Source organism: Streptomyces sp. BBFR25, assembly GCF_044590125.1.
Taxonomy (GTDB): Bacteria; Actinomycetota; Actinomycetes; order Streptomycetales; family Streptomycetaceae; genus Streptomyces; species Streptomyces canus_D.
Genome location: NZ_CP172447.1, coordinates 3,191,234 through 3,245,918, shown reverse-complemented (window position 1 = coordinate 3,245,918; position 54,685 = coordinate 3,191,234). Strand labels below are relative to the sequence as shown.

Below are 54,685 nucleotides of genomic sequence, written 5' to 3'. Positions count from 1 at the left end.
CGGACCACGGCCTCGTGCCCCAGTACGGCGGCTCTGTCGCTCCGCCTGCCCGCGACGATGTCGAGGTCCGTCCCGCAGATCCCCACGAAGTCCGGGGCGAGGACCAACGCGTCGGCGTCCGCGTCCGCGTCCGCGTGCGGGAGAGGGTGCGGTGCGAGGACGACCCCGCCTCCGCCGGGCGCCACGACGATCCGCCGCTGCCGCCTGCCCGTCATGCCCGTCCCCACGCGGAGGAGAGACGCGAGCAGGCTCCGGCCAGCTCACCGGCCGTGATGTCGCTGACGAACACCGGGTGGCGGCCGAGCCGGTGGATCAGGGGGAAGCGCTGGTCGCCGCCCCGGTGCCCCGCCGTCTCGCCGAGGTGGGCGAAGAGCCGGGCGGCGGAGACGCTTTCGCTGTGCGTGGGAAGCCCCACGCGCCGCATCAAGTTGATGACGCGGTCGGCGAGCCGGGGCGCCGTGACGCCCCGCTGACGGCCGATCTCCAACGCCAGCGCCATGTCGACCGCGACCGCCGCTCCGTGGGTCGTGCCGCTCCCGGCGGCCACCTCGATCACCGGGCTCACGCTGTGACCGAAGTCCAGCGGCCGCTCCAGGTCGGCTTCCCAGAGATTCCCGGCCAGCGAGGACATCGTCGCGTCCGCCGCGCGCGCGACCAGTTCCACACCGTGTTCCGTACGGTAGAAATCCGGGTCCGACAGCCGCCCCGCGTGGGCCTCCAGCAGCCGGTAGAGGTCCGGATCCTCCACCACCGCGATCTTTATCGCCTCCGCGACGCCGCTGACCATGTGGAGGTGAGGAAGCGTCCGCAGAAAGGCGACGTCCAGGATCACGGCCGTCGGAGGGTAGAAGAGGCCCAGGCGGTTCTTGTGGCCGAAGGCGTTGATGGCCACCTTCGCTCCGACCCCCGCGTCGATCAGCCCGACGAGGGAGGTGGGGACACGGACGTACGGCACGCCTCGCCGGTAGAGCCCGGCCGCCAGGCCCACCGCGTCCAGGAGCGCCCCGCCCCCCACCGCCACGATGGGATGCTGGGTGCGGGAGACGCCGATGCTCTCGAAGGCTTCCAGGAGAGCGGCGAGGGACGGCCAGCTCTTCAGGTCCTCGCCCGCCGCGACGCTCTTCAGCACGGGGCGGAAACCGGCCTGTTCGAGTTCCGCCACCAGCACGGGCCCGTGGGCCCCGGACACCGCCGCGTCGACGACGACCACGGGGCGGGGCCCGGAGCCCATCGCCACCAGGCTCTCGACCAGCACTGTCGCCGCGCCGGAATCCGTCACCGTGACCCCGTAGGCCGTCCGGCGGACCTCCTCCATCCGACGACTGCGGTGCGCGAGCAGAACGGGTGCGTCCGGTGGAGGGGCGTCCGGTGAGCCGGTGACGGACGCGTCCGCCGCGAGTGCGGCTCCCTGGAGCCCGGCGTCGGCCTGTGCGTCCGCGAAGGCGACGAGGTCGGCGAAGTAGGAGGGGTCGTCGTCGGAGACCAGATACAGCCCCAGCTCCGTCAGGTTGCGGAGCATCGCGTCCCGGTAAGGGCGGCCGAGGGTTCGGGGAACGCCCCCGGTGACGACGATCCGCGCCACCTCCGGGTCGACGGTCAGCAGGGAGATCACCGACCGGGCGAGCGGCTTCACCACCGCGTCGAGCAGCCGTTCCGCGGCCGGCTCCCGCTCGTCCAGGCCGCGCCCCAGCACCCGCGCCCAGCGACCGGGCTCGTGGAGCAGCGCCGGGTCCAGCCAGTCCGGCTGCTCGAAGGCCTGCCCCAGACGCGCCATGACCTGCGGTATGCCACGCCCCGAGCAGTAGGCGTTCAGGTGGGCGTCGGCTCCGCAGTCGCAGCGTAATCGCAGCGGATCACCGGCGGCGTGGAAGTCGATCGGGACGTGCCCGATCTCCCCCTGTATCCCCTGGCGCGGGTGCAGGGGCACCGTACGCGTGGCCGTCTCGATGGTCCGGCAGGCGATTCCCGTGCTCACCGTCACCACGGAGATCTTCGCGGCCTTCCGGTACGTCGGCTGCCGCGCGAAGTACGTCGCCAGCGCGGTGACGTCGTTGGTGACGAACCAGGTGACGTCGCCCCGTCGCGCGGCAAGGGCGCCGAGCAGGTCGAACGGCTGGGAGCCGGGCCCCCACAGGGGCCCCGCGTTGAGAATGACGCCGGTGCGGCCGTTGAGGGCGGCCCCCATCGAGATGCTGGCCCGCGGGGAGTGACCGGGCTCCGGGGGCGCCAGGCGCCGCGTCTCGGTGAGGACGTACTCCACGAGGCCTTCCCGCAACTCCGGTTGGGAGAGCCCCGGGTGACTCAGGTAGTTCACGGCGGGCCGCCGGGTCACCTGCTCCAGGACCCCGTCCGGCCGCCGCACACCGCTGCGGAACCATGTGCCTCCGAGGTCGAAGACGACCTGCGGACGTTCCGCGGGGGATGCGGGGGGTGAGGCGGCCGGGTCGACCGGAGGGGCCACTAGTACTCCGCCAGTGACTCGAACCGCCCGATGTCGACGCCCGTCTCCGCGACGGCGGTCCTGACTTCCGCGTCGATGAGCTTGAGCACCGTGCCGTCGTGGTCGAACGCCTCCGCGATGATCACCAGGTTGGGCGAGTTGGACGAGGCCCTGATCAGAAGCCAGCTGCGGTCTTCCAGTTCGAGACGGATGCCGTTGATCCGCCTGATGTTCGTGATGCGCTTCCCGGCGAGGCTCTCCCGCTGCTCGAAGTACGCGGCGAGCCGGTCGACCACGGCGTACTTCGTCTCGTCCGACGCGTAGGGCTGGCGGTTGGGGGAGGAGAAGGATGTCGGGAGCGCCGCCAACTGCTGCGACAGGCTCGCGTCCTGGGCCGTGGCCTTCGCGCTGCACAGCATCCACAGCAGGGCGAGCGCGGCCACGCAGGCGTCGTCGTAGCCGTGGCCGAGGGGTTCGCTGAAGAAGAAGTGCCCGCTCCTCTCGAACCCCGCCACCGCTTGGACCTCGGCGACCTTGGCCTTGACGTAGGAGTGCCCCGTCTTCGCCCAGACCACGTCGCTGTTCAGCTCGGACTCGTAGAGAGAGGTCGACTTGACGTCGATGACGAAGGGGCCGGACGAACCCGTCCGCTCTTCGAGGAACTTCGCGATGACGAGCCCCACCCGGTCCGCGAAGACGAGGCTGCCCCGGTCGTCGATGACGCCCAGCCGGTCACCGTCGCCGTCGAAGCAGAGCCCGACGTCGGCTCCGCTCCCGGCGACGAGGGACTCCACCGAACGAAGGAAGGGAACACTCTCCGGATTCGGGTTGAAATGCGGGAAGGTCCAGTCCGGCTCCACATTCCCCGGGACGATCTCGAAGCCCAGCCTTTCGAGGACGTGCGGGGCGAAGAGGCCCGCCGTTCCGTTCCCGGTCTCCACCGCCACCTTGACGCGCGGCAGTCCCCGGAACCGCTCGGTCCAGGACTCGACCAGGCTGTCGATGTAGTCCTCGCGGGCAGACGCGTCGAACGTGTAAGAACCGGCGCGAGCGTTCTCCATGCCCTCGGCCCGGCCTTCGAGTGTGTAGGCCGCGAAGTCCCGCATTTCCGTGGGGCCGAAGGTGGATGCCTTGCGGTGCCCGATCTTGACCCCGGTCCAGCCGTTCTCGTTGTGGCTGGCCGTCACCATGGCCACGCAGGGAATGTCGTGGGCGAACTGCGCGTGGTAGGCGCCGGGGGTGGTGGTGAGACCGATGTCCACGACGTCCATTCCGGACTGGAGCAGCCCGACCACCAGCGCGTTCTTCACGTTCTCGGAGTAACTGCGGAAGTCGTGCCCCACCACGATGCGCCGCCCGGCGTCGAGCCGGTCGGCGAGGAACCTGCCGAGGTGGAGCCCGAGGGTGCGGACCCCGACGTAGTTCAGACCGACGGGGGTGCCGTCACCGGTCGGTTCGATGACCCAGCGCGCGTCGTACTCGCGGAATCCGGTCGCCGCCAGGAGCGCTTCTCGGAAGTACCTGTCCGAGTTGTAGGTGTCGTTCATCTATGCATCGCCTCGGGGGGTCGCCGCGCTGAGTGCCTGGAGGTGTTCGAGCGGGAAATCAAGAATCAAGCGCCTGGGCACGACTCCGCCCCTGGACAGGTCGAACGAGAATGTCTCCCCCGCGCGCTCCAGAGTGAGGTGATCGTGTTCCGACTCGATCGAGTGCGGTCCGGACTGCTCGATCACCAGGGTGGCGAGACGCGTCAGGTCCTCCTGCCGGAAGCGCCCGGTGATATCCACCCATTCATCGGCCTGGAGATCGAACGGCCAGTGCGCTTTGATCACGACGTCCTTCTCGTCGGCGAGAATGTCCACACTCCCCTCGACCGGATGAGGGATGCGGAGGATTGTGTTCATGCTGCTCCCGCTTCTTCGGAGCTCGAGGCTCACCCCGCAGCCCGGACAGTGATCTCGCCGTAACGCAGAGTGACGAGGCGTCGTGGTGGTCACTATACTGTCTGGGCCGCTCGCGGCCAGCAAGGTTCCCGGTCGACGTCGGGCGCGCAATTCCCCCTCCGTTGCGGCCTGTTGAGACGCGCGTGCCGCGGATGCCACCCGCGGTCGCCGCGGGGCGACGCGCTCTGTCTAGGCTGGGGCGCACGCAGGACCGCGCAGGCAGGAGACCCGCACATGGCAGACCGCAAGCCCATCGAGTCGTGGCTCACCGACATGGACGGGGTCCTCATCCACGAAGGCGTGCCGATCCCCGGCGCCGACGCCTTCATCAAGAGGCTCCGCGAATCCGGCAAGCCCTTCCTGGTCCTCACCAACAACTCGATCTACACCCCGCGCGACCTGCACGCCCGGCTGCGCCGGATGGGCCTGGAGGTGCCGATCGAGTCCATCTGGACCTCGGCGCTGGCCACCGCCAAGTTCCTGGACGACCAGCGGCCCGGCGGCTCGGCGTACGTCATCGGCGAGGCCGGTCTGACCACGGCCCTGCATGACATCGGCTACATCCTCACCGACCACGAGCCCGACTACGTGGTCCTCGGCGAGACCCGCACCTACTCCTTCGAGGCCATGACGAAGGCGGTACGCCTGATCAACGCGGGCGCCCGTTTCATCTGCACCAACCCCGACGAGACCGGACCCTCCGCCGAGGGGCCGCTCCCGGCGACCGGCGCGGTGGCCGCCCTGATCACCAAGGCGACCGGCAAGCAGCCGTACTTCGCGGGGAAGCCCAACCCGCTGATGATGCGCACCGGGCTCAACGCGATCGGTGCCCACTCCGAGACCAGCGCGATGATCGGCGACCGCATGGACACCGACGTGCTGGCCGGCATCGAGGCCGGGATGCAGACCTTCCTCGTCCTCACCGGCCTCACCCGGCCCGAGCAGGTCGAGAACTTCCCCTACCGCCCGTCCCAGGTGGTCGACTCCATCGCGGACCTCGTGGAACGGGTCTGAAACGCGGATGTTCTCCGCATGACCCGATCGGCCTAGCCCACCCCCGCGCAGGATGCGGTGACGGGCCCCGCGGGGCAGCCTCCAGATAACTGGAGGTACACGATGGGCTCACTGAAAGTCACGCTCTGTGCCGGAGCCGCGCTGGCCACCGCGCTGTGCGCACCGGCGGCCGGCGCCTGGGCGGCGGACGGCGGCGGTGTCTCCGTGACACCGTCCTCGCCCGCCCCCGGCACCGACGTCACGCTCCGCGTACCCGACTGCACCGAGAAGACGGCCGTCGCCGTGTCCGCGGCGTTCGAGTCGGACGTACGGCTCAGCCTGGCCGCGGGCGACGGCGTCCTCGTCGGGTCCAGCCAGGTGCGCACCACCGTGCAGGCCGGTGCCTACGCCGTACAGGTCAAGTGCGGCGACCGCGCCCGCAAGGGCACCATCACCGTCGGGGAGCACCGGCGCCCGGACACCCGGCCGTCCGCACCCGCCTCGCCCGTCGCCCCGGTGGACGCGGGCGGCGGCGGCACCGCGCGGCTGGCCGCCGCCGACAGCGCCGAGCAGGCCCGCTCCGAGGCGCCCGGCACGGCGCACACCGTGACCGGCCTGGTGCTCGCGGGCATCGCCGCCGTCGCCGTGGCGCTGCGCAGCGTGCGCAGCCGGAGCCGCGGGACGGACTGACCATGTCCGGACAGCACACGCGGGACACCGCACCGGATGCCGCCCCCCGCGGCCGCCTGGTGACCGGCATCGCCTGGACGGTGCTGCTCCTCGGGCTGTGGCTGTGGGGCCGCGAGGCCACCGACGTGCGCGAGGGCATATCCCGGCCGGCCACCGGCGACATGGCGGCGGCCGGGCGGCCCCCCGACGTCCCCCTGCCCCCGGCCCACGCACCGCTCGACGACGCCCGGCCGCAGCGGCTCGACGTCCCCGGACTCGGCATCGACGCCCCCGTCGTGGCCCGCGGCCTCGACGGCAAGGGCGCCATCGAGCCCCCGCCCTTCGACCGGCCCGGCTCCGTCGGCTGGTACGAGGCCGGGGTCGCCCCCGGAGCGGCCGGGACCGCCCTGATGGTCGGCCACGTCGACACCGAGACCCGGCCCGCCGTCTTCTACGAGCTGAGCACCCTGGAACCCGGCGAGACGATCCGGGTGGTCCGCGCCGGCGCCGAGGTCGCCGAGTTCACCGTGGACGACGTCCAGGTCCTCACCCGCGACGGCTTCGACGCCCAGCAGGCCTACGGGCCCCGCGAGACGGAGCGCGCCGAACTCCGCCTCATCACCTGCGGCGGCACCTTCGACCAGACCACCGGGACCTACACGGCCAACGTCGTCGTCTCCGCCTACCTGACCGGAACCGCCTCCTAGCCTCCTAGCACAACCCCGGGGCCCCCACCCGGGAACCGCATGGGCCCAGGCCGCGTATGTCAGGATTGAGCCTCGGAACAGTGCACCCAGGGGGGTTGGATGTACGGCAGCAAGCCGGCCGGAAACATGTCCAGGAGGCGAGCTGCGTCGGCGGCGGCACTCGGAGCGGCGGCCCTGCTGCTCGCGGGCTGCTCCTCCTCCGGCGACGGGGACGACAAGGGCACCGACGCCGGGATCACACAACAGCCCAAGGAGACCGACCCGTTCTGGGTCAACCCCGACGGCACCGCGGCCGAGCAGGTCGCTTCCCTGACCGAGGCGGGCAAGAAGGACCAGGCCGAACAGATCCGCAAGATCGCCCAGCAGCCGACCGGCGAGTGGATCAGCCCGGAGAACCCCGAGGAGCAGGCCCGCGGCTTCACCGAGGCCGCCGACGAGGCGGGCCGTACCGCGCTGCTCGTCCTCTACAACATCCCGCACCGCGACTGCGGCCAGTACTCGGGCGGCGGCGCCGCCGACGGCAACGCCTACCGCTCCTTCGTCGACGGCGTGGCCAAGGGCATCGGCGACCGTGCCGCCACCGTCGTCCTGGAACCGGACGCGGTGCTCCACCTCGTCGACGGCTGCACCCCGCAGGAGTTCCACGAGGAGCGCTACGACCTGCTCAAGGGCGCGATCGCCAAGCTCGGCGCCCTGAAGAACACCAAGGTGTACCTGGACGCGGGCAACGCGGGCTGGGGCCACCCCGACCAGATCTTCGACCCCCTGAAGCGGGCCGGCATCGACCAGGCCGACGGCTTCGCGGTCAACGTGTCGAACTTCTACACCACCGAGGACTCCCTCGCCTACGGCAAGCAGCTCTCCGCCAAGGTGGGCGGCAAGCACTTCGTCATCGACACCAGCCGCAACGGCAACGGCCCCTACACGGAGGGCGCCCCCGACGAACGCTGGTGCAACCCCCCGGGCCGAGCCCTCGGCGAAACCCCGACGACGAAGACGGCCGACCCCCTGGTCGACGCCTACCTCTGGGTCAAGCGCCCCGGAGAGTCCGACGGCGAATGCAAGGGCGGCCCGAAGGCGGGCGAGTGGTACCCCGAGTACGCCCTGAAACTGGCGCAAGGGACAGAAGCCTGAGGGGCGCGGGGCTGCGACATGTGCGGCTACCGCCGCGTGGGCGCGACAAGCCACAGCGCTCCCGCACCCTGAGTCACAACCTGCGGGAGCGCTACGGCACCCGCACCCACTCCGCCTTGCTCGGCGTCCCCTCCCCATCAGTCACGAACATCATGTACCACCCCGACTGCACCAGATTCTTATTACCGGGCACCGTCACCCTCAGCTTGTCCCCGTCCGCCTCGAAGTCCAACGCGATGGACCGCTGATCCACGTCCGTGACGTGAGTCGACGCGCTCGGCCGGATCAACCGCACCTTCTTGACCGTCGACGCCGCACGCGAGGTGAACGTCCCCGACTCCCCGCGCGCGATGGTCTGCGGACCGCCGGACAGGTCCGGCCGCGAGTCCCGGTACAGGTACGGCGGCGTGTAGATCTCCACACGCTGCTCGAACTTGCCCGGCTTGGTGTTGGCCTTGTCGGCGTAGAGCGAGTCCGAGCCGAAGAACATCAGGCGTCCGTCGGGCAGCAGGATCGACCCGGAGTGGTAGTTGCGGCCCACCAGCGGATCGGCGACCTGTTCGAAAGCGTTCGTGTCCGGGTGGTAGAGCCGCGCCTGGAGGACGTTGGAGTCGCCGCGGCCCCGGTAGTCCTCCGAGCCGCCGGAGACCAGCACGCTGTCGTCGGGCAGGATCGAGGCCTGCGGATAGCGCGTGCCCTTCTCCAGTGACGGCCCGTCCACGAACTTCGGGTCGTCCGCCTTGAGGTCGGCGATCCGGGTCTTCTCGCTGGACAGCTTGGACTCGCCGACCCCGCCGCCGCCGATCACCATGTACTTCTCGTCCTGCGCGGGCGGCAGCAGCACCGTGTTCGCCGTCTCCAGCATGTTCGCGTCGCTCATGCCGGGGACCTTGGTGAACTTGTTGGTCTCCACGTCCCAGATGCCCGGGGTGCGGCCCACGTCGTCGGGGCCGTACCCGGCGTTCGCGCCCGAGTAGAAGACCTTGCCGTTCTGCATCAGGAACAGCGCCGGGTACGTCGGGAACTGGCGGACCTTGTCGGTGTAGGTCCACTCCTTGGTCTCCGGGTCGTAGATCTCGTTCTTGCCCGGGACCAGCTGGCCGATGTCGTCCAGGCCGGAGACGCTGAGGATCCTGCCGTCGCCCAGGGTGGTGAGCGTCGGGTACCAGCGGGCCTCGTGCATCGGGTCGACCTTGATGTACTTCTCGGCGACCGGGTCGAACTCGAAGGCGTCCCGGATGCCCTGGAAGTCCTTCTTGTCGAGGGCGAGCTTCTGCGCGATGCCGTACGTGTTGCGGGCGTCGGCTCCCGACAGGCCCTGGACGCGGTAGTTGTCCTCCGTGCCCGTCTCGTACTTGCTGCCGCTCTTCTGCGCCTCGACGTAGATCCGGCCGAGACCGGGGTCGTTGCGCACGAACGCGCCGGTCGCGGGGTCGAAGACCTTCTTCGCGCGCGGCACCAGCACGGGGTCCTTGGAGACGAAGGTCTTGCCGTTCTCCCGGCCGGTGAACCTGGTGCCCGCCGGGAGGGTGATCGGCTTGTCCGGGTTCTCGTTGTGGACGACCATCAGGCCGCCGGCCTTGGTGACGTCGCCCTTGAGCTTCTCGTACCGCTTGGTGCCGCCCGCGATCAGCAGGTTGCCGTTGGCGAGCTGCGTGTGCCCGGTGCAGAACAGGTCGGTGGGCGTCGGCACCTTCTTGACGGTGCCCTTGACGGGGTCCCAGATCCGGGTGTCGTACTGCTTGTCGTCGGAGTTGTCCTGGTTGTTGCCGGACCCGGCGACCAGCAGCACCTTGCCGGTGCGCAGCAGTGCCGCGTGGATGGTGTTCTGCCGGTACTCCTCGGGAAACTCGATGATCTCCCACTTGCCGTTGGCGGCCTTGTACTCCGGCTGGTTGATCTTGTACTGGTGGTATTTCTCGGTTCCGAAGCGGTAGAGCCACGGCCCGTTCATCCCGGCCAGCGCTACTACCACCGCCGTACCTATCGCGAAGCGACGGGCCCGGCGGCGGCCGGCACGGTCTTTCATTCCTTACGTCCCCCAAGTCCACCCAGGGCGATCTGCATCGTCTGGTCGTCGCCCCCGTCGGCGGGGGCGGCCCAGTTGGGCCTCTGCTGCGGTGCGTGCGCCGCGTGTCGTCCGTGCGGCTGCTGCGGCGGGACCCGCGGTGCGGGCTCCGCCGCCGCGTCCGGCGGTCGCTTCTTCGCCTTCCTCAGTTCGTGGCGCCAGGCGAACATCGGTGACGCGGTGATCAGCAGCGCGAAGGTCGCCCAGATGATCATCGCGGGGTGCGCGTGGCCGAGGGCGAGGCCGGCGGCGATCGAGCCGGCGAAGATCACGATGAAGTACCAGTGGTACCGGAAGGTGCCGAACAGGGTGTCCGGGCTGGCCGAGTCGCCCTTCGGGGTCACCACGAACTTGCTCTTGCGGCGCAGCACGGAGTCGATGAGCGCCTTCGCGTACAGCGGCGCCGACAGCGCGGACATGATCATGCCGGCCACACCGCCGGAGCCCTCCGGCTCGTGCGGGGAGACGTTGTGGCGGCGGTTCCAGACGTACAGGCCGATCTGGAGCGCGGAGGCGTTGCCGTAGAGCATCAGCCAGACCGCCGGGTCGATGTTGACGCCGGAGGCGCCCAGGCCCAGGAACAGGCAGCAGCTCAGCGCCGCCAGGATCCAGTTGAGGGCCGACATCGGGTAGAAGATGATCATCATCGTGTAGTTGAAGAGCTTGCTCGGCGGCAGCGAGTACCAGCCCTTCCAGTACTGCTTGAGGATCGTCTCGTACGTTCCCCGCGACCAGCGCATCTGCTGGGTGAAGAAGTCCGTCCAGGCGTTCGGGCCCTCGCCGACCGCGAGCACGTCCGGGGTGTAGACCGAGCGCCACTTGCGGCCGGTGGCCGGGTTCTTGTGGCGGTGCATCTCGAAGCCGGTCGCCATGTCCTCGGTGATCGAGTCGTACAGGCCGCCGATCTGCTTGAGCGCCCTGATGCGCACCGCGTTGGAGGTGCCCACGAACATCGGCCCGCCGTAGCGGTTGCCGGCGCGCTGGATCAGCGCGTGGAAGAGGAACTGCTGCGACTCGGCGGCCTTGGTGATCGGGTTGTCGTAGTTGCCGTAGACCTGCGGGCCGATGACGAAGCCGACGTCCGGGTCGCGGAAGAAGCCGAGCATCCGCTCCAGGTAGTTGGGCAGCGGCACGTGGTCGGTGTCGACGGAGGCGAAGAAGTCGTAGTCGTCGCCGTGCGCCTCCAGCCAGGCGTTGTAGTTGCCGTGCTTGGTCTTGGCGCGGTGCGGGCCCTTCTTCCGGTTCCACTTGGCGACGCCCTTGCGGGAGAAGTGGTGCACGCCCAGGCGCGCGCACACCTCCTTCACCTCCGGGTCGTCGCCCTCGTCGAGGAGCCAGACGTGCATCAGACCGCGGTGGCGGATCTTCACGGCCGCCTCCAGGGTCTTCGTCACCATCTCCAGCGGCTCCTTGCCGGGCACGAAGGAGGTGAGGAAGGCGACCCTGGTGCCGGTCTCGGGCACCACCGGGACCGGGTCGCGGGCGACCAGGGTGGCGTGCGCGTTCGACAGCACGTTCAGACAGCGGAACAGCTCGATCAGCCCGATCGCGACGAGCATCACGATGTCGAGCGCGGGCAGCCAGTCGAAGGCCACGTAGTCGCGCTCCGTCCAGTGCTCCGGCTGGAGCAGCCAGACCAGCAGCACCACCGACAGCAGCGGCGCGGCGGCCAGCATCAGGGCGACCCGGATGCGGTGCGGCTCCTGCGAGATCAGCGAGCGGTACTGCACCCGGTACGGCTTGTTCGGGTCGGGCTGGGTGAGGGGGCCCGCGAGGCGGCTGTAGTGCTCGTAGTCGTACTTCGGGAGCGTCTTCTTTATCCGTCGGAACGAACCGGTGTTCCAGTTCCGGTGCCCGGGCACCCTGAGCTGGGTGGTCTGGGACGGGTCGTGGTCCGGACCGGCGCCTGTCGGCGTCATGAGTCATTCCCCCCACACGCGGGTCATGCGTGTTTCGTCGCTTCCTTCGCCTGCTCCGGTCCCCCTCGACCGTCACGGACGTGTCAGTGGTGGGTCACTGTCACCACGGCATGCACACCTTATATAGACACGGAATGGCTGCCCCCGGTTGCAGGGTGCCCCGCGGCATCGCTTCGGCGCCCGGCCCCGCAACCGGACCAGGGTTCTACGGCGTTCGTCATGATCGCAAGACGTTCCGGCACCGGATACGCCGAAGGCCCTCCGTGTGATACGGAGGGCCTTCGACCGTCGGTGCGCCGCCAGGGACTCGAACCCCGGACCCGCTGATTAAGAGTCAGCTGCTCTAACCAACTGAGCTAGCGGCGCCTGCTGACCTGCACAACTCTACCCGATGCCGACCGGTGCTCCGGACCGCCGCCCGGGGCCCGGCCGTCGGTCGCACCGGCCGGGTACATCATTCGGACCGTCAACATGCGAGTGATGTGGACAGTTGAGAAACTGACCGACATGTACCGAAGTGCACCGTCGCGGACATCCGTACCGGGAGTGTGAGGGGAATCGCATGGAGGCTCCCGTATTCGAGGAGATCGAGCCCGCGAGCGACTGCGACTGCGCGGGATGCCGTCACTGGCGGCGCGTGCTGCCGCACTCCCCGGCAGGGCGCGCGCTCGCCCATCCGGCAGCGTACCGCGCGCTGGTCGTGGCCACCGCCGCCGCTTCCGCCACCGCCGTGTCCGCCCTCGGCGCGGGGACGGCGGCGGCGCTCCCGGCGGCCGTCCACGCCCCCCAGTGGCCGGGCGTTCCCGCCGGTGACGAGCCCGGCACCCCCCAGGGGCCCCGGGCCCCGCTGCACGGCGCGACGGGCCGGCCCGCGGCGCCCCCGGCCGGTGCGGAACTGGCGGGCATCACCCGTACGGAGATCATCGACCGGGCCAAGACCTGGGTGGCCGCGAAGGTCCCGTACAGCATGACCGCCTACTGGTCCGACGGCTACCGGCAGGACTGCTCGGGCTTCGTGTCGATGGCCTGGAAGCTGCCGGCCAACGAGTGGACCGGGAGCCTCGCCACCGTCGCCGACCGCATCACCAAGGAGGAGCTCCAGCCCGGCGACATCCTGCTGTTCCACAACGCGTCCGACCCCCAGGAGGGCTCCCACGTGGTGATCTTCGGCGGCTGGACGGACGGCACGCACACCGCCTACACGGCGTACGAACAGACCCCGCCGCACACCCGCAAGCTCGACACGCCCTACGCCTACTGGAACAACTCCGCCAAGTACCTGCCGTACCGCTACAAGCAGGTCACGGCTGGCAAGGCGGGCGCGGCGGGCGCCGAGGAGGCGCCGCCCGGGGCCGCGGGTCCCGCCTCCCACGGGGTGGCCGGATACCCCGGCCGGGCGATGTTCGGGCCGGGCGCGGACAACCCCTACGTCACCCGCCTCGGCAGGCAGCTGGTGCGGAAGGGGTTCGGCACGTACTACACGAAGGGACCGGGTCCGCGCTGGGGCGAGGCGGACCGGCGGGGCGTCCAGGCCTTCCAGCGCGCCCAGGGCTGGCGCGGCGGAGCGGCGGACGGCCACCCGGGCCCGGAGACCTGGCGGCGGCTCTTCTCCTGAGCGCACCGGGGTGATCACCCGTTCATGACGCGTCTGGCGCGGAGGCTGGAGCACGCATGAGTACGAACACGACATCCACGACATCGTCCCCGGAGCCGCAGAGCACGGTCCCGGCCCCGGTCCCGGTGCCGGAAGGGCCCGCCGTCACGGCGGCGACCGGTCAGCGGTCCGCCCGGCTCATCCACAACGAGGCCACCACCGAGATCCCGGTCCACCTGCTGTTCCGCGACGACCCCGACCCGGCGCCGGTGCCGGTGCGGCCCGCGGTCGTCGCGCGGCGGCAGGGGCTGGGGGAGCGGTCCGGCGAACGGCCGGGCACCCGGCGCCCCGTCGCCGCGCGACCGCGTCCCGCGCCCCGGATCGACCCGGAGCTGACGGAACGTCCGGCCCGGGTGCTGCCCGGCGCCGCGGGCGTGGCCGCCGGTCTGTGCGGGGCGGCCGGGTGTGCGGCCACCTCCTGGTGGGCCGGTCTGGTGCCGCCGCTCGCGGCCCAGGCGCTGGGGCTGCCGGTGTACGCGGGGGCCGGGCTCGGACCCGCGCAGTGGGCGGCGTACGCGGCGGCGGGGGCGCTCGGGATGTTCGGGTTCGGCGGCCTGGCCCGGGGCCGGACCGGGCGGGCCTGGGTGCTCGGACTGTTCGGCCGCTACCGGGGGACGGTGCGGCGCACCGGCCTGATGTGGGTGAACCCGCTGCTGCTGCGCCGCCGGGTGGACGTGCGGCTGCGGCACTGGCGCAGCGAGCCGATGCCCGCGGCGGACGGCAACGGGGTGGCGCTCAGGGCGGTGACGCTGGTGGTGTGGCGGGTGCGGGACACCGCGAAGGCCACGCTGGGTGTCGAGGACCACGAGACGTATCTGCGCGCGTGCGTCGAGGCGGCGCTGGCCCGGGTCCCGGTGGAGCCGCTCGGCACGGTCCGCAGCTCGGCGGACGTGGCGGGCGACACGCTGACCCGGCTGGTGGCGGCGGACGCGGAGCCGGTCGGCCTGGAGGTCTTCTCGGTGCGGCCGGTCCGGGTGGAGTACGCCCCCGAGGTCGCCGCCGCGATGCACCGGCGCCGGATCGCCGCGCTGGACGCGGCGCAGCGGGCGAGCGTGCTCACCTCGGTCGTGGACTCGGTGGAGGACACGGTGACCCGGCTGACCGTGCGCGGGCTGGTCGAACTGGACGACTACGAGCGCAAGGTGCTGGTGAAGGACCTGACGGTGGCGTTCTGCGCGGGGCGCGGGGATCCGGGCGCCTGACGGGTGCCCGACCCGTCCGGCTGCCCGGCGCGGGCGGGCAGCCGGTTCCGCCTTTGGTATGGACATGTTCAACTAGCGGCAATAATCTGAACTTGGTCTAGACCTGCACGGCTCACTGAACTTCCCCACACGTCACAGGGAGCAGCAGTATGCGCACAAGGACCAAGTTGTACGCGGCCGCGCTGGGCATGGCGACCACCGGAGCCCTCGTGCTCTCGTCCGGCGGCGCCAGCGGTCACGGCTACACCGACCTGCCCGTCAGCCGGCAGAAGGTGTGCCAGAACGGCACGGTCGGCGGCTGCGGCGCCATCCAGTGGGAGCCGCAGAGCGTCGAGGGACCCAAGGGCTTCCCGGCCTCCGGGCCGGCCGACGGGAAGATCTGTTCCGCGGGCCACGGGTCGTTCGCCGCGCTCGACAGCCCCAAGCAGCCCAACGGCCAGGCGTGGCCGACCACCAAGGTGAACGGCGGGCAGAGCTACACCTTCCGCTGGCAGTTCACCGCCCGGCACGCCACGACCGACTTCAAGTACTACGTCACCAAGCCGGGCTGGAACCAGAACCACAACCTGTCCCGGTCCGACCTCAACCTCACCCCGTTCTTCACGGTGCCCTACGGCGGCAAGCAGCCTCCGGCCACGCTCTCCCACAGCGGCGCGCTGCCGACCGGGCTGAGCGGGCACCACGTGATCCTCGCGGTGTGGACGGTCCACGACACCGGCAACGCGTTCTACGCGTGCTCGGACGTCACCTTCTGAACGGGTGCGCTGAACGGCGAAGGGCCCCCTCGCCTGAGCGAGGGGGCCCTTCCGCTGTGCGCCGCCAGGGACTCGAACCCCGGACCCGCTGATTAAGAGTCAGCTGCTCTAACCAACTGAGCTAGCGGCGCATGACTCCCGCCGTCCGCTTCCCGCGGTCGGCGACGACGAAAATACTACCCGGTCCCGGACAGTGCTCGTGACCAGTCCCGGACCGGCCGCCGGGCCGTCCCTAGATCGCCAGGGACAGCAGCACCGGTGCCGCGCTCCGGTTCAGCTCGTCCGCGGCCCGGCGCAGCCGGTGCGCGTGCTCGACCGGGAGCGACAGGGCCAGGCAGCCCGCGGCGGAACCGGCGGTGATCGGGACGGCCGCGCAGACCGTGCCCACCGCGTACTCCTGGAGGTCGAGGACGGGCACGGTGGCCGGCTGGGACTCCAGCCGGGACAGCAGCAGCTTGTCGCTGGTGATGGTGCGCGAGGTCAGGCGGGCCATCCGGTGCCGGGACAGGTGGTCGCGGCGGCCCGCGTGGTCCAGCTGGGTCAGCAGGGACTTGCCCACCGCGGTGGCGTGCGCCGAGACGCGGAAGTCCACCCACTCGTTCACCCTGGGCGTGGCCGGGCTGTCGGCGTACTGGGTGACGCTGACCTCTCCGTCGACGTACCGGCTGATGTAGACGGCGGCGCCCACCGAGTCGCGCAGCCGGTCCAGGGTGCGCTGGAGCTTCTCGCGCAGGGCCTGCTCGCGGCCGTGGGCCGAGCCGAGGCGGGCCAGCGCCTCCCCGGTGACGTACACGCCGTCGGCGGTCTGCTCGACGTAGCCCTCGCGGCGCAGCATGCGCAGGAGCGTGGTCAGCCGCTCCCGGTCGAGGCCGCTCTCGCGGCCGATCTCGGTGTCGGTGACACCTGAGGTGTGTCGCGCCACCGTCTCCAGGACGCGCAGGGCGTCCTGGGCCGAGTGGTGCGGCGCGGTCGGCTGGTGCTGCAGCGCCACGGTGGTCTCCCCCTGCGCTCGCTGGTGCATCCCTGCGTTCACGATAGCCGCCAAGGGGCCTCTCGTGAGGGGGTGTTGACCGGATTTCGGGGCCCTCATCTGCGACGCAGGCCCGCTGGCATATGCCGAAGGCCTGCCCCAACGTCGCGACCTCGGTCGTTGGGGCAGGCCCGCCGCGCAATTACAGGACCGCGCTGAGAAACTCCCGCGTCCGGTCGTGCTCCGGCTCGCTGAAGATCTTCTCCGGCGCTCCGGCCTCGATGACCCGGCCCGAGTCGAACATCAGGACCTGGTCCGAGATGTCCCGGGCGAAGTTCATTTCGTGGGTCACGCACAGCATGGTGATGTCCGTACTGCGGGCGATGTCCCGCAGCAGGTCGAGGACGCCCGCGACCAGCTCCGGGTCGAGCGCCGAGGTCACCTCGTCGAGCAGCAGCACCTTCGGCCGCATCGCCAGCGCCCGGGCGATCGCCACCCGCTGCTGCTGGCCGCCGGAGAGCTGGGCGGGGCGGGCGTCGCACTTGTCGGCCAGGCCCACCATGTCGAGCAGGCCCTTGGCCCGCTCCACCGCCTCGTCCTTGGACATCCCGAGCACGGTGACCGGCGCCTCGGTGATGTTGCGCAGGACGCTCATGTTCGGGAACAGGTTGAACTGCTGGAACACCATCCCGATCTGCTTGCGGACCTCGCGCCGCTCCTTCTCGGTCGCCGGGAAGAGCTTCTGCCCGTCCACGGTGATCGTGCCCTCGTCGGGCTTGAGGAGCGTCATCAGCAGCCGCAGGATCGTCGTCTTGCCCGACCCGGACGGGCCGATCAGGGTGACGTGCTTGCCGGCGTCGACGGAGAAGTCCAGGTGGTCGAGGACGGTGTTGTCCCCGAACCGCTTGGTGACCTGCTCCAGGCGTATCAGCTCGCCGGTGCTGCGCTCGGGGCTCTTCTCGGGATTGGGGAGAGTGTCAGTGGGCAAGGCGTCGCTCCAGGGCTCGCAGGGCAAGGGAGGCCAGGTAGGAGATGACGATGAAGGCCACGCCGATCACCGTCAGGGGCTCGGTGAACTGGAAGTTCTGCTGCGAGAACAGCCGCGCCTCGCCGAGCATCTCCAGCACCGTGATCGCCATCAGCAGCGGCGTGTCCTTCAGCATGGAGATCACGTAGTTGCCGAGGGCGGGGGTCACCCGGCGGATCGCCTGCGGCAGGATGACCGCCGTCCAGGTCCGCCGCACCGGCAGGTTGAGCGCCGTCGCGGCCTCCCACTGGCCGACCGGCACCGCCTCGATGCCGGCCCGGTAGACCTGCATCGTGTACGTCGAGTAGTGCAGCCCGATGGCGACCACACCGGTGGTGAGCGCCGAGAAGGTGATGTTCCACTCGGGCAGCACGTAGAAGAGGAAGAACAGCTGCACCAGCAGCGGGGTGTTCCGGACGAACTCGGTGACCACACCGACCGGCCAGGTCACCCAGCGGCTCGGCACCCGCATCAGCAGCGCCCACACCAGGCCGAGGCCGAAGGAGACCAGCGAGCCGAGGACCAGGATCTGCAGGGTGACCAGCAGGCCGTCCCAGAAGTGCGGCATGAAGTCGGAGACCGCGCTCCAGTCCCAGTTCACGACACACCACTTCCCTCAGGCACCGGCACGGCCACCGTCTTCTTCTGCGGCGCCTTCCCGACGCCCGCCTTCAGCTTCTTCTCCAGGCCGCGCATCACCCGCGTGAGCAGGAACGCGATCACGAAGTAGATCAGCAGGATGTACGTGTAGATCTCCGCGCTCTCCTGCAGCGCCAGCCGCACCAGGTTGCCGCTGAAGGCCAGGTCGCCCATGCCCATGATCGAGACCAGGGCGGTGCCCTTGAGCAGCTCGATCAGCAGGTTGGAGAAGGGCGGGATCATCTCCGGCACCGCCTGCGGCAGCAGGATCAGCTTCATCCGCTGCCAGGGCGTGAAGCTGAGCGCGATGCCGCCCTCCTTCTGCGCCGGGTCGACCGCGCCGAGCGCGCCGCGCACGATCTCGGAGCCGTACGCCCCGTAGGTCAGGCCGAGCGCCAGCGTGCCCGCCCACATCGGCACCAGTTGCCAGCCGAAGGCGGGCGGCAGCACGAAGAACACCCAGAAGATCATCACCAGCGCGGAGGTCCCGCGGAACACCTCGGTGTAGAAGCCCGCGAGGAAGCGGACGATCCACAGCCGGTGGGTGCGCGCGATGCCGACCACGAAGGAGACGGCCGTCGCCAGCAGCGAGCTGAAGAAGAGCAGCTGGACGGTGACCCAGACGCCCTGGAGTACGAGTTCCCACAGTCCCGAGGTCATCCGCCGCACAGCTCCTTCGCGGTCAGATCCGTCATCTCTTCCTCGGTGAAACCGAAGGGCTTGAGGATCCGCAGCAGTTCGCCGCTCTTCTTGAGCTTCTGCAGCTCGACGTTGAAGGCGTCCCGCAGGTTGGTCTCGTCCGGGCGGAAGGCGAAGGCGCCGCCGTCGACGTGGGGCTTGCCGTCGACGAGCGGTGCGAAGGGCTCGGTGGCCTCCGCCTTGCTCGACTTCTTCACCACCTCGCGGACGGTCAGGGCCGTGCCCGCGAAGACGTCCACGCGCCCGGACTCGACGGCGTTGAGTCCGGCCACCTGGTCGGGGACGATCAGGATGTCGTCCTCCTTGTACCCGTGCTCCACCGCGTAGGCGATCTCGGCGTAGCCGGTGCCGGTCGCGAACTTGGCCTTCTTCTTGACGACGTCCCGGTAGTTGTGCAGCCCGAGCGGATTGCCCTTGCGCACGATGTACGCGTCGAGCATCTGGTAGTCGGGGTCGGAGAAGATGACCTGCTCGCAGCGGTCGGCGTTGATGTACATCCCGGCCGCCACGACGTCGAACTGCTGGGACGCGAGCCCTGGGATGAGGGAGCCGAACTCCGTCGGCACCGGCTGCACCCGGTCCACTCCGAGCCGCTTGAAGATGACCTTCGCCAGCTCCGGCGCCTCGCCGGTCAGCTCGCCGTTCTTGTCGATGTACCCGAAGGGGATCTCGCCGGCGATGCCGAGCCGGGCGACGCCCTGTGCCCGGAGCCGCTCGAGCAGGTCTCCCCCCTTGACGTCGGACGCGGTGGCCACCCGCGAGCAGCCGGCCGCCCCCAGCGCGCCGAGCGCCGCGACCCCCGCGAGCAGCGACCGGCGGGTGGGCCCGGCTGTCCTGGACCTTCGGTCGGATATACCCCATGGAGGGGTTCTGTGTGGTGGAGCCATGGGCGCGCAGCTACCCGAAGGGGGGCAGGTTATGCCGATCTTTTTCAGTCCGATACATCGGCCCGGCGCCCTTGACCGCGGGGCCGCGGGGCACTGCCATGGAGGGCATGGCTGATCGCTACATCGAAGTCTCGCTGGTCAAGCGCGGAATCACCTGCACGGCCCAACTGCTCGACGACAGAGCCCCGATCACCTGCGCGGCCGTCTGGGACGCGCTCCCTCTCGGCGGCGACGTGTACCACGCCAAATACGCCCGCAACGAGATCTACGCCCTTTTCCCGCCCTTCGCGACATCCGAACCCCCGCTGGAGAACCCGACGGTAACGCCCATTCCGGGCGACCTGTGCTATTTCGCCTTCGCAGGTGCCGAGTTGGGCACGAAGGCGTACGGCTACGACCGAGAGGTCCGCCCCGGCACCACCCTCGTCGACCTCGCCCTGTTCTACGAGCGCAACAACCTCCTCCTCAACGGCGACGTCGGCTGGGTCCCCGGCACCGTCTGGGGCCGCATCACGGAGGGCCTGGACGCCATGGCCGAGGCCTGCAACGACCTGTGGCGCACGGGAGCGGCGGGAGAGACGCTGAGCTTCCGCCGGGCTTCGTAACTGCGGCCCCCCGCCGCCGCTGCGGGCAGTCGTGCCGCTGGGGCGGCACGGGTGGGCGCTGGGGGTACCTCCCAGGCCGTTCAGGCACTGGGGGAGGCACCCGGCCAGCGCCGGCCCGCGTCCCCACCCCCCCCGGCCCACCCCCACGCCGGTCACTACTGAGCCGACGTAACCGCACCCCCCTCGTACAGCGCATGCGCAGCCGCCAGCACCAGATCATCCCGATGCCGCGCCGCGACGATCTGCATCCCGACGGGCAACCCGTCCCCGTCCACCCCCACCGGCACGGTCGCGGCAGGCTGCTGCGTCAGGTTGAACGGATACGTGAACGGCGTCCACCCCGTCCACCGCCGCTGCCCCGACCCCTTCGGCACCTCCACCCCCGCCTCGAACGCCGTGATCGGCAGCGTCGGTGTCACCAGCAGGTCGTACGCCTGGTGGAAGACGCCCATCCGCCGCCCCAGCTCCATCCGGACGTCCACCGCCGCCAGATAGTCCAGCGCCGAGTACCGCGCCCCCGCCCCCACGATCTCCCGCAGCCCCGGGTCCAGCAGCTCCCGCTGCCCCGCCCGCAGGTGCTGCACCACCCGCGCCGCCCCGCTGAACCACAGGGTGTGGAAGGCGTCCACCGGGTCCGTGAAGTCCGGGTCGGCCTCCGTCACGTACGCGCCGAGTCCCGCCAGCCGTTCCACCGCCCGCCGGACCGCCCCGGCCACCGCCGGACGCACCGCCACCTGCCCGCCGAGCGAGGGCGAGTACGCCACCCGCAGCCCCCGCACCCCGCCCGACAGGGCCTCGGTGTACGCCCCGGGAGCAGGGCCCAGCGCCGACCAGTCCCGGGCGTCCGGGGTGCCGATGACGTCCAGCAGCAGCGCCGCGTCCGCCGCGTCCCGGGTCATCGGGCCGACGTGCGCGAGGGTGCCGAACGCGCTCGCCGGGTACAGCGGCACCCGGCCGTACGTCGGTTTCAGGCCGAAGATGCCGCAGAAGGACGCCGGGATGCGCACGCTGCCGCCGCCGTCCGTGCCCAGCGCCAGCGGCCCCGCCCCGAGCGCCACGGCCGCCGCCGCGCCCCCGCTGGAGCCGCCCGCGGTACGGGAGGGGTCGTGCGGATTGCGGGTGACGCCGGACAGGGGCGAGTCCGTCACGCCCTTCCAGCCGAACTCCGGCGTCGTGGTCTTGCCGACGAACACCGCGCCGTGCTCGCGCAGCCGCGCCACGGACGGCGCGTCCTCGTCCCAGGGGCCGTCCGGGGAGACGGCCCGGGAACCGCGCAGGGTCGGCTGACCACGCGTCAGCAGGATGTCCTTCACCGTGACCGGCACCCCGTCCAGCCGCCCGCACGGCTCGCCGCGACGCCACCGCTCCTCGGCCCGCCGGGCCTGCTCCAGCGCCTCCTCACCGGTCAGCCGGACGAACGCGTTCACCTCCGGCTGGATCCGCTCGGCCCGTTCCAGGACCGCCCGGGTCGCCTCCACGGGGCTGAAGGCGCCCTTGCGGTAGCCGTCGACGAGCTGTACTGCGGTCAGCTCGGTGAGGTCGGTCATGCGGCACCCTCCGCGGGTCGGTGACGTCGGCGACGTCAGTGTCCGGGCACGTATCCACGCTTCTTGTCGACCACGTTGGCCAGCGGTCCGCCCGCCGCCCAGCTCTCGAACAACTCCACGAACTGCGCGCCCAGTTCGTCCCGCCAGCCGATCGTGTCCCCGCTCATGTGCGGCGAGACGATCAGCCCCGGCACCTCCCACAGGGCGCTGTCCGGCGCCATGGGCTCGTGGCTCAGCACGTCCAGGGCGGCGCCCGCGATCCGGCGCGCGGTCAGCGCCTCGACCAGGTCGTCCTCGACGACCAACTGACCCCGCCCCACGTTCACGAAGCGGGCGGAGGGCCGCATCAGAGCGAACCGCCGGGCGTCGAACATGCCGCGCGTGTCCTCGGTCAGCGGCGCCGCCGCCACCACCCAGTCGGCCCCGGCCAGCAGCCGGTCCAGCTCCTCGGGGCCGTGCACACCGGGGCGTGCGGTGCGGCCGACCAGCGCGGTGGTGATGCCGAGCGCCTCCAGCGTGCTCACGACCGCCCGGCCGATCGGGCCGGAGCCCACCACGCAGGCGCGAGTTCCGGCCACCCGCATGGACTCTCGGTGGCGCCAGGTCCGCTCGCCCTGGAGGCGCAGCGTCGTGGGCAGGTCCTTGGCCATCGCCAGGACGAGCGCGGCGACGTACTCGGCGATCGGCCGGTCGAAGACACCGCGCGCGTTGGTCACCACCGTGTCCGACGCGGCCAGCTCGGGGCACATCAGATGGTCCACACCGGCGCTCGCCGTGTGCACCCAGCGCGGACGCGGGCCACCGCCCGGCCAGGCCTCGCGCACCGCGTGCGAGGCGAAGTCCCACACCAGCAGGACGTCGGCGTGCGGCAGCCGCTCGGCCAGCGTCGCCGCGTCGGCGTGCTCGATCCGGGCCCGGCCGGTCAGCCGGCCCAGCCGGGGCGGCGGCTCGGCGTCCAGGACGAGCAGGGTCGGCAGCGGAGTCGACGCGGGCACGGGCGCGGTCGGGGAGGGGGTCATCGGCGGGCCTGTCTCCGGTCGGTGGAAGCGGGGCGGTTCGGGCGTTGACGCGGAAGTTAACCGGCTGTTGACCTGGGAGTGATGCGAGCGGATTGACCACGCTCGCACCGGAACCTACCTTCGTCAACACGGCCGTGCGTAACGGTGCGTTGCCCTCCCCTTCCTCAGTGTGAGGCCGGTGCGTGCCATGGACATCTCCTTTCTCGGCGGACCAGCTCCGCAACGCGGGGTCGGCGTGGTCGCCCCCTTCGACTTCGCACTCGATCGCGAGCTGTGGCGATGGGTGCCCGACGACGTGTCACTGCACGTGACCCGGACGCCCTTCGTGCCCGTCGAGGTCAGTCTGGACCTCGCCCGGATGGTCAGCGAGCACGAGACCCTCGGCGAGGCGGTGCGCACCCTCAACGCCATCGCGCCCCAGGTCGTCGCCTACGCCTGCACCTCGGGCAGCTTCGTCGGCGGCATCGCCGGGGAACGCGCCATGTGCGAGGCGATGACCTGGGCGGGCGCGGTCCCCTCCGTCACCACCTCCGGCGCGCTGCTCGACGCGCTGACCGAGCTGGGCGTACGCCGGGTCGCGCTGGTGACGCCGTACACCGTGTCCGTGACCCGGGCGCTGGAGGCGTACGTCGCCGAGGCCGGGGTCGCCATCACCGGCTGCGCCTTCATGGGACTGACCCGGCACATCTGGAAGGTCCCGTACCGCGACGTCGCCGACATGGCCCGCCAGGCGGTCCCCGCGCCGGGAGCGGCGGACGCCCTGTTCATCTCCTGCACCAACCTCCCCACCTACGACGTCATCCCGCAGCTGGAGGCCGAGCTGCGGATCCCGGTGATCTCGGCCAACCAAGTGACGATGTGGGCGGCACTGCGCCGACTGGGTACCCCTGCGGTGGGGCCGTACCAGGCGCTGACCGATCCGGCCGCGCGCCTCGGCCCCGCGGCGGCGGGTGCGGCCGGTCCCGCGGTGGTGGGACCGGCGGGTCCCGTCGACCCCGCGGTGGCGGGTCCGGTGGGACCCGCGGCGGCGGACATGCCGGGCGTCGGTGACGGCCCGGACACCGAACAGCAGCAGGAAGGGTGGACATGACAGCACTGGGATTCCTGTACCCGGGCCACTCCGGCGAGGACGACTACCCACGCATCGAGCAGCTCCTGGGCAGCGACATCCGGGTGGACCTGGTGCACACGGACATCGGCGAGGACGCCCACCGGGTGGACGCGCTCCTCGAGATGGGCTCGCCGCAGCGGCTGGAGGCGGGCGTGGCCGAACTGCGGCTGGCCGGTGCCGACGCCGTGGTGTGGGCCTGCACCAGCGGCAGCTTCGTGCACGGCTGGGACGGCGCCCACGAACAGGTGCGCGCCCTGGCCCAGGCCGCGGGCCTGCCGGCCTCGTCGACCTCCTTCGCCTTCGTGCACGCGGCGAAGGAGATCGGGATGCGGCGGGTCTCGATCGGCGCGACCTACCCGGACGACGTGGCGCGGCTCTTCGCGGACTTCCTCGGCGCCGCCGGCATCGAGGTGGCCGACGTGGTCGGCTCGGGCATCATCACCGCGGCGGAGGTCGGCACCTGGACCGAGGAGGAGGTGCTGGCGCTGGCCCGCGCCGCCGACCGCCCGGACGCCGAGGCGGTGCTCCTGCCGGACACGGCGCTGCACACGGCGGCCCACATCCCGGCCCTGGAGAAGGAGCTGGGCAAGCCGGTCCTCACCGCGAACCAGGTCACCGTCTGGGAAGGCCTGCGGCTGGCCGACCGCCGGGTCAACGCGCCGGAACTGGGCGCGCTGTTCACGCGGGAGCCGGTGGTGCAGGCCTGAGAGGGGCGTGACACGGAAGAACCCCGGTCCGCGGGTGCGGACCGGGGTTCTCGTCGAGCGCTGGGCAGGCCTTGCACCTGCATTTCCCCACGGGAAGTGGGGCGTCTTTCCTTGGACCACCAACGCAGTGCCCGCTGCGGGGAGTTGGTCCCCGTGATCAGGCAAGATGATCGTACCGCAGCTCCGGGCAGGGTGCACATCGAGCGCTAGCTGTTCATGTAGGCGGACGTTGATCCTGGATATGGACGGGCATCGGCGCGTCTGAACTCTTGTCAGCTCTCGAAGCTCCCCCTATTCTCACGCCGAGAAAGCGCTTTCCGCCATCCCGTGATTGACATGATCACGCCATGGCGTCCGTTCCGGCATGTGAAGGCGAATGGGGAGACCGAGGATGAGACGACCAGTCGCGCTGCGACTCCAAGCGGCACTGGGCACGCTGGCCCTCGCGGCCGCGGCCGGCGTGGTGCTGACGATGCCCGAGGCGGCGGCAGCGGCCGGCGGCGCCACCGGCTACGCGACCCAGAACGGCGGCACGACCGGCGGCGCGGGCGGGCAGACCGTACGGGCCACCACCGGAACCGCGATCCACCAGGCCCTGTGCGGCCGGGCCGACAGCAGCACCCCGATCACCATCGAGGTCGAGGGCACCATCAACCACGGCAACACCACCAAGGTGTCCGGCGACAGCTGCAGCACCGCGGCCGACAAGATCGAGCTGAAGCAGGTCAGCAACATCACGATCGTCGGGGTCGGCGGCGGTGCCGTCTTCGACCAGCTGGGCATCCACATCCGGGAGTCCAGCAACATCGTCATCCAGAACGTGACCGTGCGGAACGTCAAGAAGTCCGGCTCGCCCACCTCCAACGGCGGCGACGCCATCGGCATGGAGAGCGACGTCCGCAACGTCTGGGTCGACCACACCACCCTGGAGGCGTCCGGCGGGGAGTCGGAGGGCTACGACGGCCTCTTCGACATGAAGGACAACACCCAGTACGTGACCCTGTCCTACAGCACCCTGCGCAACTCCGGCCGCGGCGGCCTGATCGGCTCCAGCGAGAGCGACCGCTCCAACGGCTACGTCACCTTCCACCACAACCTGTACGAGAACATCGACTCCCGGGCGCCCCTGCTGCGCGGCGGGATCGCCCACATGTACAATAACCACTACAAGAGCCTGAACGAGTCCGGCATCAACTCCCGGGCCGGTGCCAAGGCCAAGGTGGACAGCAACTACTTCGAGGACTCCAAGGACGTCCTCGGCACCTTCTACACCGACCAGGCAGGCACCTGGCAGGTCAGCGGCAACATCTTCGACAACGTGACCTGGTCCGAGCCCGGCGAGGACAACAACCCGGCCGGCCCGGACCCGCGGTCCACCACCACGGTGTCCGTCCCGTACTCCTTCACCCTCGACGACGCCTCCTGCGTGCCGTCCGTCGTGAGCGCCACGGCGGGCGCGAACAAGGGCCTGAAGGTGTCGGACGGCAGCTGCACGCCGCAGAGCCCGGACCCGACCGACCCCACCGACCCGGACCCGACCGACCCCGACCCGACGGATCCCACCGACCCGGACCCGACCGATCCGCCCAGCGGGACCAACCTGAGCGTCGGGGCCGGCGCCGACGGCTCGTCCAAGGCGAGCGGCACCAGCTTCGGCAACGTGCGCGACGGTGACCTCGGCACGTACTGGTCCCCGGCCGGCACGACCGGTTCCATCTCCGTCAAGTGGTCCTCCGCCACCACCGTCGCCAAGATCAACATTCGGGAGGCGGCCGGTTCCCAGGGCACCGTCGGCTCCTACCGCGTGATCGACCACGGCACCGGCGCCGTCCTGGCCTCCGGCAGCGGAGCGGGCGTGATCGGCTTCTCCCCGGTCTCGCTGGAGAAGATCACCTTCGAGATCACCGGCGCCTCGGGCACCCCGAGGATCGCCGAGTTCGAGACGTACGCGGGCTGACCCGGCCCGGCGGGGCGGGGTGTGACCGGATCGCGGCTCCGGGCACGCCCCGCCCTCTTGCGCGGGCGCGGGACAATGGACGGTGGCCCACTCCATCGGAGTGCCCCCGCACCCGGGGACGGGCCGTCGTCCGTTACGAGGAGGAGAAGACATGGCGGAGCCCACGCCGCGTCGGCACGAACCGCGGCTACGCCCCGCGCCCCTGCTCTTCGAGCCGGCGGAGGCGGCCGCCGATCCCGAGCACTTCTTCGACCTCGAGTCGATCGACGACCCCCGGGCCCTGCTGGAGCGGGCCACCGAGCTGACCCACGCCTTCCGCGCGGCGGCGGACCGGGCGATGGAGTTCCAGGCGATCGCCGCGGCGCAGCTGGCCGATCCCAGGCGGTTCGACCGGCTGACGGCCGCCGACATCGCCGAGCGCGCCGAGTGGACCGAGGACTACGCCAAGAAGATGGTCGAGTTCGGACGGGACCTGATGCGCGGCGAACCGGCCGAGTAAGCGGTGCGCATATGACAGGGGGCTGGGCAAGATACTCCCTCCCCCGTGGTCGTGTCCCCGTTTCTCGTAACCCGACGGAGTGGCGTCCTCACGCCGGGTAGGTATGTGCGGTATGAGCAGCACACGCAATGCCACGCCCCGCATCTCGGACGTCACCTCGGACGGCGCCGCCTGGCTGGCCTCGGCGGGCGCCTACCCGCGCAGCACGCTCTCGCTCTGGGAGGAGCGGCCCGACGCCCCGGTCGTCCTGCCCTGCGGTTCCGCCTTCGACGTGGTGAGCGCTCCCGCGATCTTCGGCCGCCGGATGCTGGACCGGCTGTGGGACGACGGGCCGGGTTCGGGCCCGGTGGCGGAGTTCCGCGGCCGCATGCTGCTGTTCGCGGCGCCGGGCACCGCCCAGCGGCTGCCGTCCCTGCTCGACTGGGAGGAGTGGGGTGCCCGCGGCCGGGAGGGCGGCCGCAGGGGCGAGGTGCCGCCGCTGCTGTGCCACGGCGCCGGGGACGCGGTGACCGTACCGGCCCCCGCGGGTGCGCCCCCGCGCTCCGGGTCCCGCTGGCTGGTGGCCCCGGACACCCGCCAGCCGTGGCTGCCCGGGCCGGAGATCCTGCTCTGGGCGGCCGTGCGGGCGGCCCGCGAGGCGGTGCGGATTTCGATTTTTCCTCCCGCCGACCAGGGTGCTAAGGTCTACGACGTCAGCAGGCGCCGCTAGCTCAGTTGGTTAGAGCAGCTGACTCTTAATCAGCGGGTCCGGGGTTCGAGTCCCTGGCGGCGCACGTTGGCGATGGCGAGGCATGTTCGCGGAGAGCGCGAACCGGCCTCGCCATCGTTGTTTCTGCGCGGCTTCGCCGCGCGTTGTGCGTGGGCCGGGGGTGGGCTGGTCAGCCGGGGGTGATCTGTACGGTCCAGGTGCCTGATTCCGTGCGGTTCTCGACCTTGACCCGTACGTCGTCGCCCGGCACCGTGAAGCTTTCGCCCAGGGCCACCGGGGCGTCGGCGAGCGGGGGGTAGACCGAGTCGGCCCAGCAGGCCTCGGTGTCCGGGTGGGCGTCGACCACCTCGACCGGGCCGCCCCCGGACTCCGCCCCGCTGTGCACCCGGTACACCAGCACCCCCGCCCGGCAGGACGCCGCGTCGTTGCCCACCGGCGTGCGCACCTCGAAGGCGAGCGCGCTGCCCGCGCCGGTGCGCACCACCGCCAGCTTCGTGCCCCGCCCGAGGCCGAAGGCCGGTGCGCCGGCGGCGCCGGTCACCACCACCCCGGGCCCCGCGCCCAGCGGCTCCAGCGTCAGTCGGGTCGGCTCGTCGCCCCGTACGCAGGCCACCTGCCGGGGCTGCAACCAGCCCAGCTTCCACTTGTGCCAGCCGAACAGGTCGGGGGAGAGCCCGAACTGGCTGCCCATCAGGTCCCAGTCCCCGACGTGCGTGTCCCAGTCGCCCTCGCCGTCCACCGGCCGGTGGTACAGGTCGGGCAGGTCGAAGACGTGCCCCGTCTCGTGGGCCAGGACCAGCCGGTCCGGCGGATGGTTCTCGAAGACCGTGACGACCCGCCGGATGTCGGTGCCGTCGGCCCGCATCGGGGCGTCCAGGTTGACGACCTTCGTGGCGTCGGAGTCCACCCCGGGCGCGTCCGGGTCCGCGACGAAGTAGACGACGTCGTACCGGGAGAAGTCCACGTGCCGGTCGGACGCGGCCAGCGCGTCGCGCAGGTAGGCCGCCCGGTGTTCCGGGCTCCAGTCGCGCCGTATGGCGTACGACGTCGACGGGCTCGGCATCCGGATCCAGTCCCGCAGCGGGTGCGCGCGGAGCGTGAAGGCGCCGTAGGAGGCGCGCCGGAAGAAGTCGCCGGTGGCGGGGAAGTGGTCGGCGGCGAGTTCCGCCGGTGCCGTCAGCGGCTGGGAGTCCGGGAAGGACAGGAACACCATCACCGCGTCCAGGGTGCGGGCGGGCCGCGGATAGGCGGCGTTCCAGGTGTCCAGGCCCTCGGAGTGGTGCACGTCGGTGCGCTGGAGCGCGCAGGGCTCCGGGGAGAAGGGCTCGGCGACCGAGGGCGCGGTGATCAGCGAGGTCGCGGCGAGCGCCGACATCGTCGTGCACACCGCGGCGGTGCTGCGCAGCCTCGTCCGGGCCGCCCGCGCCGTGCCCGCCTCCCGGGGAAGTCGCCACAGGGGGAGCTGGCGCGGCACATGGACCTCCGGACGCGGTTGACGGGACACCGCGTCCAGCTTGTGCATGATTGTCGTATTGCGCCCTGTTCGCCTGCACCGGATGGGTGAGTCGGCCGGGATTTCGCTGGACTTCTCCCGGCCGACACCAGGAAGACACTCACGGAACGTCACAACTGGTCGGAGGCGTGACAGGCCCGTCCAGGTGTGAGCAGAAACGATCTGCCGGAGGGGTCGCGCGGTCCGGAACGCGGGACGGCGGCTGGAAGGGCCCGGTGTCAGCCTCTATGATCGGCACACTTTCCTGCACGAACAGAGCACGAACAGAGATCGAGGCACTGCGGGAGCGAGCGGTGAACGGAACCTCCGAAGGGCCGGCGCCCGCGGCAGACCTCGGCCCGGCCGTCACAGAGAGTGACAATGGCCTGGCTCCTCGTACCGGGCGTACGGGGCCGCCGACCTACCGATCGGTGTTCACCGCGGCCCCGCTCGCCATGGCCGTCGTCGACGCCGAGGGCCTGGTCGTCAGCGCCAACGACACCCTGGGCACCCTGCTCGGCACCGACCCGGCCGCGCTGGCGGGCTCTGTGGCGGCCGACCTCGTCGACCTCGCCTCCGACGCCGGTACCTGGCACGCCTACCGCGAGGTGCTGCGCGGCCACCGGCCCCGGCTGCGCTGCACCAGACGGCTGAAGCGGGCCGACGGGCACTCGCTGTGGGCGCAGGTGACGGTCGAGCCGCTGGCCGACTCCGGGGACTCCGGGGGCGGGGACACCCCAGGCCTGCTGCTCTCCGTCGCCGACGTCAGCGCCCGGCGCGAACTCCAGGCCCGGCTGCGCCACCTCCAGATGCACGACCCGGTGACCCGGCTGCCCAACCGCGCCCTGTTCTTCGAACGCCTGACGGCCGCGCTGGAGGCGGAGTCGTACGAGCACGGCGGCACCGGCCGGATCGGCGTGTGCTACCTGGACCTGGACGGCTTCAAGGCCGTCAACGACACCCACGGCCACCGCGTCGGCGACCGGCTGCTCGCCGCCGTGGCCGAACGGCTGACCCGGTGCGCGGAGGAGGCCGCCCACCCCCGGTCCGGTGCGCCCCTGGTGGCCCGGCTCGGCGGTGACGAGTTCGCCCTCCTGGTGGAGGACTCCACCGGCACCGACCAGCTCGCCGACCTGGCCGGGGCGGTCCTGGCGGCCCTCCAGCCGCCCTTCGAGCTGTCCGACCGCCGGTTGTCGGTCACCGCCTCGGTCGGCGTCGTCGAACGCCACACCGCCGGTACCACCCCCACCGCCCTGATGCAGGCCGCCGACACGACCCTGTACTGGGCCAAGGCCGACGGCCGGGCCCGCTGGACGCTCTTCGACCCCGAGCGCAACGCCAACCGCATGACGCGCCAGGCGCTGGCCGCCACCCTCCGCCCGGCCATCGAACGTGGCGAGTTCGCGCTCGAGTACCAGCCGCTGGTGGGCATGGAGGACGGGCGGGTGCGGGGCGTCGAGGCGCTCATCCGCTGGAATCATCCTCAGTTCGGCGTACTGGCGCCGAATCGGTTCATCGCACTGGCGGAGGAGGATGGTTCGATCGTTCCCCTCGGCCGCTGGATCCTGCGCACCGCCTGCCGGCAGGCCCGCCGCTGGCAGCTGGCCCATCCGGACGAGCCGCCGATCTTCGTCAGCGTCAACGTGGCGGTCCGCCAGGTCTGGGACTCCGACCTGGTGGCCGACGTGGCCGGCACCCTGGAGGAGACGGGCCTCGCCCCGGAGCTGCTCCAGCTGGAGCTGACGGAGTCGGCCGTGATGGGCTCGGCGGGGCGCCCCCTCCAGGTCCTCAAGGCGCTCAGCGACATGGGCGTCCACATCGCCATCGACGACTTCGGCACCGGCTACTCGAACCTGGCCTACCTCAGCAGGCTGCCGGTCTCCGTGCTGAAGCTGGACGGGGCGTTCGTCCGGGGCTTCCAGTACGCGGCCGTGACCGACGCGGGGCCCGGCGAGGCGGCCAACCCGGCCGACGAGGTCATCGTCGAGGCGATGGTCCAGCTGGCCCACCGCCTCGGCCTGACCGTCACCGCCGAGTGCGTGGAGACCTCGGACCAGGCGACGCGGCTGCGCCGCATCGGCTGCGACACCGGCCAGGGCTGGCTCTACTCCCGGCCGGTGGCACCGGACCGCATCTCCGCGCTGCTGGGCCACGCGGGCCCCGGCGGCCCCGCCGGGGTTCAGGCGGGCGTCGGCAACCCGTAGGCGTCGGCGATCAGTTCGTAGGAGCGCAGGCGTACGTCGCCGCCGTGGGCGTTGGCGGTGAGCATCAGCTCGTCGGCGCCGGTGCGCTTGTGCAGGTCGTCGAGGCCGGACCGCACCTCGTCGGCGGTGCCGTGGATGACGTTGGCGTTCCAGGACCGCACGAACTCCTCCTCCATCGGGCTGAAGTCGTACGCCTCGGCCTCCTCCGGCGTCGGCACCAGACCCGGGCGTCCGGTGCGCAGCCGCACCATGTTCAGCGCGGCGGCGAGCACCTGCCTGCGGGCCTCCTTCTCGTCGTCGGTGGCGAGCGCGGAGACGCCGATGAGGGCGTACGGGGCGTCCAGGACGGCGGAGGGGCGGAAGGACTCGCGGTACAGGTCGAGCGCCGGGATCGTGTTCTGCGCCGAGAAGTGGTGCGCGAAGGCGAAGGGCAGCCCGAGGGTGCCGGCCAGCCGCGCGCTGAACCCGGAGGAGCCGAGCAGCCACACCGGCGGCCGGTGCGCCGACTGCACGCCGCCGGGCGAGGTGGCCTGCACGGGGCCCGGCACGGCATGGATACGGGCGTACGGGTGGCCGTCCGGGAAGTCGTCGTCCAGGAACCGGACCAGCTCGGCGAGCTGCTGCGGGAAGTCGTCGGCGCCCTCGTTCAGCCGGTCGGTGCGGCGCAGGGCGGCGGCGGTGGCCCCGTCGGTGCCCGGGGCGCGGCCGAGGCCGAGGTCGACGCGCCCCGGCGCCATGGCCTCCAGCGTCCCGAACTGCTCCGCGATGACGAGCGGCGCGTGGTTGGGCAGCATGACGCCGCCGGACCCGAGGCGAATGCGGTCGGTGTGGGCCGCCAGGTGGGCCAGGAGCACCGCGGGGGAGGAGGAGGCGACGCCGGGCATGGAGTGGTGCTCGGCGACCCAGTACCGCTGGAAACCGCGGCCTTCGGCGAGCCGCGCGATGTCCACGCTGGTCCGCAGCGCGTCGGTGGCGGTCCGACCGGCACCTACGGTCACCAGGTCCAGTACGGAGAGGGGGACGGGAGCGGTGCCGTGGGCGGTGCCCCGGATCTCCTCTGCGGCGTCTGCGGGCATGGTGGGGTGCCTCCTGAGCTTCGACGTGTTCGTACGCGGGTCGCTTCGCGACGTAACAGGAGGGGGCCTCCGGTTATTCCCCGGTCGATCGCGGGTGAGCGGTCGGGACGCGCACATCGCGTTCCGTGCGAGCGGCTCACGAGGTCGGGGCGTTCACCAGCGTGGCGATCAGGCGGGTCAGGAGCGGGCGCGGGTCGGGTGTCCCCGGCCAACCGGTCATCAGGAGATGGTGGGCGGTGCCGACGACGGCGAGGGCCACCGAGGGCGGGTCGACGGTCTGTGCCACGCGGCCGAGCCTCCGCTCCGCCTCCAGGTAGTCGGCAATGGCCTCCTGGATCGCGGTGAAGCCCGGCGCACCCCTCTCCAGAGCCTCGCGGATGCTCAGAGTGGCGGCCGGGCGGGTCATGGCAAGGCCGGACAGGGCGAGGCCGCCGGAGTCGAACAGGGCGAGAGCGACGGTGTCCAGGTTGTGCTCCACTGTGCCGTGACCGGCGAATCCGGACAGGGTCCGTGCCCTCGTCGCCGTCTTCGCGAACCGGTCCAGGCACAGTGCGGCCACGAATCCGTCGAACCCGGCGAAGTGCGCGTGCAGCAGTCCCTTAGCGCAGCCGGCTTCGATGGTGACCGCCCGGCTGGTGAGCGCGCCGGGGCCGTCCCTCTCCACGATGCGCTCGGCCGCCGCGAAGAGTCGCTCGCGTACGTCCGGTGTCGCCACTCCCCGCGGTGCCATGGATCCCTCATTCGTCCCGGATCGGTCGCCCCGGCTGGGCTCGACACCGTGGATCGTAACGGGGATTGCAGGGTTTGGGCACTTGCCCATACTGTTTGGGCGCACGCCCATTCTCCGTCGTTCACCCGGGAGGCACCTGTGCCGGACATCGTCAACACCGAGCAGGCTCAAGCGTGGAACGGCCCTGAGGGAGTCCACTGGGCGCGCAACCAGGACCGCTGGAACGCCGTGAACGAGGGCTTCGACGAGCCCCTCCTCGACGCCGCTGGTGTCACCGGAGAGGACCGGGTTCTCGACCTCGGTTGCGGCTCGGGGCAGACCACGCGGTGCGCCGCGCTGCGGGCACCCCGCGGACACGCGCTGGGTCTCGACCTGTCCGGTCCGATGCTGGCCGAGGCCAGGAGCCGCGCCGAGTGGGAAGGCGTCGCGAATGTCTCCTTCGCGCAGGGTGACGCGCAGGTCCACGCCTTCGAGGCGGGGGCGTTCGACGCGGCGGTCAGCCGCTACGGCGTGATGTTCTTCGCCGACCCCGTGGCCGCCTTCGGCAACGTCGGCCGGGCGTTGCGCCCCGGCGGGCGGCTGGCGTTCGTCTGTCCTGCTGACGCGATGCTGAACGGCTGGGTCACGGCGATGGCGTCACTGCGCGAGGTCCTGCCGGTGGGCGACTTCGGACAGCCCGGTCTGCCCGGCATGTTCTCCCTGGCCGCCCCGGACCGCATCGGCGACGTCCTCGCCGCGGCGGGCTTCGTCGACATCGACGTCAACCAGGTCCGGGCCTACGGGACGTGGGGGCAGGGCGCCGAGGACGCGGCGGAGTTCCTCCTGGGCACGGGCCCCGGCCGCCACCTCATGGACCTGGCCGACCCGACCGCGCGGGCCCGCGCCCGCGGCATCCTGACGGACCATCTGCGCGCGCATGAGACGGCTGACGGTACGGTCCGGCTCCTCAGCACGTCGTGGCTGGCCACGGCGGACCGCCCGTGCGCCGCTGGCCGAGCCATGATCCGTCACGCATGATGACCCGGCCGCGAAGCTCCGGCTCTCCGTGCCAGGCGCGCACCGTCGTCGGCTCGACACGCAGGTAGACGAAGGCACTCCGCTCGGTCCGCGGATCCCAGCCGAACTTGCCCGTGAAGGAGTCCGACGCCTCGCCGGGTACCTCGCTCGCGGGGTACGCCTCTGCCTCGCCTTGCAGCAACACCACATCGGAGGTGTCCGGCAGGGACAGGCGTACACGCGGGTCCTCACGAAGGTTGCGCGCGGTCGCGGAGGAGGCGTTGGTGCACATCCACACCGCTCGCCCGTCCCAGAGGAACCACAAGGGCACCTGGTGCGGGCCGTGGTCGGGGTGGGCCGTCGACACCCACACGTCGCGCTCCGTGCGCAGCCGTTCCAGGGTGTCGCGCCTGCGCTCCGCCGCAGTGCGGTGCGTGGTCTCCGTCGTCTGCATGGATGTCGACCATAGGTATCACGATCGTGACGCGCATCGGGCGCGAGTCCTAGGCCGAGGTGCGTAGGCCCCGGGGCGCGTTTCGGAGGGGGGCGAGGAAGGCGGCGAACACGGGGGCGGGGAAGGTGAGTACGGCTCGGGCGGGTGCCTTGGAATCGCGGACGGCTATGTGGGGGTGGTCGAGGGCGACCTCTACGCAGGCGTTGCCTTCGCCGCCACCGGAGTAGGACGACTTCTTCCATGCACCGCGTGCCATCGGGTCACAGCTCCTTCGCCAACCGGTGAATGAAGTCACGAGAACGCTCTGGCTCGAAGGCCGCTTCTTCCACTCTACGGAACAGCGTGCGAAAGTGGCTCAGTTGGGCTGATGCGTCGACAAAGACGGTGCCATGCGGGGTGTCGCGGACGACTGTGTCCAGTTGGGGGACGGGCCCGCCCGCGTACACCATCGCGCTGCCCGCGCCCGCGAAACCGTTCACGGTGAACGGAATGACGCGTACGGTCACGTGGGCCGCTTCGGACAGGCTCAGGATGTGCGCGAGCTGGGTCCTCATGCCGTCGCCGTCGACCACCTTGATGCGTAGGGCCGCTTCATGGATGACGGCTTCGTACGGGATCGGCTGCGGTCGCTCGACAATGATCCTGCGCTTCATGCGATGGTCCACCCAGCGCTGGATCTCCTCGCCTGAGAACTGAGGGTTGACGTAGGAGAAGAGGGCGCGAGCGTAGTCCGGCGTCTGCAAAAGCCCCGGCACGTGCAGGAAGTCCACGTCCCACCGACGAGATGCATGGTGCTCCAACTCGGAGAGGTCCAGGAAGGGGTGGGGAAGTGATCCCCGGTACTCCTCCCACCATCCGTGCGGGCGCCCGGTGGCCATCGTCACCAGTGCCGTGATCAGGTCCTCGTCCGCACAGGCGTAGTGCGCGGCGAGGCGCCGCAGGCGCTCCTCACTCACACCCGCGATGCCACTTTCGATCTGACTGATCTGAACGGAGTTCACGCCGAGAAGGCTCGCGGCCTCGGTCGCCTTGAGCCCGGCGGCTTCCCGCATCTTGCGCAGCTCGATCCCCAGGCGCTCCTGGCGGGCCGTGGGCGTACGTCTGGGCGGCACGTCTCGTCTCCTCTGTGTTCAACGGCCGCTCGCAGGCAGCCCGTTCGAGGCAACGTTACGCGATCCGCTTGCAGCGTCATAAATATATGCCCTACCTTCAGTGACGTGAGGCGCACGCAGTGCGACTCTTCAATGTCGGAAGCGCACCGCTTTGCCCTGTCATGGCAGCGCGGCATGGACACCGGCACCGCGACCACCCCCCCCATCCCCGAAGGGAACCGGCATGCCCGAAAACGATCCGTGGGAGTACTCCCTCTACATCCCGAACGACCTCAGAGCCGTCACCGTCTGCCGCCGGACGCTGCGTCTGATCCTGACGATGCACGGGCTGATCCGCATGGTCGACCTTGCCGAACTGCTCGCGACGGAGCTGGTGTCCAATGCCGTACGGCATACGAAAGGGCCTGCCGCGCTGCGGGTGCGTTGGTCCGGGACGGGGGTTCTTCGGCTCGGCGCCTGGGACGCGGACCCTTCGCCGCCCCGGCCGCCGCAGCCGTTCGACCGGGCCGTGGACCGGGAGGACGGGCGGGGGCTGGCGTTGGTCCGGGCGTGCGCGGACGTGTGGGGATGGCAGCCGCTCGCACGGGAGGGCAACCGGGGCAAGTACGTGTGGTGCGAGCTGGGGGCGGCTTGACGGGCCGGGTCAGCGGGCCATGCGGTGGCGGAGGTAGGCGACGTTCGATCCGAAGGTGCGGGACTCGACGAGTTCGAGGTTCACCCTGCGCCCGTGGTGGGGGAAGAACGGGGTGCCGCCGCCGACCAGTACCGGGTGGACCATGGCCCGGTACTCGTCGATCAGGTCGGAATCGGCGGCCTCGGCGGCGAGGGTCGCGCCGCCGATCGCGATGTCGCCGTCGCCGGGTTCCGCCCGCCAGCGCTCGATCTCCTCCGCCAGGGTGCCGGAGGCCAGGCGGGTGTTGGTGCCCCGGACCGCCGGCAGCGTCCTGGAGAACACCACCTTCGGCAGCGCCTTCCACAGCGCGGCCCACTCCAGCTCCGCGGCGCCGAGCGGCTCGTCCTGCTCGGCGGTCTCCCAGTACAGCATCGTCTCGTACAGCCGCCGCCCCAGCAGGTGCACGCCGGTCTCGCGGATCTCGTCCATCCAGTACCGGAAGACCGTCTCGTCCGGGTCGCTCCAGTCGATGTCGCCGCTCGCGTCGACGATGTAGCCGTCGAGGGACACGTTCATCGAATAGGTCACGCTGCGCATCGCAGGCCTCCTCGGTAGCCGCTCGGGTTCGACGGTACGGCCTCGTACGGATGGGCGCCGGTCAGTCGACGGTGCTCGCCTCCCGTACGCCCGTCCCCGACGCCGGTACGGCCCCGGAGTGCCGTCGCCGACGTTCCCGTACCCACTCGACGACCACGGCGGAGAAGCAGAGCAGCGCCGTGAGGACGGAGAAGGCGGCGAAGACCGTGGTATCGGCCCAGACGGTCGCGCCGATGCCGACGAGGAGCGTGGGCGTGATGAGCGCGCCGTAGGCGAGCAGGTAGAACATCGACATGACGGCCCCGCGCCGGTCGGCGGGGATGCCGGCGGTGAGGTGGCGCAGGGAGCCGCCGAAAGCGAGCCCGTACGCGGCGCCCTGGAGAGCGACGGTGACGATGATGAGGACGGCGTTGCCGGTCGCGAAGGCACCCACTCCGGCCAGCATGAGCACGGCGAGCGCCGTGTCGCCGACGAGGGCGACCGTGCGGGCCGGACGACGGGCGCTGAGGATCTGGGTGCAGACGGCGGAGAGGGTCACGGCCGCGATGACGACACCGCCGAAGAACGGGCCGTCCACGTTCGCGGCGTCGGCGGCGATCGAGGGTTCCAGCGAGAAGCAGACCCCGAGGACGGCCCAGGCGGCCCCCGCGCCCATCACGGCGAAGGTGAAGCGTCCGCGCATCTCCCTGGGCACCTGCGGACGCGGGATTCCCAGGGGCGCCGTACCGGGCGAGGGGTGCGGTTCGCGCATCACCAGGAGGAGGACAAACAGGACGAGGCCGATCAGCGCGTCGGTGAGGTAGGGCAGGAGCAGGGGGTGGAAGCCGGTCTGGGCGAGGGCCGCGGTACCGAGCGCGGCGGCGGCGATGCCGATGTTGAACGCGACGGCGGTGAGCGTCCCGCTGCGCGCCGCCCGCTCGGGGCTCACGTCCAGCAGGGCGGCTCCGCCGACGACGACGATCGCGCCGATGCCCAGGCCGTTGAGCATCCGGGCCACGACGAGGTACGCGGGTCCTGCGGCCAGCACGAAGACGGCGAGCCCGGCGAGCAGCAGCAGGACGGCGACGACGAGCACGGGCCGACGGCCGTAGCGGTCGGACAGAGCGCCGGACAGGAGGATCGCGACGACCGCGACGGCCCCATACGCGGCGAATATGACGGTGGTGAGAACGGGAGGGTAGTCCCACTTCTCGGCGTACAGGGAGTAGAGGGGTGAGGGGATGGCGGAGGTCGCCTGCCCGAGCATGAGGAGGACGAGGAGGGCCGGGTAGCTCCATGACTGGGGGCGGCGGCCCTGGGAGAGTTCCCGCACGAGGACTCCAGGGGAAAGAGAAGTATGATGTGCTTCGTACTTCGAGGATGCTAAGGAGAAGTATGATGCTCGTCAAACTTGGTGGCGTCTGATGCCGCCCTGGGAGGTCCCGTCCGACCAGTTGCCGCCCGTCGCCGCGGTCCAGAAACTGCTGCGCGCGCTCGCGGATCCGGTACGCCTGGAAATGGTGCGGCGTCTGGCAGTGGATCCGGCCGGCGAAGCGCCCTGCTCGGATCTCTACGAGGGCCTGAACAAGTCCACCGCCACCCACCACTTCAAGATCCTCGTGGAGGTGGGCGTCTTCCATCCGGTCATGGTCGGCCCCTCTCGGGGCCACCGCCTGCGGCGTGACGCGCTGCGGGAGGCGGCGCCCGGTCTGCTGGACGCGCTGATGGGTGCTCTGGCCCGCGAGAATCGGTGAGTGGGCTTCAGGCGGCGAGGTCGGCCGCGAGCCGGTCCGCGGCGGTGCGGGGCTCGCGGCCGAGGAGTTCGGTCAGCAGTGGGTCGGTGTCGGTGAAGTAGCCCGCGCGGGCTGCCTGGTACCAGGTGAGCATCAGCCGGGCCACCTGCTCCGGCACACCCGTCGTGACCTGGTCGGCGACCCACTGGTCGTCGTCCGGGACGACGCGCTTCACCGTGCGGCCGGTGAGGTCCGAGGTGATCCGGGCGAAGTCGTCGAAGGTGAGGGCGGTCGGCGCGGTGAGGGTGACGGGGCCGTCGAAGGAGCGGTCGCCGACGAGGAGGGCCGCGGTGGCCTCGGCGATGTCGGCACGGTCGGTGTACGGGACGGGGCCGTCGTTCGGCCGGGCGATCACGCCGGTCCGCTGCCACGGGCCGAGGACCTGGTCGAGCGGGCCGTAGGCGCCGTTGCGCAGTGCGGTCCAGGCGACCCCGGAGTCGCCGAGGATCGCCTCGGTGGCGAGGTGGAACTCCGACGGCGGGTACGGGTTGCCGGGGACGGCGCCCTGCTGGCTCGTGTAGAGGATCCGCCGGGCACCGGCCGCGACCGCGGCTTCGACGGCGTCGCGGTGCAGGGCGACCAGGTCGGCGGCCGGGTCGTTGCCGGACACCAGGAGGACCTGGTCGGCACCGGCGAAGGAGTCGCGCAGCGCGGCCGGGTCCTCGTAGGAGCCCTGCCGCACGCGCACGCCGCGGTCGGCGAGGTGCCGAGCCTTGGCGGTGTCGCGGACGCTGACACCGATCTCGTCGGCGGGTACGCGCTTGAGGAGGTGCTCGACGGTGGCGCCGCCCAGCCCGCCGGTGGCGCCGGTGACAACGATCATGTTTTCGGCCTTCCCAATAAGTTGACCAGCATGGTCAGTTTCTCTCTCGCCCGTGACCGTAGGTAAAGTGACCCCACGAGTCAAGTTGCGGCGGCGAGTGACAGGAAGAGACGGTGAGGGCCATGGCCGGTGCGGTGCCTTCGGAGCCCCGGCTGCGCGCCGACGCCCGGCGCAACAGCGAACAGATCCGCTCCGCCGCGATCGGTGCCTTCGAGGGGCAGGGCCTGACGGTGCCGCTGGAGGAGGTCGCCAAGGCGGCGGGGGTGAGCAAGGCGACGATCTTCAACCGGTTCGGCGGGCGGATCGGCCTCATCGAGGCCGTCATCGAAGAGATCGTCGCCGGTCAGCTATTCGCCGTCATCGACCACACGCGGAGCGTCGACGACGCGGGCGAGCGGATCGCGTATTACCTCACCGCGATCCGCGACCTCCAGTACCGCCGGCCCGCCTTCAACGACGTCCTGTTGCAGACGTATCCGCACTCGCGGCAGCTCATGGAGATCTGCCGGGTCGGAGGTGAGGCCAACGAGGAGTTCGTCGCGGCGGCGCGGGCCTCGGGTGCGCTGCGGCCGGAGTTCACGGCGGGCGACCTGCACGCACTCGTCGTCGACAACGCCCTCGCCCTCAAGCACGGTGAGCGGCCGGCCCGGGACGACTACGACCGCCGCACCACGTACCTCCTGGACGGAATCAGAGCAGCGTCTGGGTGAGTTCGCTCCGCGCGGACGTGTGGACCAGGCGGCCGAGCGCGCCGTTGACGAGCGGCAGGTAGGGCGGGACGTGGCCGCACTCCACGTCGGCGACGATCGGCACCCCCAAGGGGCCGAGCGCGTCCAGCACGGCCTGGTGCTGGGAGAGCGAGGGGACGTCCGGGGCCGAGGTCCGGCCGACCAGTACCGCGTTCGCGGCGTCGAAGAAGCCGGCCAGCCGCATGCCGTGCAGGTTGCGGCAGATGGTCAGGGCGTCGTCGCCGCAGGCCTCCACGTACACCAGCAGCCCCTCCGGGGCCATCGCCTTGGCGAAGGCGGACGTGTCCAGGCAGCCGGACCCCGTGAGGTTGCAGAGCGTCTCGACGCAGCCGCCGATCAGACGGCCCTCCACCTCCAGGTCTCCGCTCCCGTCCAGCCGGGTCCAGCCGCCGGGGGCGTTGAGTGTGTACTCCCGTGCCTCGGGGTGGAGCGCGTAGTCGTCCCAGCCGGTGGTCCGGTGGCGGCCCGGCGGGGTCTGGGTGAACCGGTGGCCCCGGGGCGCGCCGACGACGTCGAACCAGGAGACCAGCCCTTCGGGGGTCCGGTACGGGGTGTCCATGAGGTTGTTGCCGTGGACGGTCGCCGTACCGGTGAGCAGCGTCAGCGGGGTCATGAGGGTCGACAGGTCCGAGTAGCCCACGAGCCAGGTCGGTTCGGCCTCGCGCAGCCGGTCCCAGTCGAGCAGTGGTACGAGGTCGATGGCCAGGTCCCCGCCCCACGGCGGCACCACCGCGTGGATGTCGGGGTCGGTCAGCATCCGCATCAGTTCGGCGGCGCGCGCGGGGGCGGGGGCGCTGACGTGCCCCGAGCCGTCCATGCACGCTCCGACGACCACCTCGTAGCCGCGCGCCTCCACGTCGCGTATCGCCACGTTCAGGCGTTCGCGGAGCTCGTCGGGGACTCCGCTGGACGGCGAGGTGACGGCGACACGGTCTCCGGGGCGCAAGGGGCGCGGGTATCGAACGGGCATGCGGCGGATTCTGGCACGGCGGTCCAGCCGGTGGGCAGCATTTTCTCCGCACGCCGGCCCGCCCCACCGGACGTTCCGAGGCCTACCCGTGCCGCCAGGCCACCCGGTGTTCCGCGAGGTGGGCCAGTACCGCGTGGTTGGCCTCCCAGCCGTCCGGGAACTTCACCAGCGTTCCGAGCTGGACCGGTTCCGTGGACGGATAGTCGTCCAGCAGGTCGTCCACGCCCTCGCGGCAGACCACGATGCACGCGTGCCGGTGCCGGGAGGCCAGGACGCACAGGCGGCCGGTCTCCAGGTGGAAGGCGGTGGCGTCGGGGCGGCCGGAGAGCGGGTGCAGGACGACCGTGACGTCGTACTCCCGGCCCTGGAGGCGGTTGGCCGTGTCGACGGTCACCTCGGTCACCCCGAGGTCGGCCAGCGCGGCACGGACGGCCGCCGCCTGGTCCCGGTGCGCGGTGCCCACGGCGACGCGGGCGGCGGTGAGGGGCGCGGGGTCCGGGGAGCGCTCGGAGGTCGCCCGGCCCTCCCGGTCGAGGAGGCGCCGGACCACCGCGGCCACCGCCCGCACCGCCTCCGGGTCGGTGCGCGGGGTGTGCCGGGGCGGAAGCTCCAGCAGGCCCCAGCCGGAGGCCGCCGCCTCGTCGATCACCCGGTCCGGGCCCGAGCCGTCCGACGGCACCGCGAAGGCCAGGCTCCGGTCGCCGTGGTCCGTGCCGCTGCGGAACGGCGTGTACGGGTAGAAGGCGTCGGAGACCAGGCGGGCCGCCGACGCCGGGAGCCGCCAGGAGACCGGGAGGCGGTGCTGGGGCAGGCCCGGGTTGTGGGCGAGCAGGGTGGTCACCGCCGAGGACGACGGGTCGTAGGCCAGGCCCGCCCACTGCTCGCTGCCCACCGTCGCGAACGGGTCCAGCTGGCCCGGGTCGCCCACGAACAGGGCCCGCTCGAAGAGCCCGGCGACCGCGAGCAGGGAGTCCGAGCGCATCTGGTACGCCTCGTCGACGATCGCGTGCCGCCACGGCTCGTCCACCTTGACGTGCGCCCACTTCGCCGCCGTCGACAGGACGACGGCCTGCCCGGCGAGGTCGGCGGCCTTCGCCGACTTGCGGACGCCCGCCAGCGCGTCGAGCGCCTTGTCGTAGGGGTCGGCGTCACTGCTGTGCAGCCGGCCCACCGGGAGGTCGGGGTTCTTCTCGGCCAGGCGCAGCACCAGGTCGTCGACCTGGGCGTTGGTCTGCGCCACCACCATCAGGGGGCGACCCGCCTCGGCCAGCTCCAGCGCCGCCCGCACCACGAGCGTGGACTTCCCGGCGCCGGGCGGGGAGTCGACGACGACACCGCGCTCCGTGCCGTGCAGCGTGTCGTGGAGGATCGCCGCGGTGGCGCGGGCGGCCTCGGCGCCCGGGTCGAAGGCCGCGGGGGCGGGTGCGGCGAGGGTCTCGGCGGTCACAGCACGTCCTCCTCGGTCTGGGCGTCGGCGGCCTCCGGCACCGCGGCCGCCTCACCGGGCGGGCCGCCGTGCGTCCACGGCGTCTGCTCCGGATCGGGGTGCTTCGCGCCGCCCCGCTGCTCGTGCTCGAAGAGCGTGAAGCAGACCAGGTCGCCCTTCTCCGGCACCGATCCCGCCTCGGGCTCCTTGCCCCGGCCCATCTTGTCCATGATCCGCAGGACCAGCGTGCCGTCCTCCGGGTCGTCGTCCGACGTCGCGGGGCCGACGTACTCGGCCGTCTGGGGCTTGCCGCCCAGCGACCGGTAGACCTTCACCCGCTCGCCCAGGTGCGGGCGGTCGTCCGTGCGGACCGTGACCAGCGGGCGCGGACTGGGCCGCTTGCTCTCGCTGTACGCCATCACCACGTCGACGACCTCGCCCGCGAACGCCTCCCCGGACAGCCGCCGCCCGGCCATCACCAGCGGATCGTCCAACGCCTCCTGGGCCTCCAGGCGGGCCTGCTCGCGCTCGCGCGTGGCCAGCTTGTTCGCCGCCGTCACCGCGTCGTCGCGGCGCGGCTGCGGGGGCTCACCGGCCAGGACGCGGTCGCGGTGGGAGGTGAACGACCAGCGGTCGCGGGTCCAGCGCTCCTCGGCGTGCGCCCCTTCGGGCAACTCCCGCAGCAGGTCCAGGCCCCGCCACACCGCGTCCCAGGTGGGCCGGGTCCGGCTGTCGACCAGGGCGCGGATCTCCCGCTCGGCGGCGGTGAGCGCGCCCAGCCGCTCGTCGGCCTCCAGGCCGTCCTCGGCGGCCGCCAGCGCGGTGCGGGCGCGGTGGTGGCGCTCGATGGCGGGGGCGAGCAGCTTGTTGTCGAAGGCCGGGTCGGTCGCCGGGCCCGCGGGCGGGCACAGCAACTGGCCGTCGGCGTCGCGGGCCAGCTCGGCGCGGCGGGCGGCCTCCGCGCCGGTCAGGCCGGGCTCCCGCGAGAACTCCGGCGCGATCCACGCGAGCAGGGCCCCCAGGTGCTGGTCCTCCAGCGTGGACTGCCCGGTCGCCCAGTGCCGGCCCAGCAGGTCGGTCATGGCGAGGAGGAGGGAGGAGCCGGGCACCCGGGCCCGCTCGCCGTAGTGGGTCAGCCACCGGCCGAGCAGCGGCACGCGCGGCGGCGCCGGGTACGGGGTCTCCGGGTCCTGCTCCGCCGTACGCCGGAAGCGCATGGACCGGCCCAGCAGCCGTACGAAGTCGACGCCCGCGCGGCTCGGCACGACCAGCTGCGCGGCGTCCGCGCACAGGTCGACCTCGACCTTGGCCCGCTTGCCCGTCTCCGGGTCGGTCTCGGTGCGCTCGGCGGCCTCGACGCTCTCCGCGTACGCCTCGATGTGCGGCAGCACGATGTCGGCCAGGTCGGCCAGGAACGCGAAGCGCAGGTCGCGGTCGCGGGGCTGCGGCACGACCAGCAGGTGCGGCGCGTCCCGGTCGGTGCCGACCAGCGCGCCGAGCGGGGCCCCGGCCTCACCGGCGGTGACCAGCGGCACGAAGACCAGCGGGCGGTCGGACAGGTGCCGGTGCCGGACGGTGGCGGCGGGCTGGGCCCGCCCGGTGCGCACGGCCTCCAGCCGGGCGAGCGTGGTGATCAGCGTCATGCGGACACCCCGCCGACCCCGAGTCCGCTGACGCCGCCCGGCGCCGCGCCGGTCCCCGCACCTGCCGTCGCGAGTGCCTCCGCGCGCAGCCGGGCCGCCCTGCGCAGCGCGGCCACCGCCGGGTCGTCCGGATCACCGGCCTCCCCGCGGGCCGCGGCCAGCACGTCCTCGACCGTGGAAAGTCCGCCCAGCTCGGCCCGCACCGGGCGGCCCAGGCAGGTGACCGCACCGGCCTCGCGGGACCGGGCACGGCAGTGGAAGGCCAGCTCGCACGCGGACAGGCACTCGGGCGCATACGTCGCCGGGACCGACTCGACCGCCGCCGTCAGCTCCTCGGCCGGCAGCTCCGGGGAGAAGCAGACGCCCTCCGGCAGCGCGTCGGCGATGTCCTCGATGCGGGTCAGCCGGGCCAGCTGGCGGTCGGTGACGGCACGCTGCTTGCGCACGTCGACGGCGGACGCGGTGGGCTGGTTGGAGAAGTCCTTGGGGCACACCAGCAGGACCCGGTGGCGCACGCGCGGGGCCGGTTCGAGCCGGGCGGCGACCCGCTCCAGGGCCAGCACGTACACCGCGGCCTGCCGCGCGGCGGCGCCGACCTTCGCCGGGTCGGCGGAGCCGTCCAGCATGGGGAAGGACTTGATCTCGACGACCGTCCAGCTGCCGTCCGGATGCACCACCACGGCGTCCGGCTCCAGGAAGGCGGGCGAACCGGCGACGTCCAGGGCGAGCATCGGATGGTCGAGCAGCGTCCACGCTCCGGGTGCGCCGGTCGCCTCGCGCAGGGCCAGCGCCGTACGCGCCGTGCGCCCCTCGGGTCCGGTCGCGGACAGGTCGGGCACCCGCGCCCGGCCCTCGGCGGGCGGCTCGGCGCCCCGGTCCAGCTTCTCGTGCACGAGCCGCAGCAACTCGGCGCCGCCGTCCGCCTTGACCTTCGCCTCGAAGGCGTTGCCCCGCGTGAGGGCGAACTGCGACTGCCCGAAGACCGACGGGGAGCCCAGCGCACTGGCCAGGGAGGCCTTGTCCACGCCCGCGCCGTCGAGGATCGCGCGCCGGCGGCACCCCGGGTTGGCGGCGAGGGCGGCCAGGGCCCGGGCGTCCAGCGCCTTGGCCGGCACGTCGGGACCGCGCAGCTCAGCGAGTCGGTGCCGGAGTCTCGTCCCCCGCGTCCGAGGGGGCGGGGTCCGGCTCGGCTCCTGCTCCGAACCGCTGCTCGCGCTGCCGTGGAAATCGCTCACCCGCGGAAGTCTGGCATCCGCCACTGACAATCGCGGAACCCGCACTGCCCCGGGCGGAGTCGGGGGTCGACGCGGAGACGCTCGCGGAGTCGGCCGCGGCCGGTGCGAAACGGGCCGTGAGCAGGGTCCGCGCCCGCTCCGCGGTCCGCAGCACGAACGGCGTCAGCAACAGCCCCGCGCCCATCACGGCCGCACCGGCGACCGCGTCCAGGAAGTAGTGGTTCGCGGTGCCCATGACCACGATCGTGGTCACCAGCGGATAGACGACACCCGCCACCTTCGCCGTGCGCGTGCCGCCGTGGCGCCACAGTATGACCCCGCACCACAGGGCCCAGCCCACGTGCAGGCTCGGCATCGCCGCGTACTGGTTGGTCATCCCGCCCAGGCCGCGCGGAGCGCTCGCCTCGCCGCCCCACCAGCCGTACGAGCTGTACTGGGCCATCGTGTCGACGAAGCCGTGACCGGCGTCCAGCAGCCGGGGCGGGCAGGTCGGCAGGAGGGTGAAGCCGATGAGACCGATGAACGTGGACGTCATCAGCCAGGTGCGGGCGGCCCGGTAGCGCACCGCGCGGGAGCGGAAGAGCCAGATCAGGATCACCGGGGTGACCACGTAGTGCAGCGACGCGTACCAGAAGTCCGCCGGTACGCCGATCCACGGCTCGCGCGTGAAGAGGCGGTTCAGGGGATGCTCCGCGTTCAGGTGGAGCGCCTTCTCGATGTCCAGGATGGCCAGGCCGTGGTCGACGGCGTCGGAGACGTCGCCCCGCACGAGCAGGCGTCCGGCGCTGTAGCAGGCGTACACGAGGACGATGAGCGGCAACTCGGTCCACCAGCGCAGCCGAGGGTTCGGGGCCGCCTCGGTGCCCGGTGTCTCGGTGTGCGGCAATCCGATCGCCCTCCCCCTTCTCACGCTTCTCACTTCTCGCTCACTCGTGCGCCTGGACGAACACGGGCGAGCCACTCTACGGCCTCGCCGCGACCGCCCCGCGAAGCGCCCTCGGACCGGATAGACGCGGGCAGCGCCCCTCGGGTTGCCCGCACGGACAGTACGGGATGATGGAAGGGTCCCCTCAGACATTTCTCCCGGAAAGGCCTCTCCATGGCACCGCGCATCCTGCTGGCCCGGCACGGACAGACGGAGTGGTCGCTGTCCGGCAGACACACCGGCCGGACCGATGTGCCGCTCCTGGAGGAGGGGCGGCGCGGCGCGAAGCTGCTCGGCGAGCGGCTGCACCGGGCGCCGCTGGACGGGCTGCCCGGCGTGGAGGTGCGGACCAGTCCGCTGGTGCGCGCGAGCGAGACCTGTGAGCTGGCCGGTTTCGGCGAGCGCGCCCGCGCGTGGGACACGCTGATGGAGTGGGACTACGGCGCGTACGAGGGCATGACGCCGGAGCAGATCCAGGCCGTACGGCCCGGCTGGCTGATCTGGCGGGACGGGGCCCCGCAGGGGGAGGGTGTGGCGGACGTCACCGCGCGCGCGGACGAGGTGGTGGCGTGGGCGCGGGAGGCGGAGCGGGACGTGCTCGTCTTCGCCCACGGGCACATCCTGCGGGCGATCGGGGCGCGATGGCTGGGGCTGCCGGTGTCCTTCGGGGCACGGATACGGCTGAACCCGACGTCGCTGTCCGTGCTGGGCTGGGCGTACGGGGAGCCGGCGATGGAGAGCTGGAACGATTTGGGGCACCTGGTCGGCTGACGTCGGTGCCGGTGCCGGTGCCGGTGCTTGTTGCGGTGCCCGGCGTCGGGGCTGGGTGGGAGTGGGGCGCGGCCCGGCGCTGCCGGGGTGCCGCTGCGCCCACCCGTGCCGCCCCAGCGGCACGACTGCCCGCAGCTGGGGGCTATGCCGGTCGCGGTAGCGCTCCGTGGCGGTCCAGGAAGGCGGAGACGCCCGATGCCCGGCGGTGGGGGAGGAGCACCCGCGCCGTCCCCGCCAGCATCGTGTGCACGCGGGAGGACTGGACCTCGCCCAGCAGGTCCAGGCACCGCATGCCCGCCCCCGCCGCCTCGTCGGGGCGGCCCCCGCGGGCCAGGTCGTCCGCCAGCTCCGCCGAGTACAGCGCGAGGTTCCGGGTGAAGTGCGGGTCCTGGAGATCCGCCGCCCGCCGAGCGTGCCGGGCGGCCCGCGGCCAGTCGCCCAGGGTGGACCAGCACTGCGCCTCGAGACCCTCCAACTCGGCCTCGCCGTAGAAGCTCATCCACTCGGGGTCGGCCTCCGAGGCGCCCCGTTCGAAGAAGGTCTGCGCGCGGACCAGTGCCTGCTCGCAGCCGACGCGGTCCGCGAGCCCCGCCCAGCCGCCCGCCTCGCGCAGCGCGAGCAGGGACATCAGCCGGGCCGAGCCCAGCGGTCGGGCGGCGCGCTGCGCGGCCTGGGCCGCCCGTACCGCCTCGCGTGGGCGGCCGGCGTCGCGGGCCAGGAACGCCATGTTGCAGAACGCGTGCGCCTCCAGGCCGGCGTCGGCGTTCATCCGCGCGGTGGCCAGGGCCTCCGCGTAGTGGGAGCGCGCGTCGTCGAAGCGCCCCGAGTCGTGCGCCAGCCAGCCGACGGAGATCGCCAGTTCACCGGCGCCCGTGTAGAGCCGGTCCGCGGTCGCCTGCCGGGACGCGCCGGCGTCCAGGAGCGCGTATGCGGTGCGCAGCGGGGCCGCCGCGCGCCGGTAGAGGCCGTCCGCGCCGTGCCGGTCGTCGAGCAGCCGGATCCGGCGGACGGCCTCTTCGAGGGCGCCGGCCTCGCCCGTCCCGGCCCGGCGCGTGGGGCGCCCGGCCGCCGCGGCGTCGAGGGCGAGTCCCAGGGGGCCCAGCGAGGCGGCGGCCACCGTGGCACCGCTCGTCATGAATGCGCGACGCAGCACGTCGCTCTCCTCGTTGTTGTCGTGCGTTTCGTACAGGTCGTGCGTGTCGTGCGTGTCTCGCGTGTCATACGTCTCATACGGCTCACCCGCCCCTCGCGACTCACCGGTCGTGCGCGCCTGGCGGCCACGCACCGACGAGCGGGGCGCGAACCCCAGGTCGGTGAGCGTGCGGCCGGGGAACATGTGCAGGAACACCCGCTCGTACGCGTAGTTGGGGCAGCGGATCTCGCCCGCCTCGACCCGGCCGACGTAGCGCGCGTCGCAGCTGACCCGCTCGCCGATCTCGCGCGCGGCCCGGCGGACCGCCGCCGCGAACTCCGCCGGGGAGCGCTTGCCGCGCAACCGCCTGAAGGCGAGGTTCGGCCGCGGTGGCCGTTCGGGCTGGGCGGAGGTCACCGTTGACGACGCCATGGCCGGGTCCTCTCGTGCGAACCGTCGAACCATGCCGGGAAGAGCCGCGAGCAAACGCTGGCGGCCCTGTTTCCGGCGAGCAAGAACGTACCGGCTGTGACGGAGCAGCCACGCGCTGTTTGGCTACAAACCGGATATCTCATGCACGATCTGCCATGAAGTGCCATCCTTTGCGGCGGCCCTGGGCCGTAGCCGTTGACGCTCCGCCGCGTTGAACCGGGTGGACCGGGACGCCCCCGACTCCCGAGCCGCTCGTCCGAGGAGGAGTTCCGTGGTGGAGGCCGGGATGGACACCAGCATCAGCGATCCCCCCTGCGACGCCTGTGACGTCGTCACCGTGCCGACCCGGCAGGGTCTGGAGGCGGTCGACATCCTCAGGCGGGGAGCCGGTGAGGGGGTGGGCCCGGTGATCCACGACGACGGCTGCGACACCCTGGGCTTCCTGGTGCCGCCGGGCACCGCCGCCGCCTGGGACGTGCCGGGCAGCACCTGTACGGAGACGGACGGCCGCGGACTGAGCATCGCCCCGGCGCCCGAGCCGCCCGTGGAGGGCTCCGACTGGCTGCTGCCGCCCGGCGAGGCGGACCTGGCGACCGACCCCGTCGTACTGCGCGCCGCGCTGGGCGAGGCGGCCCGGCTGATCAGGGCCGCGGACAGCTGCCGCTGAGCACCGCCGGGACCGGTCCGGCGACGGACCGGGACAATGGACCGATGGGAAAGTCCAGGAACGCCCGCCGTGGGCGCGCTGCCGCCGAAACCGTCGTCGAGGACGTCGACGGAGGACGCGCCGAGCTGCTGCCCGACCGTGACCGGCCCCGGGCCTGGACGCTGCTGATCGACGGCGCCCCGCAGTCGCACGTCGACCTCGACGACCCGGCGTACCTGTCCTTCGAGTACCAGCGCCGCATCGGCCACGTCATCGACCTCGCCGCCCCGCCGGGCAGACCGGTCCGGGCCGTGCACCTCGGCGGCGGCGCCCTCACCCTCGCCCGCTACGTCGCCGCCACCCGCCCGCGCTCCACCCAGCAGGTCGTCGAGCGGGACGCCGCCCTCGTCCAGCTGGTCCGGCGGGAGCTGCCGCTGGACCCCGGCGCGCGGATACGGGTGCGTTCCGCCGACGCCCGCGCCGGGCTGGCCAAGGTGCCCGACGGCTGGGCGGACCTGCTCGTCGCGGACGTCTTCGGCGGCGCCCGCACGCCGGCCCACCTGACCTCCACCGAGTTCCTCGACGAGGTGCGCCGCGCGCTCGTGCCCGGCGGCATCTACGCCGCCAACCTCGCCGACGGCCCGCCGCTCGCCCATCTGCGCGGCCAGATCGCCACCGCCGCCGCCCGGTTCGCCGAACTCGCCCTCGTCGCCGACCCGGCCGTGCTGCGCGGCAAGCGCTTCGGCAACGCGATCCTGGTCGCCTGCGACCACCCGCTGCCGATCGCCGAACTCACCCGCCGGGCCGCCTCCGACCCGCACCCCGCGCGCGTGGAACACGGCCGCGCGCTCACCGACTTCACCGGCGGCGCCCAGCCCGTGACGGACGCGGCGGCGGTGGACTCGCCCGCGCCGCCGGAGTCCGTCTTCAAGTGAGGCCCCTCCAACTGCCGGTCGCCTCGGTTCAGTAGCTGCCGATCTCCACCCGCGGCGGCCCGTCGTGCCAGGTGCAGAACACCGACACCCGGTCCGCGCCCGAGGTGAACTCCACCCGGATCCACGACTCCGTCTTCCACACCTGCATCGACCAGCCCGTGCCCGGCGTCGCCGACACCAGGGACGCGGACGACGCACCGAGGTCGAAGACCGCGCGGCCCCCGTCGGTGTCGTAGCTCTTGACCTGGCCGGACGTGTCGGGGGCGGGGCTCGCCCGGTCCTCGGGCGGCGCGGTGCGCGACGGAGCGGGGCCGGGCTCGCGCGACGTTCCGCTCGGCGTCGGCGACGGGCTGCCGCCCGACGACGGCGACGACGACGGCGAGGGCCGACGGGTGGACGACGCCAGGGACTCCCCGTCGTCGCCGTCGCCCTTGTCGTCCCGCACGCTCGCGTCGGCCGCCGTGATCGGCAGCGCCCGGGGGGCGTCGTAGGCCGTGCCCGCCATCACGGTGTGCACGCCCCACCACGACAGCGTGACCGCCGCGCCGGTGGCGAGCAGCCAGGCGATCACGTGGACGAGTCCTCTGCGCATCGCGGCCATACTGCCTCACCCGCCCCACGCGTGTCGCCCGAAAGCGGTGTGACGCGGGTCCGGACGGAGTTGTCCACAGGCTCGGACCGGGTCGGTCCGTATGGCGTACGGTGCCGCCCATGGCAAGTGTGCTCGTGGTCGAGGACGACCAGTTCGTACGCTCGGCGCTCATCCGGCAGCTGACCGACGCCTCGCACACCGTGCGCAGCGTGGGCACGGCACTGGAGGCGCTGCGCGAGGTCGCCCATGTCCGGTTCGACGTGGTGATCCTGGACCTCGGACTGCCCGACCTGGACGGCTCCGAGGCGCTGAAGATGCTGCGCGGCATCACCGACGTACCGGTGATCGTCGCCACCGCCCGGGACGACGAGGCGGAGATCGTACGGCTGTTGAACGCGGGCGCGGACGACTACCTCACCAAACCGTTCTCCGTGGAGCACCTGTCGGCCCGGATGGCGGCCGTCCTGCGCCGCGCCCGCGGCGGCCCCGCGGAGGCGGCGGCGCCCGCGGTCCTGAGGGTCGGCGGCCTCACCGTCGACCCGCTGCGCCGCCAGGCCGAACTGGACGGCGCGGTCCTCGACCTGACCCGCCGCGAGTTCGACCTGCTCGCCTTCCTGGCCGGCCGCCCCGGGGTCGTCGTCCCCCGCAGGGAACTGCTCGCCGAGGTCTGGCAGCAGTCCTACGGCGACGACCAGACCATCGACGTCCACCTGTCCTGGCTGCGGCGCAAGCTCGGCGAGACCGCGGCCCGGCCGCGCTATCTGCACACCCTGCGCGGCGTCGGCGTGAAGCTGGAGCCACCGCGACAGGAGCCATCGCGATGAGATGGGCCCTGGTCAAGGTCTCGCTGGCGGTCACCGCGATGGTCGTGGTGGCCTTCGCCGTGCCGCTCGGGCTCGTCATCCGGGAGATGGCCCGCGACCGCGCCTTCTCCAACGCCGAGCGGGAGGCCGCCGCCGTCGCCCCGGCCCTGTCCATCACCACCGACCGCGAGCAGTTGGAACGCGTCGTCGCCTCCGCCGGTTCGGACGCCGGGATGGCCGTGCACATACCGGCGTCCGGCACCGCGTCCGGGTCCGAGGACGCGGGGACCGGCGGTGCCACCGACATCGGCCGGCAGCGCGCCACCGACGAGGACATCGCCGCCGTACGGGCGATGGGGCGGGCCTCCACCGCCGAGGTGGGCGGCGGGTCCACCCTGCTCCAGCCGGTCGCGCTCAGCTCCGGCGAGATCGCCGTCGTCGAGGTGTACGTCCCCGAGTCCGAGGTGACCAACGGCGTCGGCACCGCCTGGGCGGTGCTGGCCGCGGTCGGCGCCGCCCTGATCGTCGGCTCGGTCGCGGTCGCCGACCGGCTGGGCGTGCGGATGGTGCAGCCCGCGCGGCGCCTGGTCGACGGGGCGCACGAGCTGGGGGAGGGCAGGCTGGGCGCGCGGGTGCCCGTGGAGGGGCCGGACGAACTGCGGCGCGCGGCGGTCGCCTTCAACTCCATGGCCGACCAGGTCGTCCAGCTCCTCGCCAACGAACGGGAGCTGGCCGCCGACCTGTCCCACCGGCTGCGCACCCCGCTGACCGTGCTGCGCCTCAACGCCGCCTCGCTCGGCGACGGTCCGGCCGCCGAGCAGACCCGGGCCGCCGTCGAGCAGCTGGAGCGCGAGGTCGACACCATCATCCGCACGGCACGGGACGCCAAGCCGCAGACGGCCGCCGCCGGTCCCGGCGCCGGGTGCGACGCCGCCGAGGTGGTCCGGGAGCGGATGGGGTTCTGGTCGGCGCTCGCCGAGGACGAGGGCCGCAAGTGGCGGGTGGCCGGCGCCGACCGGCCGGTGCGCATACCCGTGGCCCGCACCGACCTGGCCGCCTCCCTCGACGCCCTGCTCGGCAACGTCTTCCGGCACACCGCCGAGGGCACCGCCTTCGCCGTCGACCTGCACAACGGCGAGGACGCGGTGATCGTGCTGGTCTCCGACGCGGGCACCGGCATAGCCGACCCCGAGGCGGCGATGGCCCGCGGCCGGGGCTCCGGCACCGACGGCTCGACCGGGCTCGGCCTGGACATCGTGCGCCGGATGGCGGAGTCGACCGGCGGCGACGTGCGCATCGGCTCCTCCGTGCTGGGCGGCACCGAGGTGCGGATCTGGATCCAGCTGGACGGCCGGACGGCGCCGGTGCGGCGGGGGCACCGGGGAGCCGTACGCCGACGCAGGCAGGGCCGTGCGCAGGCGCATGCGCAGGCAGACCATTAATCGGCCCCGATCCCTTCCTTAAGCCCACCCTAAGATCGCCAACCCCCGCCCGGATCAGGCTCTTTGCCCGTTTCCGGGTCGCTAGCGTGCTGCCGCACCCCCACCTCGCCCCCGTCGGCCCTCCCGCCGGGGGCACCGTGAACAGCGAAGGCAGGCACGTGATGCGCACGCACCGACGCAAGGTCAGTGGCAGGAACAAGGCGATCGGCGCCCTCGTCGCGGCGGCCGTGGCCGGTGGCGGGGCGCTGCTGTTCACCAGCACCGCCCAGGCGGCCTCGGTCGGCGCCGCGTACACGAAGACCAGCGAGTGGTCGACGGGTTACACCGCCCAGTACGTCGTCACCAACAACACCGGGCAGGCGAAGGCCGACTGGACCCTGGAGTTCGACCTGCCCTCCGGCGCGAAGCTCGGCTCCCTGTGGAACGCCGAGTCGAAGACCGACGGGCAGCACGTCACCGTGACCCCGCCCGCGTGGGACACGGACGGGCTGAAGCCCGGCGAGTCCGTCACGGTCGGCTTCGTCGTCAACGGCACCGCCGACCCGACCGGTTGCCTGGTCGACGACGCCGCGTGCTCGACCGACGACGGCGCCACCCCCGAGCCCAGCGGCCGCCCCACCGAGCCCCCGGCCCCGACGCCCACGCCGACCCCCACCCCCACGGCGACCGACACCGCCGAGCCGACCCCGACCGACACCGCCACCACCCCGGCGCCCACCGGCACCCCGGGCGACGGCACCGCGGCGGGCGCCGGTTTCGCGCCGTACGTCGACACCTCGCTCTACCCGGCCTTCGACCTGCTCGCGCACGCCGAGGCGACCGGCGTCAAGGAGTACAACCTCGCCTTCGTCACCGACGGCGGCGGCTGCACCCCGAAGTGGGGCGGCGTCACCGACCTCGGCGGCGACGCGGTCGCGAACCAGATAGGCGCCCTGCGCGCGCAGGGCGGCGACGTCCGGGTCTCCTTCGGCGGCGCCTCCGGCTCCGAACTGGGCACGACCTGCACGTCGGCCGACGCGCTGGCGGCGGCGTACGGCAAGGTCGTCGACGCCTACGGGCTCACCAAGGTCGACTTCGACGTCGAGGGCGGCGCACTGCCCGACACGGCCGCCAACACCCGCCGCGCCCAGGCGATCGCCGCGCTCCAGAAGGAGCACCCCGGCCTGGACGTCTCCTTCACCCTGCCGGTGATGCCCGAGGGCCTCACCCAGGCGGGCGTGGACCTCCTCGCCGACGCGAAGAAGAACGGTGTGGA

Annotated in this window: 53 protein-coding genes and 3 tRNA genes (2 of these 56 cut by a window edge); 25 read left to right on the top strand and 31 right to left on the bottom strand. The window is 72.1% G+C overall.

Annotation, left to right across the window (positions count from 1 at the left end; translation table 11 throughout):
* The 4 genes in view from ACGH52_RS14675 to ACGH52_RS14660 are tightly spaced (each overlapping or abutting the next) and all read right to left on the bottom strand, a layout consistent with a single transcriptional unit that may run on beyond the window.
* A protein-coding gene (locus ACGH52_RS14675; protein WP_399939624.1) for a hypothetical protein crosses the window boundary here: on the bottom strand, positions 1 to 215 show its beginning. Its footprint begins 904 nt before the window's first position; 215 of the gene's 1,119 nt are visible here — the first part of the coding sequence; its start codon is at positions 213 to 215; its stop codon lies off the left edge, out of view.
* Positions 212 to 2,461: an ROK family protein gene (locus ACGH52_RS14670; protein WP_399939621.1), complete on the bottom strand. Its 2,250-nt coding sequence runs from the start codon at positions 2,459 to 2,461 to the stop codon at positions 212 to 214. The genes ACGH52_RS14675 and ACGH52_RS14670 overlap by 4 nt, the downstream gene beginning before the upstream one ends.
* On the bottom strand, positions 2,461 to 3,987 hold the full coding sequence (locus ACGH52_RS14665) for a hypothetical protein (protein WP_210975316.1): 1,527 nt from the start codon (positions 3,985 to 3,987) through the stop codon (positions 2,461 to 2,463). The genes ACGH52_RS14670 and ACGH52_RS14665 overlap by 1 nt, the downstream gene beginning before the upstream one ends.
* Positions 3,988 to 4,344 carry a hypothetical protein gene (locus tag ACGH52_RS14660; protein ID WP_076974497.1) on the bottom strand — a complete coding sequence of 119 codons (357 nt, stop codon included), beginning with the start codon at positions 4,342 to 4,344 and terminating at the stop codon, positions 3,988 to 3,990. It abuts the gene before it with no gap.
* A gap of 273 nt (positions 4,345 to 4,617) precedes the next feature.
* Between ACGH52_RS14660 and ACGH52_RS14655 the strand changes: the two genes are divergently transcribed.
* From ACGH52_RS14655 to ACGH52_RS14640, 4 genes are all read left to right on the top strand, one after another.
* Positions 4,618 to 5,397, top strand: a complete 780-nt coding sequence (locus ACGH52_RS14655; protein ID WP_121703186.1) for an HAD-IIA family hydrolase — start codon at positions 4,618 to 4,620, stop codon at positions 5,395 to 5,397.
* 102 nt (positions 5,398 to 5,499) lie between these two features.
* Positions 5,500 to 6,066, top strand: a complete 567-nt coding sequence (locus tag ACGH52_RS14650) for a hypothetical protein (RefSeq protein WP_059300569.1) — start codon at positions 5,500 to 5,502, stop codon at positions 6,064 to 6,066.
* Between the two features lie 2 nt (positions 6,067 to 6,068).
* The gene (locus ACGH52_RS14645; protein ID WP_121703185.1) at positions 6,069 to 6,752 is read left to right on the top strand and encodes a class F sortase; all 684 of its coding nucleotides are present in this window, start codon (positions 6,069 to 6,071) and stop codon (positions 6,750 to 6,752) included.
* Between the two features lie 99 nt (positions 6,753 to 6,851).
* The gene (locus tag ACGH52_RS14640) at positions 6,852 to 7,886 is read left to right on the top strand and encodes a glycoside hydrolase family 6 protein (protein ID WP_193777760.1); all 1,035 of its coding nucleotides are present in this window, start codon (positions 6,852 to 6,854) and stop codon (positions 7,884 to 7,886) included.
* Between the two features lie 91 nt (positions 7,887 to 7,977).
* Here ACGH52_RS14640 and ACGH52_RS14635 read toward each other — a convergent pair whose 3' ends face one another.
* The 3 genes from ACGH52_RS14635 to ACGH52_RS14625 form a co-directional block, all read right to left on the bottom strand.
* Positions 7,978 to 9,915, bottom strand: a complete 1,938-nt coding sequence (locus tag ACGH52_RS14635) for a kelch motif-containing protein (RefSeq protein ID WP_059300566.1) — start codon at positions 9,913 to 9,915, stop codon at positions 7,978 to 7,980.
* Positions 9,912 to 11,873 (bottom strand): glycosyltransferase family 2 protein, encoded by a 1,962-nt coding sequence (locus ACGH52_RS14630; RefSeq protein WP_399939614.1) that lies wholly within the window; start codon positions 11,871 to 11,873, stop codon positions 9,912 to 9,914. Before ACGH52_RS14630 ends, ACGH52_RS14635 begins: the two co-directional genes overlap by 4 nt.
* Before the next feature lie 292 nt (positions 11,874 to 12,165).
* Positions 12,166 to 12,239, bottom strand: a tRNA-Lys gene (locus ACGH52_RS14625).
* A 196-nt stretch (positions 12,240 to 12,435) separates the two neighbouring features.
* Here ACGH52_RS14625 and ACGH52_RS14620 point away from each other — a divergent pair.
* From ACGH52_RS14620 to ACGH52_RS14610, 3 genes are all read left to right on the top strand, one after another.
* The gene (locus ACGH52_RS14620) at positions 12,436 to 13,488 is read left to right on the top strand and encodes a peptidoglycan-binding protein (protein ID WP_399939611.1); all 1,053 of its coding nucleotides are present in this window, start codon (positions 12,436 to 12,438) and stop codon (positions 13,486 to 13,488) included.
* A gap of 56 nt (positions 13,489 to 13,544) precedes the next feature.
* Positions 13,545 to 14,729 (top strand): SPFH domain-containing protein, encoded by a 1,185-nt coding sequence (locus ACGH52_RS14615; RefSeq protein ID WP_076974491.1) that lies wholly within the window; start codon positions 13,545 to 13,547, stop codon positions 14,727 to 14,729.
* A 149-nt stretch (positions 14,730 to 14,878) separates the two neighbouring features.
* Positions 14,879 to 15,484 carry a lytic polysaccharide monooxygenase gene (locus ACGH52_RS14610; RefSeq protein ID WP_076974490.1) on the top strand — a complete coding sequence of 202 codons (606 nt, stop codon included), beginning with the start codon at positions 14,879 to 14,881 and terminating at the stop codon, positions 15,482 to 15,484.
* 57 nt (positions 15,485 to 15,541) lie between these two features.
* Here the strand turns inward: ACGH52_RS14610 and ACGH52_RS14605 are convergent.
* From ACGH52_RS14605 to ehuB, 6 genes are all read right to left on the bottom strand, one after another.
* Positions 15,542 to 15,615: transfer RNA gene (locus ACGH52_RS14605), tRNA-Lys, on the bottom strand.
* Between the two features lie 101 nt (positions 15,616 to 15,716).
* Complete coding sequence (locus ACGH52_RS14600; RefSeq protein ID WP_059300623.1) at positions 15,717 to 16,475, bottom strand: IclR family transcriptional regulator; 759 nt, start codon at positions 16,473 to 16,475, stop codon at positions 15,717 to 15,719.
* A 181-nt stretch (positions 16,476 to 16,656) separates the two neighbouring features.
* Positions 16,657 to 17,442: an ectoine/hydroxyectoine ABC transporter ATP-binding protein EhuA gene (gene ehuA / locus ACGH52_RS14595; RefSeq protein ID WP_076974489.1), complete on the bottom strand. Its 786-nt coding sequence runs from the start codon at positions 17,440 to 17,442 to the stop codon at positions 16,657 to 16,659.
* Positions 17,432 to 18,082, bottom strand: coding sequence for an ectoine/hydroxyectoine ABC transporter permease subunit EhuD (ehuD, locus tag ACGH52_RS14590; RefSeq protein WP_059300560.1), 651 nt, complete (start codon positions 18,080 to 18,082; stop codon positions 17,432 to 17,434). The genes ehuA and ehuD overlap by 11 nt, the downstream gene beginning before the upstream one ends.
* Positions 18,079 to 18,780 carry an ectoine/hydroxyectoine ABC transporter permease subunit EhuC gene (ehuC, locus tag ACGH52_RS14585; RefSeq protein WP_076974681.1) on the bottom strand — a complete coding sequence of 234 codons (702 nt, stop codon included), beginning with the start codon at positions 18,778 to 18,780 and terminating at the stop codon, positions 18,079 to 18,081. The genes ehuD and ehuC overlap by 4 nt, the downstream gene beginning before the upstream one ends.
* Positions 18,777 to 19,706 (bottom strand): ectoine/hydroxyectoine ABC transporter substrate-binding protein EhuB, encoded by a 930-nt coding sequence (gene ehuB, locus ACGH52_RS14580; RefSeq protein WP_076974488.1) that lies wholly within the window; start codon positions 19,704 to 19,706, stop codon positions 18,777 to 18,779. Before ehuB ends, ehuC begins: the two co-directional genes overlap by 4 nt.
* Positions 19,707 to 19,813: 107 nt before the next feature.
* Between ehuB and ACGH52_RS14575 the strand changes: the two genes are divergently transcribed.
* The gene (locus ACGH52_RS14575) at positions 19,814 to 20,311 is read left to right on the top strand and encodes a DUF3830 family protein (RefSeq protein WP_059300557.1); all 498 of its coding nucleotides are present in this window, start codon (positions 19,814 to 19,816) and stop codon (positions 20,309 to 20,311) included.
* Between the two features lie 155 nt (positions 20,312 to 20,466).
* Here ACGH52_RS14575 and ACGH52_RS14570 read toward each other — a convergent pair whose 3' ends face one another.
* Complete coding sequence (locus tag ACGH52_RS14570) at positions 20,467 to 21,858, bottom strand: amidase (RefSeq protein ID WP_076974486.1); 1,392 nt, start codon at positions 21,856 to 21,858, stop codon at positions 20,467 to 20,469.
* Positions 21,859 to 21,893: 35 nt separating this feature from the next.
* A complete protein-coding gene (locus tag ACGH52_RS14565; protein WP_399939603.1) occupies positions 21,894 to 22,877 on the bottom strand; it encodes a D-2-hydroxyacid dehydrogenase in 984 nt (327 codons plus the stop codon).
* Positions 22,878 to 23,064: 187 nt separating this feature from the next.
* Between ACGH52_RS14565 and ACGH52_RS14560 the strand changes: the two genes are divergently transcribed.
* From ACGH52_RS14560 to ACGH52_RS14535, 6 genes are all read left to right on the top strand, one after another.
* Positions 23,065 to 23,967 carry an aspartate/glutamate racemase family protein gene (locus ACGH52_RS14560; protein WP_210975323.1) on the top strand — a complete coding sequence of 301 codons (903 nt, stop codon included), beginning with the start codon at positions 23,065 to 23,067 and terminating at the stop codon, positions 23,965 to 23,967.
* Positions 23,964 to 24,695, top strand: a complete 732-nt coding sequence (locus ACGH52_RS14555; protein WP_076974483.1) for an aspartate/glutamate racemase family protein — start codon at positions 23,964 to 23,966, stop codon at positions 24,693 to 24,695. The genes ACGH52_RS14560 and ACGH52_RS14555 overlap by 4 nt, the downstream gene beginning before the upstream one ends.
* A 391-nt stretch (positions 24,696 to 25,086) precedes the next feature.
* Positions 25,087 to 26,652 (top strand): polysaccharide lyase family 1 protein, encoded by a 1,566-nt coding sequence (locus ACGH52_RS14550; RefSeq protein ID WP_399939599.1) that lies wholly within the window; start codon positions 25,087 to 25,089, stop codon positions 26,650 to 26,652.
* 151 nt (positions 26,653 to 26,803) lie between these two features.
* Entirely contained in the window at positions 26,804 to 27,151 is a 348-nt protein-coding gene (locus tag ACGH52_RS14545; protein WP_059300551.1) for a hypothetical protein, read from the top strand.
* Between the two features lie 112 nt (positions 27,152 to 27,263).
* Positions 27,264 to 27,860: a bifunctional DNA primase/polymerase gene (locus ACGH52_RS14540; RefSeq protein WP_121703263.1), complete on the top strand. Its 597-nt coding sequence runs from the start codon at positions 27,264 to 27,266 to the stop codon at positions 27,858 to 27,860.
* Positions 27,851 to 27,924 (top strand) — tRNA-Lys (locus tag ACGH52_RS14535). The genes ACGH52_RS14540 and ACGH52_RS14535 overlap by 10 nt, the downstream gene beginning before the upstream one ends.
* 105 nt (positions 27,925 to 28,029) lie before the next feature.
* Here the strand turns inward: ACGH52_RS14535 and ACGH52_RS14530 are convergent.
* Positions 28,030 to 29,382 (bottom strand): M6 family metalloprotease domain-containing protein, encoded by a 1,353-nt coding sequence (locus ACGH52_RS14530; RefSeq protein WP_121703264.1) that lies wholly within the window; start codon positions 29,380 to 29,382, stop codon positions 28,030 to 28,032.
* A gap of 284 nt (positions 29,383 to 29,666) precedes the next feature.
* Between ACGH52_RS14530 and ACGH52_RS14525 the strand changes: the two genes are divergently transcribed.
* Entirely contained in the window at positions 29,667 to 31,556 is a 1,890-nt protein-coding gene (locus ACGH52_RS14525; RefSeq protein WP_399939595.1) for a putative bifunctional diguanylate cyclase/phosphodiesterase, read from the top strand.
* Here ACGH52_RS14525 and ACGH52_RS14520 read toward each other — a convergent pair.
* Together ACGH52_RS14520 and ACGH52_RS14515 are read right to left on the bottom strand one after the other, a co-directional pair.
* Complete coding sequence (locus ACGH52_RS14520; RefSeq protein WP_399939592.1) at positions 31,532 to 32,632, bottom strand: LLM class flavin-dependent oxidoreductase; 1,101 nt, start codon at positions 32,630 to 32,632, stop codon at positions 31,532 to 31,534. The two genes, ACGH52_RS14525 and ACGH52_RS14520, sit on opposite strands and share 25 nt — an antisense overlap.
* Positions 32,633 to 32,768: 136 nt before the next feature.
* The gene (locus ACGH52_RS14515; RefSeq protein WP_193777771.1) at positions 32,769 to 33,362 is read right to left on the bottom strand and encodes a TetR/AcrR family transcriptional regulator; all 594 of its coding nucleotides are present in this window, start codon (positions 33,360 to 33,362) and stop codon (positions 32,769 to 32,771) included.
* A gap of 138 nt (positions 33,363 to 33,500) precedes the next feature.
* On the opposite strand from ACGH52_RS14515, the gene ACGH52_RS14510 reads away from it, so the two are divergent.
* Positions 33,501 to 34,379, top strand: coding sequence for a class I SAM-dependent methyltransferase (locus tag ACGH52_RS14510; protein ID WP_121703266.1), 879 nt, complete (start codon positions 33,501 to 33,503; stop codon positions 34,377 to 34,379).
* On the opposite strand, the gene ACGH52_RS14505 is transcribed toward ACGH52_RS14510, so the two are convergent.
* Genes ACGH52_RS14505 through ACGH52_RS14495 form a run of 3 tightly spaced genes read right to left on the bottom strand, consistent with a single transcriptional unit; the run spans position 34,309 to position 35,924 of the window.
* Positions 34,309 to 34,812, bottom strand: coding sequence for a pyridoxamine 5'-phosphate oxidase family protein (locus ACGH52_RS14505; protein WP_399939588.1), 504 nt, complete (start codon positions 34,810 to 34,812; stop codon positions 34,309 to 34,311). The two genes, ACGH52_RS14510 and ACGH52_RS14505, sit on opposite strands and share 71 nt — an antisense overlap.
* 49 nt (positions 34,813 to 34,861) lie before the next feature.
* A complete protein-coding gene (locus ACGH52_RS14500; RefSeq protein ID WP_121703268.1) occupies positions 34,862 to 35,068 on the bottom strand; it encodes a DUF397 domain-containing protein in 207 nt (68 codons plus the stop codon).
* A gap of 4 nt (positions 35,069 to 35,072) precedes the next feature.
* Positions 35,073 to 35,924, bottom strand: coding sequence for a helix-turn-helix transcriptional regulator (locus tag ACGH52_RS14495; protein ID WP_361463408.1), 852 nt, complete (start codon positions 35,922 to 35,924; stop codon positions 35,073 to 35,075).
* 223 nt (positions 35,925 to 36,147) lie between these two features.
* On the opposite strand from ACGH52_RS14495, the gene ACGH52_RS14490 reads away from it, so the two are divergent.
* A complete protein-coding gene (locus ACGH52_RS14490; protein WP_121703270.1) occupies positions 36,148 to 36,558 on the top strand; it encodes an ATP-binding protein in 411 nt (136 codons plus the stop codon).
* 9 nt (positions 36,559 to 36,567) lie between these two features.
* Here the strand turns inward: ACGH52_RS14490 and ACGH52_RS14485 are convergent, their stop codons facing one another.
* Together ACGH52_RS14485 and ACGH52_RS14480 are read right to left on the bottom strand one after the other, a co-directional pair.
* Positions 36,568 to 37,134 carry a dihydrofolate reductase family protein gene (locus tag ACGH52_RS14485; protein WP_121703271.1) on the bottom strand — a complete coding sequence of 189 codons (567 nt, stop codon included), beginning with the start codon at positions 37,132 to 37,134 and terminating at the stop codon, positions 36,568 to 36,570.
* 61 nt (positions 37,135 to 37,195) lie between these two features.
* A complete protein-coding gene (locus tag ACGH52_RS14480) occupies positions 37,196 to 38,446 on the bottom strand; it encodes an MFS transporter (protein ID WP_121703272.1) in 1,251 nt (416 codons plus the stop codon).
* A gap of 91 nt (positions 38,447 to 38,537) precedes the next feature.
* Between ACGH52_RS14480 and ACGH52_RS14475 the strand changes: the two genes are divergently transcribed.
* Positions 38,538 to 38,867 (top strand): helix-turn-helix transcriptional regulator, encoded by a 330-nt coding sequence (locus ACGH52_RS14475; RefSeq protein WP_121703273.1) that lies wholly within the window; start codon positions 38,538 to 38,540, stop codon positions 38,865 to 38,867.
* Positions 38,868 to 38,874: 7 nt separating this feature from the next.
* On the opposite strand, the gene ACGH52_RS14470 is transcribed toward ACGH52_RS14475, so the two are convergent.
* Entirely contained in the window at positions 38,875 to 39,729 is an 855-nt protein-coding gene (locus tag ACGH52_RS14470) for an NAD(P)H-binding protein (protein ID WP_121703274.1), read from the bottom strand.
* 122 nt (positions 39,730 to 39,851) lie between these two features.
* On the opposite strand from ACGH52_RS14470, the gene ACGH52_RS14465 reads away from it, so the two are divergent.
* Positions 39,852 to 40,439, top strand: a complete 588-nt coding sequence (locus ACGH52_RS14465) for a TetR/AcrR family transcriptional regulator (RefSeq protein ID WP_121703275.1) — start codon at positions 39,852 to 39,854, stop codon at positions 40,437 to 40,439.
* Here ACGH52_RS14465 and ACGH52_RS14460 read toward each other — a convergent pair.
* The 5 genes from ACGH52_RS14460 to ACGH52_RS14440 form a co-directional block, all read right to left on the bottom strand.
* Positions 40,420 to 41,448: a S66 peptidase family protein gene (locus tag ACGH52_RS14460; RefSeq protein ID WP_399939580.1), complete on the bottom strand. Its 1,029-nt coding sequence runs from the start codon at positions 41,446 to 41,448 to the stop codon at positions 40,420 to 40,422. The two genes, ACGH52_RS14465 and ACGH52_RS14460, sit on opposite strands and share 20 nt — an antisense overlap.
* An 82-nt stretch (positions 41,449 to 41,530) precedes the next feature.
* Entirely contained in the window at positions 41,531 to 42,895 is a 1,365-nt protein-coding gene (locus tag ACGH52_RS14455; protein ID WP_121703277.1) for an AAA family ATPase, read from the bottom strand.
* Positions 42,892 to 44,517, bottom strand: coding sequence for a hypothetical protein (locus ACGH52_RS14450; protein WP_399939577.1), 1,626 nt, complete (start codon positions 44,515 to 44,517; stop codon positions 42,892 to 42,894). Before ACGH52_RS14450 ends, ACGH52_RS14455 begins: the two co-directional genes overlap by 4 nt.
* Positions 44,514 to 45,647 (bottom strand): hypothetical protein, encoded by a 1,134-nt coding sequence (locus ACGH52_RS14445; RefSeq protein WP_399946761.1) that lies wholly within the window; start codon positions 45,645 to 45,647, stop codon positions 44,514 to 44,516. Before ACGH52_RS14445 ends, ACGH52_RS14450 begins: the two co-directional genes overlap by 4 nt.
* Before the next feature lies 1 nt (position 45,648).
* Positions 45,649 to 46,638: a phosphatase PAP2 family protein gene (locus tag ACGH52_RS14440; protein ID WP_399939574.1), complete on the bottom strand. Its 990-nt coding sequence runs from the start codon at positions 46,636 to 46,638 to the stop codon at positions 45,649 to 45,651.
* Positions 46,639 to 46,851: 213 nt separating this feature from the next.
* Here ACGH52_RS14440 and ACGH52_RS14435 point away from each other — a divergent pair, with 213 nt between their 5' ends.
* The gene (locus ACGH52_RS14435; protein WP_076974472.1) at positions 46,852 to 47,448 is read left to right on the top strand and encodes a histidine phosphatase family protein; all 597 of its coding nucleotides are present in this window, start codon (positions 46,852 to 46,854) and stop codon (positions 47,446 to 47,448) included.
* 142 nt (positions 47,449 to 47,590) lie between these two features.
* Here ACGH52_RS14435 and ACGH52_RS14430 read toward each other — a convergent pair whose 3' ends face one another.
* Positions 47,591 to 49,012, bottom strand: coding sequence for a hypothetical protein (locus ACGH52_RS14430; protein WP_210975340.1), 1,422 nt, complete (start codon positions 49,010 to 49,012; stop codon positions 47,591 to 47,593).
* Positions 49,013 to 49,298: 286 nt separating this feature from the next.
* Between ACGH52_RS14430 and ACGH52_RS14425 the strand changes: the two genes are divergently transcribed.
* Positions 49,299 to 49,679: a hypothetical protein gene (locus tag ACGH52_RS14425; RefSeq protein ID WP_210975341.1), complete on the top strand. Its 381-nt coding sequence runs from the start codon at positions 49,299 to 49,301 to the stop codon at positions 49,677 to 49,679.
* Positions 49,680 to 49,723: 44 nt separating this feature from the next.
* On the top strand, positions 49,724 to 50,593 hold the full coding sequence (locus tag ACGH52_RS14420) for a spermidine synthase (RefSeq protein ID WP_210975342.1): 870 nt from the start codon (positions 49,724 to 49,726) through the stop codon (positions 50,591 to 50,593).
* Positions 50,594 to 50,621: 28 nt separating this feature from the next.
* Here the strand turns inward: ACGH52_RS14420 and ACGH52_RS14415 are convergent, their stop codons facing one another.
* Positions 50,622 to 51,185 carry a hypothetical protein gene (locus ACGH52_RS14415; protein WP_399939568.1) on the bottom strand — a complete coding sequence of 188 codons (564 nt, stop codon included), beginning with the start codon at positions 51,183 to 51,185 and terminating at the stop codon, positions 50,622 to 50,624.
* 119 nt (positions 51,186 to 51,304) lie between these two features.
* Here ACGH52_RS14415 and ACGH52_RS14410 point away from each other — a divergent pair, with 119 nt between their 5' ends.
* The 3 genes from ACGH52_RS14410 to ACGH52_RS14400 all read left to right on the top strand — a co-directional run.
* On the top strand, positions 51,305 to 52,009 hold the full coding sequence (locus ACGH52_RS14410; RefSeq protein WP_171987184.1) for a response regulator transcription factor: 705 nt from the start codon (positions 51,305 to 51,307) through the stop codon (positions 52,007 to 52,009).
* The gene (locus ACGH52_RS14405) at positions 52,006 to 53,430 is read left to right on the top strand and encodes a sensor histidine kinase (protein ID WP_399939565.1); all 1,425 of its coding nucleotides are present in this window, start codon (positions 52,006 to 52,008) and stop codon (positions 53,428 to 53,430) included. Before ACGH52_RS14410 ends, ACGH52_RS14405 begins: the two co-directional genes overlap by 4 nt.
* A 161-nt stretch (positions 53,431 to 53,591) precedes the next feature.
* Positions 53,592 to 54,685, top strand: the 5' portion of a protein-coding gene (locus tag ACGH52_RS14400; protein WP_399939562.1) for a cellulose binding domain-containing protein. It continues 382 nt past the right edge of the window; the window shows 1,094 of its 1,476 coding nt (coding positions 1–1,094); its start codon is at positions 53,592 to 53,594; its stop codon lies off the right edge, out of view.

Bases quoted from the DNA above. Each gene is read 5' to 3' on its own strand.
- ACGH52_RS14460 (WP_399939580.1), bottom strand. From the start codon at position 41,448: ATGCCCGTTCGATACCCGCGCCCCTTGCGCCCCGGAGACCGTGTCGCC.
- ehuC (WP_076974681.1), bottom strand. From the start codon at position 18,780: ATGACCTCGGGACTGTGGGAACTCGTACTCCAGGGCGTCTGGGTCACC.
- ACGH52_RS14425 (WP_210975341.1), top strand. From the start codon at position 49,299: ATGGACACCAGCATCAGCGATCCCCCCTGCGACGCCTGTGACGTCGTC.
- ACGH52_RS14530 (WP_121703264.1), bottom strand. From the start codon at position 29,382: ATGCACAAGCTGGACGCGGTGTCCCGTCAACCGCGTCCGGAGGTCCAT.
- ACGH52_RS14570 (WP_076974486.1), bottom strand. From the start codon at position 21,858: ATGACCGACCTCACCGAGCTGACCGCAGTACAGCTCGTCGACGGCTAC.
- ACGH52_RS14420 (WP_210975342.1), top strand. From the start codon at position 49,724: ATGGGAAAGTCCAGGAACGCCCGCCGTGGGCGCGCTGCCGCCGAAACC.
- ACGH52_RS14650 (WP_059300569.1), top strand. From the start codon at position 5,500: ATGGGCTCACTGAAAGTCACGCTCTGTGCCGGAGCCGCGCTGGCCACC.
- ACGH52_RS14665 (WP_210975316.1), bottom strand. From the start codon at position 3,987: ATGAACGACACCTACAACTCGGACAGGTACTTCCGAGAAGCGCTCCTG.
- ACGH52_RS14515 (WP_193777771.1), bottom strand. From the start codon at position 33,362: ATGGCACCGCGGGGAGTGGCGACACCGGACGTACGCGAGCGACTCTTC.
- ehuB (WP_076974488.1), bottom strand. From the start codon at position 19,706: ATGGCTCCACCACACAGAACCCCTCCATGGGGTATATCCGACCGAAGG.
- ACGH52_RS14490 (WP_121703270.1), top strand. From the start codon at position 36,148: ATGCCCGAAAACGATCCGTGGGAGTACTCCCTCTACATCCCGAACGAC.
- ACGH52_RS14610 (WP_076974490.1), top strand. From the start codon at position 14,879: ATGCGCACAAGGACCAAGTTGTACGCGGCCGCGCTGGGCATGGCGACC.
- ACGH52_RS14635 (WP_059300566.1), bottom strand. From the start codon at position 9,915: ATGAAAGACCGTGCCGGCCGCCGCCGGGCCCGTCGCTTCGCGATAGGT.
- ACGH52_RS14505 (WP_399939588.1), bottom strand. From the start codon at position 34,812: ATGCAGACGACGGAGACCACGCACCGCACTGCGGCGGAGCGCAGGCGC.
- ACGH52_RS14615 (WP_076974491.1), top strand. From the start codon at position 13,545: ATGAGTACGAACACGACATCCACGACATCGTCCCCGGAGCCGCAGAGC.
- ACGH52_RS14575 (WP_059300557.1), top strand. From the start codon at position 19,814: ATGGCTGATCGCTACATCGAAGTCTCGCTGGTCAAGCGCGGAATCACC.
- ACGH52_RS14550 (WP_399939599.1), top strand. From the start codon at position 25,087: ATGAGACGACCAGTCGCGCTGCGACTCCAAGCGGCACTGGGCACGCTG.
- ACGH52_RS14410 (WP_171987184.1), top strand. From the start codon at position 51,305: ATGGCAAGTGTGCTCGTGGTCGAGGACGACCAGTTCGTACGCTCGGCG.
- ACGH52_RS14655 (WP_121703186.1), top strand. From the start codon at position 4,618: ATGGCAGACCGCAAGCCCATCGAGTCGTGGCTCACCGACATGGACGGG.
- ACGH52_RS14640 (WP_193777760.1), top strand. From the start codon at position 6,852: ATGTACGGCAGCAAGCCGGCCGGAAACATGTCCAGGAGGCGAGCTGCG.
- ACGH52_RS14500 (WP_121703268.1), bottom strand. From the start codon at position 35,068: ATGGCACGCGGTGCATGGAAGAAGTCGTCCTACTCCGGTGGCGGCGAA.
- ACGH52_RS14485 (WP_121703271.1), bottom strand. From the start codon at position 37,134: ATGCGCAGCGTGACCTATTCGATGAACGTGTCCCTCGACGGCTACATC.
- ACGH52_RS14430 (WP_210975340.1), bottom strand. From the start codon at position 49,012: ATGGCGTCGTCAACGGTGACCTCCGCCCAGCCCGAACGGCCACCGCGG.
- ACGH52_RS14470 (WP_121703274.1), bottom strand. From the start codon at position 39,729: ATGATCGTTGTCACCGGCGCCACCGGCGGGCTGGGCGGCGCCACCGTC.
- ACGH52_RS14645 (WP_121703185.1), top strand. From the start codon at position 6,069: ATGTCCGGACAGCACACGCGGGACACCGCACCGGATGCCGCCCCCCGC.
- ACGH52_RS14540 (WP_121703263.1), top strand. From the start codon at position 27,264: ATGAGCAGCACACGCAATGCCACGCCCCGCATCTCGGACGTCACCTCG.
- ACGH52_RS14415 (WP_399939568.1), bottom strand. From the start codon at position 51,185: ATGCGCAGAGGACTCGTCCACGTGATCGCCTGGCTGCTCGCCACCGGC.
- ACGH52_RS14545 (WP_059300551.1), top strand. From the start codon at position 26,804: ATGGCGGAGCCCACGCCGCGTCGGCACGAACCGCGGCTACGCCCCGCG.
- ACGH52_RS14435 (WP_076974472.1), top strand. From the start codon at position 46,852: ATGGCACCGCGCATCCTGCTGGCCCGGCACGGACAGACGGAGTGGTCG.
- ACGH52_RS14660 (WP_076974497.1), bottom strand. From the start codon at position 4,344: ATGAACACAATCCTCCGCATCCCTCATCCGGTCGAGGGGAGTGTGGAC.
- ACGH52_RS14465 (WP_121703275.1), top strand. From the start codon at position 39,852: ATGGCCGGTGCGGTGCCTTCGGAGCCCCGGCTGCGCGCCGACGCCCGG.
- ACGH52_RS14555 (WP_076974483.1), top strand. From the start codon at position 23,964: ATGACAGCACTGGGATTCCTGTACCCGGGCCACTCCGGCGAGGACGAC.
- ACGH52_RS14560 (WP_210975323.1), top strand. From the start codon at position 23,065: ATGGACATCTCCTTTCTCGGCGGACCAGCTCCGCAACGCGGGGTCGGC.
- ACGH52_RS14405 (WP_399939565.1), top strand. From the start codon at position 52,006: ATGAGATGGGCCCTGGTCAAGGTCTCGCTGGCGGTCACCGCGATGGTC.
- ACGH52_RS14630 (WP_399939614.1), bottom strand. From the start codon at position 11,873: ATGACGCCGACAGGCGCCGGTCCGGACCACGACCCGTCCCAGACCACC.
- ACGH52_RS14450 (WP_399939577.1), bottom strand. From the start codon at position 44,517: ATGACGCTGATCACCACGCTCGCCCGGCTGGAGGCCGTGCGCACCGGG.
- ACGH52_RS14475 (WP_121703273.1), top strand. From the start codon at position 38,538: ATGCCGCCCTGGGAGGTCCCGTCCGACCAGTTGCCGCCCGTCGCCGCG.
- ACGH52_RS14565 (WP_399939603.1), bottom strand. From the start codon at position 22,877: ATGACCCCCTCCCCGACCGCGCCCGTGCCCGCGTCGACTCCGCTGCCG.
- ACGH52_RS14620 (WP_399939611.1), top strand. From the start codon at position 12,436: ATGGAGGCTCCCGTATTCGAGGAGATCGAGCCCGCGAGCGACTGCGAC.
- ACGH52_RS14520 (WP_399939592.1), bottom strand. From the start codon at position 32,632: ATGCCCGCAGACGCCGCAGAGGAGATCCGGGGCACCGCCCACGGCACC.